Origin of the sequence: Vibrio sp. HENC-03, from assembly GCF_000305755.2 — a bacterium.
In the GTDB taxonomy this organism is placed as follows: Bacteria; Pseudomonadota; Gammaproteobacteria; order Enterobacterales; family Vibrionaceae; genus Vibrio; species Vibrio owensii.
Map to the genome: position 1 here is coordinate 205,546 of NZ_JH976049.1, position 57,671 is coordinate 263,216.

General features: G+C 46.3%; 44 protein-coding genes (2 of these 44 only partly in view). 17 read left to right on the forward strand and 27 right to left on the reverse strand.

The features are described from left to right. Positions 1-326, forward strand: partial view of an acetaldehyde dehydrogenase ExaC gene (gene exaC / locus VCHENC03_RS23445; protein ID WP_009704376.1) — the 3' portion only. It extends 1,195 nt beyond the left edge of the window; the window shows 326 of its 1,521 coding nt (coding positions 1,196-1,521); its start codon lies beyond the left edge, outside the window; its stop codon occupies positions 324-326. Positions 327-399: 73 nt separating this feature from the next. Here exaC and VCHENC03_RS23440 read toward each other — a convergent pair whose 3' ends face one another. Beyond that, entirely contained in the window at positions 400-1,500 is a 1,101-nt protein-coding gene (locus VCHENC03_RS23440; RefSeq protein WP_009704377.1) for an alkene reductase, read from the reverse strand. 312 nt (positions 1,501-1,812) lie between these two features. Between VCHENC03_RS23440 and VCHENC03_RS23435 the strand changes: the two genes are divergently transcribed. From VCHENC03_RS23435 to VCHENC03_RS23425, 3 genes are all read left to right on the forward strand, one after another. Next, complete coding sequence (locus tag VCHENC03_RS23435; protein ID WP_009704378.1) at positions 1,813-2,583, forward strand: efflux RND transporter periplasmic adaptor subunit; 771 nt, start codon at positions 1,813-1,815, stop codon at positions 2,581-2,583. Then, entirely contained in the window at positions 2,580-5,627 is a 3,048-nt protein-coding gene (locus VCHENC03_RS23430; protein ID WP_009704379.1) for an efflux RND transporter permease subunit, read from the forward strand. Before VCHENC03_RS23435 ends, VCHENC03_RS23430 begins: the two co-directional genes overlap by 4 nt. A gap of 213 nt (positions 5,628-5,840) precedes the next feature. Next, on the forward strand, positions 5,841-6,812 hold the full coding sequence (locus tag VCHENC03_RS23425) for a TAXI family TRAP transporter solute-binding subunit (RefSeq protein WP_009704380.1): 972 nt from the start codon (positions 5,841-5,843) through the stop codon (positions 6,810-6,812). A gap of 97 nt (positions 6,813-6,909) precedes the next feature. Here VCHENC03_RS23425 and VCHENC03_RS23420 read toward each other — a convergent pair whose 3' ends face one another. From VCHENC03_RS23420 to VCHENC03_RS23405, 4 genes are all read right to left on the reverse strand, one after another. After that, positions 6,910-7,680 (reverse strand): sulfite exporter TauE/SafE family protein, encoded by a 771-nt coding sequence (locus VCHENC03_RS23420; protein ID WP_005442173.1) that lies wholly within the window; start codon positions 7,678-7,680, stop codon positions 6,910-6,912. 152 nt (positions 7,681-7,832) lie between these two features. Next, positions 7,833-9,359, reverse strand: a complete 1,527-nt coding sequence (locus tag VCHENC03_RS23415) for a tripartite tricarboxylate transporter permease (protein ID WP_005451899.1) — start codon at positions 9,357-9,359, stop codon at positions 7,833-7,835. Between the two features lie 20 nt (positions 9,360-9,379). Further along, positions 9,380-9,874, reverse strand: a complete 495-nt coding sequence (locus VCHENC03_RS23410) for a tripartite tricarboxylate transporter TctB family protein (protein WP_009704381.1) — start codon at positions 9,872-9,874, stop codon at positions 9,380-9,382. A 228-nt stretch (positions 9,875-10,102) separates the two neighbouring features. Then, positions 10,103-11,080 carry a tripartite tricarboxylate transporter substrate binding protein gene (locus VCHENC03_RS23405; RefSeq protein ID WP_009704382.1) on the reverse strand — a complete coding sequence of 326 codons (978 nt, stop codon included), beginning with the start codon at positions 11,078-11,080 and terminating at the stop codon, positions 10,103-10,105. Between the two features lie 284 nt (positions 11,081-11,364). On the opposite strand from VCHENC03_RS23405, the gene VCHENC03_RS0125290 reads away from it, so the two are divergent. Continuing rightward, positions 11,365-11,763 carry a GFA family protein gene (locus tag VCHENC03_RS0125290; RefSeq protein ID WP_032801989.1) on the forward strand — a complete coding sequence of 133 codons (399 nt, stop codon included), beginning with the start codon at positions 11,365-11,367 and terminating at the stop codon, positions 11,761-11,763. A 158-nt stretch (positions 11,764-11,921) separates the two neighbouring features. Here VCHENC03_RS0125290 and VCHENC03_RS23400 read toward each other — a convergent pair whose 3' ends face one another. Continuing rightward, positions 11,922-12,371, reverse strand: a complete 450-nt coding sequence (locus VCHENC03_RS23400; protein ID WP_009704384.1) for a GNAT family N-acetyltransferase — start codon at positions 12,369-12,371, stop codon at positions 11,922-11,924. Between the two features lie 92 nt (positions 12,372-12,463). Next, positions 12,464-12,952 carry a prepilin-type N-terminal cleavage/methylation domain-containing protein gene (locus VCHENC03_RS23395; RefSeq protein WP_009704385.1) on the reverse strand — a complete coding sequence of 163 codons (489 nt, stop codon included), beginning with the start codon at positions 12,950-12,952 and terminating at the stop codon, positions 12,464-12,466. A 518-nt stretch (positions 12,953-13,470) separates the two neighbouring features. On the opposite strand from VCHENC03_RS23395, the gene VCHENC03_RS23390 reads away from it, so the two are divergent. Then, entirely contained in the window at positions 13,471-16,599 is a 3,129-nt protein-coding gene (locus tag VCHENC03_RS23390; protein ID WP_032801990.1) for an HD domain-containing phosphohydrolase, read from the forward strand. A 208-nt stretch (positions 16,600-16,807) separates the two neighbouring features. Beyond that, positions 16,808-19,951 (forward strand): HD domain-containing phosphohydrolase, encoded by a 3,144-nt coding sequence (locus VCHENC03_RS23385; protein WP_009704387.1) that lies wholly within the window; start codon positions 16,808-16,810, stop codon positions 19,949-19,951. Between the two features lie 26 nt (positions 19,952-19,977). Here VCHENC03_RS23385 and VCHENC03_RS23380 read toward each other — a convergent pair whose 3' ends face one another. The 19 genes from VCHENC03_RS23380 to VCHENC03_RS23295 all read right to left on the reverse strand — a co-directional run bounded on the left by VCHENC03_RS23380 (position 19,978) and on the right by VCHENC03_RS23295 (position 43,281). Next, positions 19,978-20,694 (reverse strand): protein kinase domain-containing protein, encoded by a 717-nt coding sequence (locus VCHENC03_RS23380; protein ID WP_009704388.1) that lies wholly within the window; start codon positions 20,692-20,694, stop codon positions 19,978-19,980. Between the two features lie 2 nt (positions 20,695-20,696). Beyond that, a complete protein-coding gene (gene tssM / locus VCHENC03_RS23375; RefSeq protein WP_009704389.1) occupies positions 20,697-24,086 on the reverse strand; it encodes a type VI secretion system membrane subunit TssM in 3,390 nt (1,129 codons plus the stop codon). Then, positions 24,083-25,336, reverse strand: a complete 1,254-nt coding sequence (gene icmH, locus VCHENC03_RS23370) for a type IVB secretion system protein IcmH/DotU (protein WP_009704390.1) — start codon at positions 25,334-25,336, stop codon at positions 24,083-24,085. Before icmH ends, tssM begins: the two co-directional genes overlap by 4 nt. Before the next feature lie 6 nt (positions 25,337-25,342). Then, positions 25,343-26,674: a type VI secretion system baseplate subunit TssK gene (gene tssK / locus VCHENC03_RS23365; RefSeq protein WP_009704391.1), complete on the reverse strand. Its 1,332-nt coding sequence runs from the start codon at positions 26,672-26,674 to the stop codon at positions 25,343-25,345. Between the two features lie 26 nt (positions 26,675-26,700). After that, positions 26,701-27,183 (reverse strand): type VI secretion system lipoprotein TssJ, encoded by a 483-nt coding sequence (gene tssJ, locus VCHENC03_RS23360; protein ID WP_005451918.1) that lies wholly within the window; start codon positions 27,181-27,183, stop codon positions 26,701-26,703. Continuing rightward, positions 27,183-28,121, reverse strand: a complete 939-nt coding sequence (locus VCHENC03_RS23355) for a type VI secretion system-associated FHA domain protein (RefSeq protein ID WP_009704392.1) — start codon at positions 28,119-28,121, stop codon at positions 27,183-27,185. Before VCHENC03_RS23355 ends, tssJ begins: the two co-directional genes overlap by 1 nt. A gap of 3 nt (positions 28,122-28,124) precedes the next feature. Continuing rightward, positions 28,125-28,928, reverse strand: a complete 804-nt coding sequence (locus VCHENC03_RS23350; RefSeq protein WP_232310306.1) for an ABC transporter substrate-binding protein — start codon at positions 28,926-28,928, stop codon at positions 28,125-28,127. Positions 28,929-28,940: 12 nt separating this feature from the next. Beyond that, positions 28,941-31,547: a type VI secretion system ATPase TssH gene (gene tssH / locus VCHENC03_RS23345; protein ID WP_009704394.1), complete on the reverse strand. Its 2,607-nt coding sequence runs from the start codon at positions 31,545-31,547 to the stop codon at positions 28,941-28,943. 57 nt (positions 31,548-31,604) lie between these two features. Beyond that, positions 31,605-32,543, reverse strand: coding sequence for a type VI secretion system baseplate subunit TssG (locus VCHENC03_RS23340; protein WP_198158273.1), 939 nt, complete (start codon positions 32,541-32,543; stop codon positions 31,605-31,607). Positions 32,544-32,555: 12 nt separating this feature from the next. Beyond that, positions 32,556-34,307, reverse strand: a complete 1,752-nt coding sequence (gene tssF / locus VCHENC03_RS23335) for a type VI secretion system baseplate subunit TssF (protein WP_009704396.1) — start codon at positions 34,305-34,307, stop codon at positions 32,556-32,558. Further along, the gene (gene tssE, locus VCHENC03_RS23330; RefSeq protein WP_005451929.1) at positions 34,300-34,722 is read right to left on the reverse strand and encodes a type VI secretion system baseplate subunit TssE; all 423 of its coding nucleotides are present in this window, start codon (positions 34,720-34,722) and stop codon (positions 34,300-34,302) included. Before tssE ends, tssF begins: the two co-directional genes overlap by 8 nt. After that, positions 34,722-36,116 carry a type VI secretion system contractile sheath domain-containing protein gene (locus tag VCHENC03_RS23325; RefSeq protein WP_009704397.1) on the reverse strand — a complete coding sequence of 465 codons (1,395 nt, stop codon included), beginning with the start codon at positions 36,114-36,116 and terminating at the stop codon, positions 34,722-34,724. Before VCHENC03_RS23325 ends, tssE begins: the two co-directional genes overlap by 1 nt. Positions 36,117-36,184: 68 nt before the next feature. Continuing rightward, positions 36,185-37,663: a type VI secretion system contractile sheath large subunit gene (gene tssC, locus VCHENC03_RS23320; RefSeq protein WP_005451931.1), complete on the reverse strand. Its 1,479-nt coding sequence runs from the start codon at positions 37,661-37,663 to the stop codon at positions 36,185-36,187. Then, positions 37,663-38,166: a type VI secretion system contractile sheath small subunit gene (tssB, locus tag VCHENC03_RS23315; RefSeq protein ID WP_005443648.1), complete on the reverse strand. Its 504-nt coding sequence runs from the start codon at positions 38,164-38,166 to the stop codon at positions 37,663-37,665. Before tssB ends, tssC begins: the two co-directional genes overlap by 1 nt. A gap of 20 nt (positions 38,167-38,186) precedes the next feature. Beyond that, positions 38,187-38,708 carry a type VI secretion system tube protein Hcp gene (locus tag VCHENC03_RS23310; protein WP_005443647.1) on the reverse strand — a complete coding sequence of 174 codons (522 nt, stop codon included), beginning with the start codon at positions 38,706-38,708 and terminating at the stop codon, positions 38,187-38,189. Positions 38,709-38,741: 33 nt separating this feature from the next. After that, positions 38,742-40,190, reverse strand: a complete 1,449-nt coding sequence (locus VCHENC03_RS23305) for a type VI secretion system protein TssA (protein WP_009704398.1) — start codon at positions 40,188-40,190, stop codon at positions 38,742-38,744. A 201-nt stretch (positions 40,191-40,391) separates the two neighbouring features. Then, positions 40,392-40,694 (reverse strand): PAAR domain-containing protein, encoded by a 303-nt coding sequence (locus tag VCHENC03_RS0125295; protein WP_005426629.1) that lies wholly within the window; start codon positions 40,692-40,694, stop codon positions 40,392-40,394. Next, a complete protein-coding gene (locus tag VCHENC03_RS23300) occupies positions 40,691-41,299 on the reverse strand; it encodes a DUF6931 family protein (protein ID WP_005443645.1) in 609 nt (202 codons plus the stop codon). The genes VCHENC03_RS0125295 and VCHENC03_RS23300 overlap by 4 nt, the downstream gene beginning before the upstream one ends. Continuing rightward, positions 41,299-43,281 carry a type VI secretion system Vgr family protein gene (locus tag VCHENC03_RS23295; RefSeq protein WP_009704399.1) on the reverse strand — a complete coding sequence of 661 codons (1,983 nt, stop codon included), beginning with the start codon at positions 43,279-43,281 and terminating at the stop codon, positions 41,299-41,301. The genes VCHENC03_RS23300 and VCHENC03_RS23295 overlap by 1 nt, the downstream gene beginning before the upstream one ends. Before the next feature lie 134 nt (positions 43,282-43,415). On the opposite strand from VCHENC03_RS23295, the gene VCHENC03_RS23290 reads away from it, so the two are divergent. The 10 genes from VCHENC03_RS23290 to VCHENC03_RS23245 all read left to right on the forward strand — a co-directional run bounded on the left by VCHENC03_RS23290 (position 43,416) and on the right by VCHENC03_RS23245 (position 57,505). Then, positions 43,416-44,306: a hypothetical protein gene (locus VCHENC03_RS23290; RefSeq protein ID WP_009704400.1), complete on the forward strand. Its 891-nt coding sequence runs from the start codon at positions 43,416-43,418 to the stop codon at positions 44,304-44,306. 277 nt (positions 44,307-44,583) lie between these two features. Beyond that, positions 44,584-45,303: a GntR family transcriptional regulator gene (locus tag VCHENC03_RS23285; RefSeq protein WP_009696948.1), complete on the forward strand. Its 720-nt coding sequence runs from the start codon at positions 44,584-44,586 to the stop codon at positions 45,301-45,303. Between the two features lie 12 nt (positions 45,304-45,315). Next, positions 45,316-46,212, forward strand: coding sequence for a methylisocitrate lyase (prpB, locus tag VCHENC03_RS23280; protein ID WP_009704401.1), 897 nt, complete (start codon positions 45,316-45,318; stop codon positions 46,210-46,212). Between the two features lie 119 nt (positions 46,213-46,331). Beyond that, positions 46,332-47,474, forward strand: a complete 1,143-nt coding sequence (prpC, locus tag VCHENC03_RS23275) for a bifunctional 2-methylcitrate synthase/citrate synthase (protein WP_009704402.1) — start codon at positions 46,332-46,334, stop codon at positions 47,472-47,474. A gap of 133 nt (positions 47,475-47,607) precedes the next feature. Further along, complete coding sequence (acnD, locus tag VCHENC03_RS23270; RefSeq protein ID WP_009704403.1) at positions 47,608-50,217, forward strand: Fe/S-dependent 2-methylisocitrate dehydratase AcnD; 2,610 nt, start codon at positions 47,608-47,610, stop codon at positions 50,215-50,217. 23 nt (positions 50,218-50,240) lie between these two features. Beyond that, positions 50,241-51,428, forward strand: a complete 1,188-nt coding sequence (gene prpF / locus VCHENC03_RS23265; RefSeq protein ID WP_009704404.1) for a 2-methylaconitate cis-trans isomerase PrpF — start codon at positions 50,241-50,243, stop codon at positions 51,426-51,428. 61 nt (positions 51,429-51,489) lie between these two features. Further along, entirely contained in the window at positions 51,490-53,370 is a 1,881-nt protein-coding gene (locus VCHENC03_RS23260; protein ID WP_009704405.1) for a propionyl-CoA synthetase, read from the forward strand. A 160-nt stretch (positions 53,371-53,530) separates the two neighbouring features. Beyond that, positions 53,531-54,013, forward strand: a complete 483-nt coding sequence (locus tag VCHENC03_RS23255; RefSeq protein WP_009704406.1) for a GNAT family N-acetyltransferase — start codon at positions 53,531-53,533, stop codon at positions 54,011-54,013. Between the two features lie 200 nt (positions 54,014-54,213). Continuing rightward, on the forward strand, positions 54,214-55,758 hold the full coding sequence (locus VCHENC03_RS23250; RefSeq protein ID WP_009704407.1) for a trypsin-like serine protease: 1,545 nt from the start codon (positions 54,214-54,216) through the stop codon (positions 55,756-55,758). Between the two features lie 307 nt (positions 55,759-56,065). Beyond that, on the forward strand, positions 56,066-57,505 hold the full coding sequence (locus tag VCHENC03_RS23245) for a bifunctional NUDIX hydrolase/phosphatase PAP2 family protein (RefSeq protein WP_009704408.1): 1,440 nt from the start codon (positions 56,066-56,068) through the stop codon (positions 57,503-57,505). A gap of 73 nt (positions 57,506-57,578) precedes the next feature. Here VCHENC03_RS23245 and VCHENC03_RS23240 read toward each other — a convergent pair whose 3' ends face one another. After that, on the reverse strand, positions 57,579-57,671 hold the 3' end of the coding sequence (locus VCHENC03_RS23240) for a Cof-type HAD-IIB family hydrolase (protein ID WP_009704409.1). It continues 717 nt past the right edge of the window; the window shows 93 of its 810 coding nt (coding positions 718-810); its start codon lies off the right edge, out of view; its stop codon occupies positions 57,579-57,581.

The following is a 57,671-nucleotide window of genomic DNA, read 5'->3' on the forward strand; positions in this document are numbered from 1 at the left end:
TCCAAGAAGAGATCTTTGGCCCGGTCATCGCAGTGACCACCTTCAAAGATGAAGCGGAAGCACTAGCGATTGCCAATGACACAGAATATGGCTTGGGTGCAGGTGTGTGGACACGAGACCAAAACCTTGCTTATCGCATGGGGCGAAACATCGAAGCAGGGCGTATTTGGATAAACTGTTACCACGCTTACCCTGCACACGCTGCGTTTGGCGGATACAAGAAATCAGGTATCGGCCGTGAAACCCATAAGATGATGCTCGATCACTACCAGAATACGAAAAACCTACTCATTAGCTACGACGTCAATCCGTTAGGCTTCTTCTAAATAAATCGCCTTTTAAGGCAACAGAAAAAGCAGTAAAACAAAGCCCCGAATTTTCGGGGCTTTTTATGTTCACTTATGCGGTCGCGCAAGGGTAATCGGTGTAACCTTTTTCATCACCGCCGTAGAAGGTGGAATGCGCATCGTAACCAACTGGCGTTAGCTCGATGCCGTTTTCCACGCGGTAGACGAAGTCTGGGTTAGTGATGAACGGTTGGCCGAACGCCACCAAATCCACTAAGCCAGAATCTAACAATGCTTGGCCTTTTTCTGCGGTGAGTTTACCTGCAACCATGATTGGGTTTGGGTACACCTCGCGAACTTGTTTGCGGAAGGCGTCCGTTGCTTCTGTGTAGTTAGAGATATTCTCACTGAAGTGAATGTAAGCAAGGTTCATCGGGGCAAGCTTCTCTAGTGCCTTCACTGTTAATTCAACAATTTCGTCATCAACGATGTTTGAACCTTCGGTAACGAAAGGAGACAGGCGGATAGCTGTTTTATCGCCGCCAATTTCTTTTGCGATCGCTTCGGTCACTTCCAACATAAAGCGCATACGATTCTCTTGAGAGCCACCGTATTGGTCATCACGTTGGTTAGATGCTTTGCGCATAAACTGATCAAGCAGGTAACCGTGAGCACCGTGGATCTCAAGACCATCAAAGCCAGCTTCCATCGCGTTTTTCGCCGCTTGCACAAAATCTGCGGTGGTTTGTTTGATGTCGTCTTCACTCATTGCGCGCGGCATTGAGGTTTCGATCATACCAAACCCGCCTTCTGGAAGAGGGCCAAACACCATGTCTGGTTCTTTGATTGCAGAAGCCGATACAGGTTGTTCGCCAGCGATCGTGTCGTGGCTGCGACGACCAACATGCCAAAGTTGAATAAAGACTTTACCGCCAGCCTTATGTACCGCGTCGGTGGTCTTTTTCCAGCCTTCAATGTGTTCTTGGGTGTAAATACCCGGTGTCATTGAGTAGCCGCGACCTACTGCTGAAATTGGTGCGCCTTCAGTAATGATCAAACCTGCTGTGGCGCGTTGTTGGTAATAAGTCGCCATCATATCGTTTGGCACGTCGCCCGGTTGTGAAGTGCGTGAGCGAGTCATTGGTGCCATTGCGATGCGGTTGTTTACAGCAAAATCGCCGAATTGGAATGCGTTGAAAAGTGCGTTGCTCATAAGAAGCTCCTATTTCGAATTGCCCACAGTCTACTCTTTTGATGATTTGCAATTAACGGCAGTAATGGCAAAAAGCTTTTGTTAAAACAACAAAAATAGAGAGGGTAATTGCAGCAATACAGACTCACTTTTTTTCCACACCGCTGCTGATAATTTATATATCAAGCATCAATGAATAAATGGGTTAACTGTTGGTTTTGTTTTTGGTTAACGCTTTATTAAACATCAGTGGCTTGCATGTTCAACTCAGTGGTTCCTTTCGGACAGAACAATTACACAAGTCATTGGGTTCATCGGAAATGAGATAACTAAATGAAAAAAAGAACCGTATTAATACCCTTGTTTCTCCTATCAAGTGCAGCTCATGCGTCGAGCGATTATGTCGTTGGTCAATTGATTCCTGAAAAAAGCGTCGTGGTAAAAAGTGAAGTTGTCGGCGTGGTGGATTCTTATCGCTACGATAACGGTGATTCTGTGACTCAAGGGCAGGAGCTTTTATCATTATCTTCAGAAGATTATGCATTGAGTTTGGACTTAGCCCGTAACGAGTTAGAGGTGAGTCGTGCCGAGTTGGATATTCAAGAGAAACAACTAAAACGTTATCAATCCCTGCTGACCAGCAACGGCGTCTCGGCAAGTGACGTGGACAACCAAATTCGTGTGACCAACATTGGTCGAGCTCAATTCAACGTAAGCAATACACACTACAAAATCGCTGCACGAACATTGGATAAAGCCTCTCCGGATGCGCCTTTTGATGGAGTGATCATCAATCGCTCTGTTGAGCTAGGGCAGTTTATTTCGGTGGGCGATGCGCTCTTTACCATCGCTGATATGGAACGATTGAAAGTGCGTTTTCATCTGTTAGAAATTGATTTCAACAAGTTCAGCAAAGGCGAGAAGGTTAAGGTCGAAGTGCCTTCCGTTGAGCAAACGCTGGATGGCACCATCACTTTGCTTTCTCCTGCATTCCAAAACAGTGAGCCGGGCTTCCTTGTCGAAGTGACGGTCGATAACGCCAACGGCGAGCTTAATCCGGGTATGGAATCGTACGTGTATTTCAATGATCAGGAGGCAATGTGAATTTCTTCTTAGATTTGCTCTCTCATCGAAAGTTCGCGTCTAAAATCCTGACCATTTTGATCATCAGCATTGGTGCCCTTACTGCCTACAATCTTCCCCTTGCTGAGAAGCCTCGATTTGACTTAGGAAAAGGCGATATCGTCACGGTTTATCCTGGTGCCAGTGCGAAAGACATTGAAAGCAACATCACCAGTAAAATCGAGAAAGAACTGCTGTCCATTTCAGGCTTGAAAGAGTTCACCTCCACGTCGGAGACTGGCGTCTCAAACATCAGTGTGGTGTTGGATAGCAATGTCTCTGATCCGAATGCAGTTTACCAAGACATTCGAGATGCACTGGCAAGGGTAACGGATTTACCCGCTGGTGTGACCGAAGCACCAACCTTGTCGATCAAAAAGTCATACAGCTTGGATTTCATAGTGGTTGGTATCTCTGGCGATGTTGGTTATAAAGCACTGCGAGATAAAGCCAAAGACCTAGAGTTGGCTCTGCGACGCGTCGAGGGGATTGGTGAAGTTTACACTGTCGATTTGCGTGCGCCAGAATTCTTAATTCAACTCGAACCGATTTCTTTAAGACGCTACGGCTTAACACTGGATCAAGTGGCGGCATTGATTGCAGAGCGTAATACGCTGATCAGCGGTGGTCGTCTAGAAACCTTAAAGAACAACCCAGAACTGATGACCTCTGCCGAGCTGGATAGTATTGAAGAGCTGCGTGAAATGTTCATCTCATTCAGCCCAAATATTCAGCTTAAAGACGTTGCAGGTCTCATTGAGGATGGGTTTGAAAAAGGTGAGGTTTATGGCTCAATCAACGGTAATAAGAGCATTCTTTTTGATTTAAGAACCAATGAAAGTGCGGACGTTATTAGCACCTCTAACGCGGTGAAAGCTCTGATTGCAAATCAGCAAAAACTGCTCGGTGACAAATACACTATCGCCATCGGTTCTGACTTATCCGAAGACATCCAAGAGAAAGCGCGCATCGTGCAAGATAACGGCTTGGTTGGGCTTGGTTTGGTGCTGATTACGTTGGCGCTTTTCCTTGATAGACGCATTGCATTTTGGGTCGCGGTTTCTATTCCCGTGTGTATCTTTGGCACGCTGGCTTTGCTGCCTCCTTTCGGTCAGATACTCGACGTGTTCACCATGTCCGCCTTAATTTTGATCGTCGGAATTATTGTCGATGATGCCGTGGTGGTGAGCGATAAAATCGTCGCATTAGTTGAAGAGGGTTATCCGGTTGATAAGGCCGTCACTCAAGGGGTAAAGAGTGTATTCCCAGCGGTGTTGGCAAGCATTTTATCGACCATGATTGCCTTCATTCCTTTGCTTTTCTTACCAGGGAACAGCGGTAAATTGGTGTATGTGATTCCACTTACGGTCATTATTGCGTTGTGCTTTTCGTTTATCGACGCGCTGTTCTTTATTCCTGCCCATTTAAAAGGCATTTTGAGCAAGAAGAGTCAGGTAAAGAAAAAGCCATTTTTAGATTTAAGCGCGCTGAATCGTTTGATTGAATTTGTCATTCGAAACAGCAAGGTCGCGTTGCCATGCATTACAGTCGTGATTCTGACTTTAGGAGCCATTTCATATAAGAGCTTAAGCTTTTTATTCTTCCCAACAGACGGCGCGTATTTGATAGAAATCAGTGCTGAATCGAATCCAGAGTTAGATTTGGATGACGTCTGGAAAGAAACACAACAACTCGAAGCGCTGATCAAAAGCACCGAAGAGGTGAATTATTGGTATGGCGAAGTAAGTTCACCAAATAGCTATTGGGTGATTTCATTAACACCACCAAACAGCCGAACAAGAACCGCAGAGCAAATCGTCGAAGAGTGGGAAGAGAAAGCAACGCAAATTACAGGGTTGGCTCAAATTGAGTTCGATATTGATGGCGGCGGTCCTCCGGTAGGGCGTCCGGTGGATTTGCGTGTAGTCGGCGGTACGGATGAAGGGCGAGAAAAGCTTGCTAATGATTTGACGGCGTACATTGAATCATTGGAAGGGACGAGCCGAGTACGACGTGATTTAAATGCACCAGCACCACAGATTCAAGCTGAGCTGCAACATCACTGGCTCAAGTACTACGGTATCAGTGCCAACAAGGTCGGCGATATCATCAAGTTTGCGATTGACGGTCAACGCGTGACGCGGATCTTTAATGGCGAAGAAGAAGTTTATTTCCGAGTCGCACTAGAAGAAGACGACAAATCCTTAAAAGAACTGGATAACATTCTGGTTCGTGCTGGTAATAACAAGCTGGTCCCATTAAGTGAGTTGGTTCGTTGGAAAAATGCCGATGCAGAAGCGCAAATCAAACACTTTAATGGTGAGCGAGTGATTCGAGTGTCGTCCGGTGTCGATTCGACCGTCACCGATCCAGTTGCCGTTTTTGCTGCGGTTCAAGAAGCTTTTGCCAATAAAGAATACGGCGGTGCTTCTATCATCGCGACCGGGCAGATCTTAGAAACACAAGAAGCGCAACAAGGCTTTATGATCGCGATTAGCGTGGCGTTTATTGGTATTGCGTTGCTTCTGATTCTTCTGTTTGACCGAATGCGTGAAACCATCATTGTGTTAACGGTGATTCCATTTGGCATCGCAGGCGCGCTGTTCATTCTGTTCTTACATAATCAGGTGCTGAGCTTTTTCTCTATCATCGGGATGATTGCCTTGATTGGTATTATGGTGAACAACAGCTTGGTGTTGATTTGGCACTTCAAAGAACACGAAGCTGAATGTAACGACACTAACTTGTTGGAGTTTGTCATTCGTGGAACGCAAAGCCGCGTAAGACCAATCACCTTAACCACAATCACAACCGTTGCAGGGCTTATCCCACTTGCGTATGGCTTGGGTGGCTACGATAACTACATGTCACCGATGGCGCTGGTGGTCGGTTGGGGCTGTGTGATCTCAATGATTGTCACACTTACCGTGATTCCATCCATTTATCTATGGACACACAGGAAAGGGAAGCAAAGTGCCTCCGCAACCAATGACAACGTCGAAGAGAAAACCTTAGCGCTCGACTAAGTACGCTTGAAACACCGAACAGCCCGCAGGCAAACTCTGCGGGCTTTTTTATTTGGACTAAAACTAAAGTCGTACACGGTTCATAATTGCTTACCGATCAAAGCCTTTTGCGGCGTCGTGATTATTCTCAGGATGTGATCTCGAACGTTATCAACTTGTTAACGGTTGCTATACTTATCTGGCCATAAACAAAGGAAAAAATAAGGACGTTCAATGTTAAAGCTCAAGCAAATTGCTGTCGCGGCTTCTCTGGCTGCACTAAGTGCAAGTTTTTCAGTTTCTGCTAAAGATACGTTCGTAACCATTGGTACGGGCGGTGTAACTGGCGTGTACTACCCAACGGGTGGTGCTATTTGTCGTTTGGTGAACAAATCACGTGCTGACCATGGCATCCGTTGTTCAGTAGAAAGTACCGGTGGTTCTATCTACAACATCAATACCATTCGTGCAGGTGAGTTGGATTTAGGTATCGCTCAGTCAGACTGGCAGTACCATGCTTATAACGGTACGAGCAAGTTTGAAGATAAAGGACCATTCAAAGAGCTTCGTGCTGTGTTCTCTGTTCACCCAGAACCGTTCACCGTTGTGGCTCGTAAAGACGCGAACATCACAACGTTTGATGACCTAAAAGGCAAACGAGTGAACATTGGTAACCCAGGCTCAGGTCAGCGCGGTACTATGGAAGTGCTGATGAAAGAGTACGGCTGGACGAATGACGATTTTAAACTGGTGTCTGAGTTAAAAGCATCAGAGCAGTCTAAAGCACTATGTGACAACAAGATCGACGCGATGATCTACACAGTAGGTCACCCAAGTGGTGCGATTAAAGAAGCGACTACCTCTTGTGACAGCAACATCGTAACGGTAGCCGGCCCACAAGTAGAGAAGTTGGTTTCTGATAACAGCTTCTACCGTATCGCAAACGTACCGGGTGGTATGTACCGCGGTTCAGAAAGCGATGTACAAACCTTTGGTGTAGGTGCGACGTTTGTTTCTTCAACGGCCGTGCCAGACGAAGTGGTTTACAACGTAGTGAAAGCGGTATTCGAAAACTTTGACGACTTCCGCCGTCTACACCCAGCATTTGCAAACTTGAAGAAAGAAGAAATGGTGAAAGATGGTCTATCTGCGCCACTTCACCCAGGTGCTGAGAAGTACTACAAAGAAGTGGGCTTGATTAAGTAATCTCACTGAGAACCAATAAAAACGCCATCGTAACTTGCGATGGCGTTTTAGTTTGTGTGTTATTCGCACTTGGCTTTGGTTATATCGTGGTATTGAGTTAGGCATATACATCTACGAAGAAGTAAATGGTAATCGCGATAGAAGAGAGGGCGACAAAGCCTTTTACGTGGCTGGGATTCAACTGGCGAGAAACACGTGCTGCCAAGTAGCCACCTACTAACGTACCAACCATCACAACGCTGCCTTTGGTCCAATCGATTGAACCGTTGGCCACAAAAATCACGATGGCAATCAGGGAAACACAGGTCGAAACCAGCAGCTTAAGCCCGTTCATTAAGTTGATGTCTTGGTGTCCTGCAACCACTAAATAACTCAAGACGATCACGCCCAATCCGGCATTGAAGAAGCCACCATAAGCAGAAACTCCAACTAGAAGCAGGCTCAAAGCAATTACGCCTAAAATGCCGGCGTGTTTGGTCTCTTTGGTCAGAGACTTAATCAACGCAGTCATGCGTGAGCCAGTTAAAAAAAGTACGGTTGCGAATAACAATAGCCATGGAATCGCTTCAAGAAAAACAGATTCTGGCGTATTCAGCAAAAGGTAAGCGCCGACAGCGCCACCAATCAAACTGAAAGAGATAGTGAAAGCCAGCTCTTGCTTGTTCTTCATGATTTCTTCGCGAAAGCCGATTGCACCACTAATGTAGCCTGCGCAGGAAGCATAGGTATTCGTCGCGTTCGCCATGATGGGTGGCACGCCAACCGCCATCAATGCAGGGAAGGTTATGAAGCTACCACCACCGGCGACGGAGTTCATGATCCCACCCACGACGCCCGCGGCAAACAAGAGAGCAAATTCCAGCAGCATAAAGGTCCTTTTTGTTTTTATAATTTTTGTTTCTGAACGGTTAACACTACGCAACTCACCCAAAGAAATAAAGTAGCGATTAGTCCAAGAAAAAAGCCACCGCGGAGGGTGGCTTGGTTTCAAAGGTCTATCTTGAGGGAGAGATAGAATGCTTATTGCTCAACTTTTACTGGTTGTGCTTTAAGCTTTTGAAAGAGTTTTACAAACAGCGGACTGCCAAGTACCAATACCGCAAGCACTGTGAATGTCAGTGTGATTGGGCGTTCCCATAAGAAGCTCAGTTCACCGTCGGAAATCATCAATGCACGGCGCAGGTTCTCTTCCATTAATCCACCAAGGATAAAGCCAAGCAACAGCGGTGCGAGAGGGAAGTTTGCCAGCCTTAGTGCGATGGCAGCCATTGCCACAAGTAACATCACAAACACGTCCATGGTGTTGAAAGAAACCAGATACACACCAGTGATAGAGAAGAATAGAATCATCGGCAACAACACGGTTCTTGGTACGGCCAACAGCTTTGAGATGTATGGGATCAGCGGTAGGTTAAGAATAACCAACACAATGTTGCCGAAGTACATGGAGATAATTACCGACCAGAACACATCTGGATGCTCAACAAACAGACGAGGACCCGGTTGAATACCGTAGGCGATTAACGCTCCTAGCATAATTGCGGTTGTACCAGAGCCCGGAATACCAAGAGTAAGTAGGGGAACAAAAGAGCCACTTGATGCTGCGTTGTTCGCTGACTCCGGAGCCACTAAACCTCGGATGCTGCCTTTACCAAATTGTTCTTTTTTATCCTTTGGAGCAAGGTTACGTTCCATGCCGTAACTTAAGAAGGCTGCGATGGTTGCACCTGCGCCCGGAAGCACACCAGTAAAGAAGCCAAGGATTGAAGAGCGAATAGAAACCGGCGCTACTTCTTTGATTTCTTCCTTGGTGACTTTCATCGAGCCAATGTTGCTCAGCTTATCTTGTTCCTCATCACGTGTGTCTTCAGATGGTTTCAAAATCCCCATCAACGTTTCACCAAGCGCAAAGGTCGCCATCGCCAACAATAGGAAGCTGAAACCATCCATCAAGTCTGTCAGACCAAAGGTGAAGCGTTCAACACCGACGCCTTTATCAATACCGACAGTAGACAACATCAAACCTAGAATGGTCATCATCCATGCTTTTATTACTTGTCCTTTACCTGCGAAAGCAGCCACGGCGGATAAGCCAAGAAGCATTAGCGCAAAGTAATCAGAAGATTGAAAGCTTAGCGAGACGTTAGCCAGCGCTGGTGCCGCCACAAGCAGCATAATTGCTGAAAGCGTACCGCCAGTGAAAGAAGAGTACGCCGCCAGCGCTAGTGCTTTACCTGCTTGCCCTTTCTGTGCCATTGGGTAGCCATCAAACGCGGTGACTACGGTTGAAGAACAACCCGGTGCGTTGATAAGAATAGAAGAAGTTGAACCACCAAATACCGCGCCATAGTAAACACCAGCCATCAGAATCAGACCCGAAGACGGATCCAACCCATAGGTGATAGGGATCATCAGAGCGATGGCAGAAATAGGACCAAGCCCCGGTAGCATGCCGATAAACGTACCGACGAAACAGCCAACAATCACCATCATGATGTTCATTGGCATCACGGCGGTGGATAAACCTTGTAGAATTCCATCTAACATAATTCAGTCCTTTCTTTTGACTACCAGATGGTGAAAATCAGACCAGGCTCAAGGTAGATATCCAGACCTTGAGTGAGCAACAAGTAAAACGCGATAACGAACGGGAATGAGGCGCCGAACAACACCGATTTACGTCGTTCGCCAAGAAGATAAAAACCCGCAAGCAGGAAGAATCCCGTCGCTAATACAAAGCCGATATAAGTCAAACCCAGACCATAAAGCGCCATCAAAACTAAAAACGCGATGAGCAATTTCCAGTTGAATGAGATCACAGCGCCGCTTTGTTTATCGGGCTGACCAGTGACCAATAGCATTAACGCTAAACCAATCCCGACGTAGGTCAGAATGGTTGGTAAGGTGCGAGCCGTGAAGGGTTCGTATTCATCCCCGGGAAAGAGAGGGATTTGCGTAGTTTGGTAGCCATAGCATAGGCAAAACAACAAAAAGATCATCGCGCCGAAACGATCGCGGCACAACAAATTCTCTTTGGTAAAAATATTGGTTGAATGAGACATATCCAACTCCTAGAACAACAGGAAAAGACCGTATATGGGCGTTAATGAAGAAGGACTAAGTCATTAACAATTAAGCGCATCGCTGCTAGTCGAGTTACTTAGTGTTTACCAATCAATAAACAAAGGAGTTTTTACTTGTCGATTATCGACAATGCCCATATACGGTGAAATTAGAGTGCAAATACAACTGGGGCTAGGGATAGCTAACCCCATAAACTCGGTTGGGAGTTATTGCTTCTTCAGGAAACCTAACTCGCGCATTAGATCGCCCATTTGCTGCTCTTGTTCTTCTAGGAACGCGAAGAACTCTTTATCCGCTTTGTAGTTGTCAATCCAACCGTTGCGGTCACGGACAACTTGCCATTCGTCCGTTTTGTACATCTTGGTCAGAGCTGCGTTCCATTCGTCGAGCTTGGCTTGGCTTGTGCCAGGAGCGGCAAAGAAACCACGCCAGTTCGCGAATACAGTCTCATTGCCATATTCTTTCAGGGTAGGGATGTTTGGTGCTGCGTCTAGACGTTTTGGTGCCGTAATCGCCAGTACTTTTACCTGACCAGATTTCGACATCTCTAGCACTTCGCCAAGACCGGTTGAAAGCAATTGTGTTTCGCCAGATAGAAGTGCTGCCATTGCTTTGCCGCCAGCGTCATATGCGATGTAGCGAACTTTACGTGCGTCAAAACCTTCGCCTTTAAATGCGGCCGCGACAACTAGATGATCCATCGAGCCACGAGCAGAACCGCCAGCGATTTTTACTTTACGTGGGTTAGATTCGAAATCTTTGACCACATCTTCCCATGTGTTGTATTTCGAATCCGCGGAAGTCACGATAGCGCCGTAGTCAGCAATTGTTGCGGCTACTGGCGTCAGATCTCGGAAAGATTGCGGGAAGATACCCGTCAGTGAGCGAACAACGATTGGGGTGGAGTTGACCATCAACGTGTCAGGTTGACGCTCAGCGGTTTCGATGAGGTGCGCAATGGCTTTACCACCACCGCCACCAGAGAGGTTTTGGAAAGAGACATTCTCAACGATGTCGGATTTAACCAGAACATCACCTGTGCCACGAGCCGTCATATCCCAACCGCCACCAGCACCTCCTGGGATTAGAAAGTGGAGTTTTTCAACATCAGCAGCAAAAGCGTGGAAAGAAAATGAGGCTGCAATGATGGATGCGGCGAGCGTTGGTTTGAGTACCTTTAACATGTTTCACGTTCCTTATGTTGGTGACTCTCTTGTTTTGAAGAGCCTTATTATTTGTTCTCCTAACGAGGTAGGGAGACTCGCTAGTGATGAGCTAAAGGTTAATAAGGTGTTAACGTGATGTCTCTAATGCGTAGATAAAGAGAATATTGAGCATAAGCGACATTTTGTTCATAAAGTTCACGCAAACATGCCGGCCGGAGAATGTGGTGAAAGACTAGGTTGGTCACATCAATTAAGAGTCTAAAACCGCCATAATGATGGAGATTGAATAGGGAGGAACAGCGATGAAAGGAACATGTTTATGTGGCGCTATTGAAGTGACTGCACCTCAGCACAATGAAGTGAGCTTTTGTCATTGCGATATGTGTCGAAAATGGTCAAGTGGACCTCTGCATGCGGTGCATTGCGGCCCCGATGTGACATTTAGTGGTGCTGAGCCTAAACGCTATCAATCATCCCAATGGGCAGTACGAGGTTTTTGTGCTGAATGCGGCACGAACATCTATTACCATTTATTGGCAACGGATGAATACATTCTTTCAGCTGGGTTATTTAATGAGCCAGATTTCAAATTGAGCTTAGAGATCTTCACGGATGAGAAGCCTGCGTACTATGATTTGCAGCCACACAGCAAGAAAATGACAGCTCAAGAAGTGTTTGAACAATATGCGCCAGAAGAGTAGGTAATCATGAAGTTTCTTTGGTTAAAGATATTACTGACGGTAGCGGTATTTGCTGGTTTGTTTTTGATTGTCTATCAGCAAGTACAAAGTGGCGTAAGTTGAACATAAAAAGCCGAGTACAACTCGGCTTTTCGCTTTTTGCTCACGTGCGGGTTTGATTACTTAAGCATGTGAACATAGTTATAAAACTCGACATCGCGTACGTAACCGTGTTTCTCATACACAGATTGAGCGGCTTTGTTGTCTATGCCTGTGCTTAACATAACAAAGGCAGAGTCGGTCTCTTTTGCCAGTTGGTCTGCTTGTTCCAATAAGCGTTCACCAATCCCTCGTTTTCTCTGGGATGAATCCACATACAAATCGTAGAGAAGCCAAATCTTTTTCATTTCTAACGAACAGAAGAGTGGATAAAGCTGCGCAAAACCAAGCGTTTGCCCACTTTCATCAGTCGCGTAGTACACGACTGATTCTTCATTCTCAATACGAGCTTTGATAAAAGCCTCGGGATCTTTACCTGAAACATCGACTTGGTAGAACTCAAGATACTTCAGGTAAAGAGGGGCAATTTTCGCAACGTCAGAGGCGTCTGCTTTTTTTACAACGATCATAATAAAACCTCAAAGGCATACAGGACGTTAGCAAGCATACGCCTAATGTGCAGTAAGGCTTTCCGGTAATCTAATCTCTCTAAAATGATGAGCTAACAATAGTCGTAGAATCTACTCACTTTCAGCTCATCCATGGCCACGATGCCTTCTACATCGAAAGCCGTGAAAGGACGATGAATATTGATAAAACAGCCTGCATCTCGGATTTGTTGTAGGGATTTTTCCTTACCTAAATAGACCAGCAATGAGGGTGTTTCCGTCGAGCCCATATTGGCAAGATTAAACCCATCGATTTGCATTGCATTCGCCACGTTAAAATCATCCAACGCGAGTGAACCCATTCGAATATAAATGTCATGATCTGACAGTTTTGCCAAAGGTTCCTTTTCAACGCCTTGTATTTTGGCCTTGGTCATCACGACCTCATTGGTGGCATGAAAAGCGCCAACGAAAGCTTCTAAGGTATTGATTCGAGCCTCGCGTTGCATTTGCATCACCTTAGGAGCAGAAAACAGTCCAATGATCGCCAGTACCACAACCGCAACCACCACTTCCGTTAGGGAGAATCCTTTTTGTTTCATAGAGATTTCTTATAAATGGGGAGTAACACAAAAGAGGCGTCATAGTACCGAGCGAGGTGCTCGGGATAAATTTGAGATGAACGATTGTTTCAACAGATAAAACCTATCAGTGCTTCTTCTCACCCAAATACAAGCGATGCTTTTTTTCTTATTTTCACGACAAGCAGTGTGTCTTCATTCCCACTAGTATAAACATTGAGCTTATTAGAAAGGTGGTGTCGATGAAGGTGTTGTCTGGTTTTGTGAATGCCTTTTGAAGAATGGATTTGCTTGCGATATGCATCAAAAAATAATCGCTGTTAACCATCAATTTGAGTCAATTAACAAGTAATAAATTTGGTTCTGTGAAGGACAATCTTATTTATCGGATCGTTTTAAACATAGGTTTTGCAAAATTGATAGCAAATATTACGTTGTATAAGTCTACGCTTATGTATGGGGTTATTTAGTATTTTGATAGTAAATGGTGATGTAAAGCCGACAGTTTTGGCACTTTATGGTGATGCCGGGGCGCAAGAATGAAACGCAGTTCTGAGCTAAAAAGTAAATATTCAATCAAGTTCATTGTAAGTAGCATGTTCATGTTAGTGACGGCACTTACGGCGATCTTTGCTATGGGTATGCAGTATTACTTTGGGCAGAAAATGTCGCAGGAGCACGTCATCTCAAGGTTGAGTACGGCAGCGGCAGATGTAAGTGAATACATTCACCAAGTCGATAGCAATGCGATCAGCAGTACAAGAATGCTCAAGAGCTTTCTTTCTATGTCTGACCACAACTTTTCTGAAAAAGAAATTCTCACCTTGTTTGCTCAGGTTTTGGATGAAAACCCGTTCATTCAAAGCTTGTATGTGGGTAGCGAGAATGAAGATTTCTTTCAAATCATAAACCTAAAAACCTCGGTAACGATTCGCGATAAGATGAGCGCCGATGCGGTAGATCGCTGGGCCATCGCTAAAGCCACCGGGATTGGTCCGGATAGACAAATGATCGTGTCGTACGTGGACAGCAACTTTAATGTGAACCGAACCGTTGCGAGCAAAACGTCATTTTATCCTACCCGCCGACCATGGTTTATCGGGGCGACAGAAACAAACGTCTATAAGACCGAGCCTTACCTGTTTAAAAACATGAAGGTTACGGGTCAGAGCTATGCGATCCGCAGTGGTAAAGATGTTATCGGTATCGATATTGAACTGTCGACGCTGAACTCAAAAATCGCGTCAACCGCGCTGGGTATGAGTTTAGAAAGTGGGGCGGAGTCTTTTATCTTCAACCATAAGGGTGAAGTGATTGCGTCGAACATCGATCTAGAACGCGATATCGAAGTGCCACCTTCCGAACAATTGACGCTGACTGAGCCTCAACGTGCGCTTGTGATGAACTCACCGGCATTATTGGTTTCGAACCAAAACGACTGGGGACCTTATGACTTTTCTCAAGCTGGTGAACCTCAAGGTTATGCGGTCGATTTGTTGAGAATTCTCTCTCAGCAAACCGGCTTAGAGTTCGATTTTATCAATGGTTTTGAATCGATCACGCTGTCGAAAAAGTACTTGAGAGGCACCATTGATGTTTTGCATTCCGTGTCTGGTGAAGTACCTGAATACGGCGAGCAGAGCGCTACCATGTACACCGCAGACTTGGCGATAGCAGGGAAAAGCCAACGCTTCATTCCTACTTCACTTAAAAACTTCCCTGAGGAAGTGGGTGTTGTTTGCGGGTTTGGAATGAAGGAGTGGTTACAAGAAAACTACCCTAAGCTGAACATCGTTGAATTTGAAAGCTTAAGTGATGCAAAGGAAGCACTAGAGAAAGGCGAGATTCCTTATTTGGTTGATACCTATTTGACGTTGGATGAACTGAATGGCTTGGAGAGAACATCGACCGTCACGGTAAGAAAACTGGATGCGAAGCCAGTGCCTTATCACATTTACATAAACCAAAAGCACGCGGGCTTATTAGAGGTGCTCAACCTTGCTATCGAGTCGATTACACCGGAGCAAAGAGAAGCGTTAACGCAAAAATGGCTGGAATCAAACCATTGGCGCGGAACGTTTGTGCCATACCCTGAAGTATTTCAATTGTCGAAAGACACGTCTAACTACAACACCATGGTGAGACGAAGTATTGAAGGACAAAACTACTTTGTTTATGTCACCCCGATCTCAAGTTCCAGCGGTGGTGATGATTACTTCTCGGTAGTGATTCCGAAAGAAATCGTCACCGATGCAGTAACAGAGCGTTTGTTTAACTCGTTGCTGTTTACTGCGTTAGTTATGTTAGGCCTTTTCCCTCTGGCTTGGCGACTCGGCACACCAATGACTCGTTCAATCTACGCACTGAAAGCGAGAACGAGAAAGATTCGTGCTCGAAATTTCGATCAAGTGTGGCCGGTGACTACAAGAGTTAAAGAGATTGATGAACTTTCGGAAGCCATGATGGAAATGGTGGCTGAGATTCAGACACACGAGAAGCAGCAAGAAGAGTTTGTTGAAGCCTTCATTCGCCTTATCGCACAAGCGATCGATGACAAATCCCCATATACCGCAGGGCATTGTAACCGAGTTCCAGAAATCGGCATGATGCTGGCGGAAGCGGCTGAAAAGTGTCAAAGCGGTAAATTCAAAAACTTCGCCTTCCAAAATGACGCTGAGCGAAGAGAGTTCCGTATCGCGGCTTGGTTGCACGACTGTGGCAAAATCACCACACCTGAGCACATCGTTGATAAAGGCACCAAGCTAGAGGCGAACTACAACCGAATCAATGAAATTCGCACTCGATTTGAAGTGTTACGCAGAGACTTAGAAATAGAATACCTCAATACCTTGTTGCGTGGCGAGGTAGACAAAGACGTCGCAAAAGCCGAGTTTGAAGAAAAAGTACGTCAGCTCAACGATGACTTTGAGTTTATCGCCAATGCAAACATTGGTGGTGAGTTCATGAGTGAAGATAAGATCGAGCGCGTGAAGCAAATCGCTGAGAAAACGTGGTTACGATACTTTGATGACCGCTTAGGTTTGTCACCATTTGAAGAAATGAACAAGCCAACTTTCAACACGCAGTTGCCGGTTAGGGAAAAACTGTTGGAAGACAAGCCAGAACATATCATCAAGCGTATTCGCCCTGTTGAGTTTGCGCCGGAGCATGGCATTCAAATGCAAGTACCGGAGCATCAGTACAACATGGGTGAAGTTTATAACCTGACGATTTCTCGCGGTACGCTGACACCAGAAGATCGCTTCAAAATCAATGAACACATGATAAGTGGCATTAAGATGCTTGAGGCCTTGCCGTTCCCACCAGAGCTAAGCAATGTTCCGCGTTATGCGTCTACTCACCACGAGACGCTGAAAGGGACAGGATACCCCCGTAAGTTGAGTGCGGATGACTTGTCGATTCCAGAGCGCATCCTAGTGATTTCGGACATTTTTGAGGCATTAACGGCGGGAGACCGACCTTACAAGAAAGCGAAGCCAGTGAGTGTGGCCATCGACATTATGTATAAGATGGCGTTGGATGAGCACTTGGATATGGACTTGTTCTTGTTGTTCCTAGAGAGCGGCGTTTACCTCGAATACGCGAAGAAGTTTATGCCAGAAACGCAAGTGGACGAGGTTGATATTCAAAAGTATCTCTTCCACTGAGTCGCAATGATTTAACCCTCCCAAACACATCAGCAAAGAGCGGTACTTCGGTATCGCTCTTTTTATTGTGTAAAAGTGATCTGCGCCCTAACGCAATGCAAGTGTATGAAAAATATGTACTAGACTTGAAGTGCATGTAACTCAAGATGTTCTATTTTAAAAAAGAGTTACTTAGTTTGCTGTTGAAGCCATCGGAGGGCTTTATTACGTGAAAACTAAATCAGGTACTCCTCGCAAGTTTTCCATCAAGTTTACGGTAGGTAGCTTATTTATCATCGCTACGGCAGTGACTGCATCACTTGGTCTCGGGATGCAGTATTACTTCGGCAAGCAAATGTCGGAAGAACATATCCTGACGCACTTAACCATGACAGCCAAAGACGTCAGTAACCATATTCATCAAATTGATGCGAGTGCGACGAGTAGCGCGGGAATTCTGCGAAGTGTGGCGGATTTTAGTGATTCCGAGTTTAGTGAAACTGAAATTCAACGGGTATTCATCCAAACTCTGATCGACAACCCTGTCTTTTACAGTATTTATTTTGCTGACAATGAAGAGTTTTTTTATCAGGTCATCAACTTAGAATCTTCCCCGATTGTGCGTGGACAAATCGATGCATCAAATGAAGAACGTTGGGTTGTTATCAAAGTAACGGGCGAAGGTGAGCAGCGTTCAAAACAGACATTTTACTACTCTGAGGGACTGGACCTCGTTCGTCAATCTGAAGAGAAAAGTAACTTTTATCCATCACGAAGGCCTTGGTTTGATAGTGCTTCAAGAGATAGCGTTTACAAAACGAATCCTTATCTGTTTCAACACTTAAAGATCACGGGGCAAACCTACTCTGTCCGTAGTAAAGGAGCGGTAATCGGTGTTGATACTGTACTGTCATCATTGAGCGAGAAAATTAGTGCGACCGAGCTTGGGATGAAGAAAGAAGATGGTGTTGAAGCCTTCATTTTCAATGATCGCGGTGAGGTGGTTGCCTCAAGTGTTAATGTTTTTCACGAGGTTAAGATCCCGGACTCGTCCCTCTTGGCACTGAATGAACAGCAAAAAACATTATTCAACCAAAGAGAGTTTGTGATTTCCAATCAAAATGATTGGGGGCCTTACGACTATACGCAAAGTGGTGAACCTGGAGGGTACGCAGTTGATGTGCTCAACTTAGTCTCTCAGAAAACAGGCATGATTCTAGAATTTGTGAACGGTTTCAGCTCTGAAGATCTAGTGAGAAAATACCGTCAGAGTGAAATCGATATTCTGCAGCCTGTACTCGGAACACCTGATGGCTTAGGTATAAAGAGCACTCCAATTTTTACCGGCCAACTTGCGATTGCGACTAAAACAGAAAACCCGATGCCTACGTCCTTGGATGAACTTAGCAATCAAACGGTTGGCGTCGTCGCTGGTTTTGGCATGAAAGAGTGGCTACTTGAACGCTATCCAACACTCAACATTATTGAGGAACCCAATTTAGATCTGGCTAAACGGGCTTTACATATGGGGGAGATAAAGTATCTCGTTGATAGCTATTTGACCATGGTTGAAATAAAGCGATTGGTCAGACTCACTCATGTACATGTTGCTAAACTGGACGCACCGCCGCTCGAATATTCACTTTTTATGAAAAACAAAGACAAAGCGGTCGTCGAGGTTATCAATCAAGCCATTGCTGCTATTACTCCTGAACAAAAAATGGCCTTAAAGGAGAAGTGGCTTAAGCCTCACCAGTGGCGAGGTAGTTTTGTTCCATATCCTGAAGTTTATGAACTCGTGATTCAGGAAGAAAAACATGATGCGATGAACAAGGTAAACATCGAGGGCGAAGATCGCTTTCTCTACATTACAAAGCTGCAGTCGACACGTGGCACGAACGATTACTTTGCGGTGCTTGTTTCTGGCAAAGTTATCACTGATGCCGTAACCAGTCGTTTGTCGAAAGCGATAGTGATTACCGCTTTTGTGATGCTTATTTTGTTTCCATTGGCATGGAAGGTTGGTGCTCCAATCGTTCGTCCTATCTTGGCGTTACGTCGAGAGACAATAAAGATTAAAGAACGCCAATTTGATCGTTTGGTTCCCGTCGAGACGAGAATCAAAGAAGTGTCAGATTTGTCCGGCTCGGTCACTGAAATGACGGAAGAGATTCAGCATCACGAGCAACAGCAAGAAGAGTTTGTTGAAGCCTTTATTCGCCTTATCGCGCAAGCGATCGATGACAAGTCTCCTTATACTGCGGGGCACTGTAATCGTGTTCCGGAAATCGGCATGATGTTGGCAGAGGCAGTAGAGAAGTGCGACACCGGTAAGTTCAAAGACTTTAAGTTCAACAATGAAGACGAACGACGTGAATTCCGTATCGCGGCTTGGTTACATGACTGTGGCAAGATCACCACGCCAGAACACATCGTTGATAAAGGCACTAAGTTAGAAGCCAACTATAACCGCATCAATGAAATTCGTACTCGTTTCGAAGTACTAAGGCGAGATGCTGAAGTGGAAATGTGGAAGTCGATATCTACTGGTGAACTGTCAAAAGAAGAGGCGCAAGCCAAGTTCGACCAACGAGTTGCGCAGTTGGATGAAGACTTCCGATTTGTTGCCAACGCCAACGTGGGTGGTGAGTTCATGAGTGACGAGAAGATTGAGCGCATTAAACAAATCGCCCAACAAACTTGGTTGCGTCACTATGATGATCATCTTGGCCTTTCTCCATTTGAAGAAATGATTAAGCCAAAATCTGACGTGACACTACCTGTGGTTGAAAACCTTTTAGCGGATAAGCCTGACCATATTATCGAGCGTGTTCGCCCAATGGAATTTGCACCCGAGCATGGTATTAAGGTGCAAGTGCCAGAGCATCAATATAACTTGGGTGAAGTGTACAACCTGACCATTTCCCGCGGGACGTTAACACCAGAAGACCGTTTCAAGATTAACGAGCACATGATCAGTGGCATCAAAATGCTGGGGGCACTGCCATTCCCTCCGGAGTTAAGTAACGTACCGCGTTACGCTTCGACTCACCATGAGACCTTGAAAGGCACAGGCTATCCGCGTCGGTTGAGTGCCGAAGATTTATCAACCCCAGAACGCATCTTAGTGATTGCCGATATTTTTGAAGCGTTAACCGCAGGTGATCGACCTTACAAAAAAGCCAAGCCAGTGAGTGTTGCGGTCGACATCATGTACAAGATGGCACTGGACGAGCATTTGGATATGGATTTGTTCTTGTTGTTCTTAGAAAGCGGGGTTTACCGTGACTATGCCAACAAGTTTATGCCAACCGAACAGGTTGATGAGGTGGATATTGAGAAGTATCTGAAGTCGAAATCATCAGACGCATAAACCAGAGACCTTAGAGCGTTTAAACCCTACAACTTCAAAGAGTGGCGCATTCGTTGCCACTCTTTTTGTATCAGAACTTGGTAGCGCGTTGGTAAATCAATGTTGCTTGGGGTAGGTAGCAATTCTGCCGCTTCTTGTAACGAGAGACCAGCAAAGGGATGTTGATCGTGGCAGCTGAGCAAGGTCATGGCCAAGGCATAGAAGTCATCGTTCTTACTTGCCTGACCGATACGCAGACAAGGGCGTGTTGCACTGTAGGCCCGGCTAACGGTTGTATGTGTATGCTCTCGGTATTTAGCATCAACTCGAATCACACTGCCAAAGTCGATAAGCCGAACTTGGTTATTTGGCGTCACGATGACGTTATGTGGCTTGATATCGCCATGCAGATATCCCGTTTTGTGTAGATTGAGCAAAGTGAATTCAAGCTTGGTTATTATGTCTTGAGGTAACAAATCAGGTTCTATTGCGTTAAGTGTTTTGCCTTCCAGATATTGGCTCATTAACCAGTCGGCGTGGTTCTGTGAGCCGTAACCATGAAAGTTCGCCCAGTAATCCGACGCGTATTTGGATAGAAAGTCCGCTTCCGCCATCAAAGCTCGTTTCTCAGCCAAGCTGCGCGCTACTTTGATGACTACCGTGCCATAAAGTTTGTGCTCGCACTGAAACACGTTGTTGCTCAAAGGCGCTACATAAGTAACGCCACAGGCTCTAAACAGGGTTTTATTGGCGAACGTGTTCATCACTAAATGCTCGCAGGTAACACAAAGCCCGCAAAGAAATTCGGCACGAACGGATTGTTCTGACCTTGAGTTTTAATCGTTAAGCGAACCTTGTCGCCATTGTAATCAAACTCAAGCTGGGTACTTTGCGAAGAGGTTGAAGTGACGCGCGGCTCAATCAAGCGGAACCATGCCCAACTGCCTTTAAACTGTTCATTGGCAATCGGCGTTGCTTGTTTTTGTAGACGCACCGTTAGTGCATCTTGCGCGACAGAATCGCCTTTCCAGCTTTGTTGAGTCCACAGCATCGGACCGTGTTGATAGGTGAAAATCGGTTTTTCAGCACGAATGGAAAACTCAGTCAGCGCCGAGCTCATTTCTGTTGGTTTCATCTGGAATTGAATCGCAACGTTTTTTGGATCAGCCAAAAACAGGGCAGAGCGAATGTCTTTGGCTTTATCAAACATCAGCCAAATCGCAGGATCTAACGCAAAGCCAGTATTTGGCAGTAAGCCGGACATAAATGGCGCACGTTGCTCTGTCGAGAAGCCTTTCAACATGGTTTGATAGAAGGTGTCCAACGTGCCATCGGTTTTAAAGAAGGCAGCAACATCCGCTGTGCTTGCGTCGCTGTCGGCACTTTTCTTAAACGGGTAGAAAGCCGCGATGGTGTTTTCATAAGGCTGGTAAACTTCGGTGTTCCACATACTATTAAGGTATTGGTGAGCTAAGTTCATCACCAACTCATTGGTTTGCACTGTCACATAGTCAATCACTTCACCGGATAGTGGTGGCTGGGAATCGGTCAATGACGCCAACTGTGCGACCGGGTTTTGCGCCTTTAAACCTGCAGATAACGTTTCGTAAGCCACTTTGTCTGGCGTGTTGGATTTGTAAAACTGATCGAGCCATTTGGCCGTGTTCGCAAAACCTTCCAGCACGGAATCTATTGGTTTCTTACCCTGATCGTCTGGCGTCACTTGTTTGTGGAAATCATTAAACGTCAGTGTGATTTGTCTAGCGGATTCCTTTTTCTCGTTGTCTTGCGCAGCATCGGCAATCTCCTCATCGGTTTTCTTCTTCGCATCTTTTGGCTCTGGTACAAGAACCGAAGTGTAGTTGCTGATGGTGGTAAACAGCTTAGACATTGGATTGTTTGAGGCATTGTTGAGTACGTTCAAGCTGGCATTTAACTGCTCAGAACCGGAAATGGTTTTCACCTCGATGCTGTTAATAAAATCTCGCCAGTAATTGATGTAATCGTTCTGGTACATGCGCTTCAAATCGTGACTGATTCTATGCATCTCTAGTGCGCTTGGTGCTTGCCCTGCAATGCCTTCATAAGCGGATAAAGCTTCGATAAGAAGAGGGGATTCCACTGAAAGATCCAGCTCGTTAAAGCCAGTCGGTGTGTACAAGTAAGGCACGAAATAACCCACGTAGCCAGGTTTGAATTGGTATATTTGGTTAAAGTTGGAGCCCAGTTCTTTACGCACATCGATGCGCTTCTCGTACGCATGATCGTTCAAAATGTGTTGGTAGAGTAGCGTCTCGATGTTGGATTGATTGATGACTTGCTTCGCCAGCCCTTCAAGCTCTTGATTGGCAGTTGTCGCCACCAAGTGCTGGTTAAACACATCGTCGAGCAGCACTTTGAGCTGAGCTACATTGGTTTTGTCCGCTTCGCCTTGGTGCTCTAAGTTTGCTAGGAAGTAGCTTTTGAGCTCTTCAATGTTGGTACGATTTTTATCAAACAGCAGTCGATAGTCGTTCAGCAATTCGAGCGTTCTGGCTTGATCTTCCAAGTTCACATACACATACAAGTCGCTCTCAATGGTGTGCGCCATAGAAGGGATCAGCACTTGTTGCAGTTCTTTGGTGTAAGCTGCCTCGACTTCTGGTTTGATGGTCGCATTCGGTAGGAATGGCAATGTATACCAAGGTTCAGGCTCCTGATATAACGCGTAAATGCGATGCATGGTGTACAAGTTTGGAATGTTGCCCACCAAATCTTCTTTGCTGTATGGCTGTGCTGCGATCGCTTCTTTGTAACGCTCTAACATGCCATCAGCTTTGGCTTCACGATTGGTTTGATAATCGAAGTCGAGCTTGAGAATCGTCAGTGTACCAATCAATAAACCGAGCCAAATTAGGGTGTAGGCGGTTTGGCTGAACCACAACCAATTCTCTTTATGGCGGTTAACCCCGACTAAAGTGTTTTCATTTAGCACGACATGAGACATCAAATGCTGAGCAAACAAAGTTTGTTGAACAGGCATTTGTTGGTGTTGCTGATATTGCTCATTGCCGAGGGATTGATTGACTACGTTCGCCAGTAAATCATGCTGTGCGAAATCACTGCCACTGTGGGTAAAGTAGAAGCCGCGGAAGTTGAGCCCATCTGTGTATTGGTCACCTCGATGCAAACGCTGTAAGAAGTGCCACAAATTCTGTTTAAGCAGACCAAATTGGTATGGCGCACCACAAATGGCATTGCGGAAATCTTGGTTAAGCTGCGCTCCCAACGCATTGCTCATGTTCGAAATTAACTGACCAATGAGATGGTCGTATTCGTCATTGAACCAATCGGCATCAATGCCACCATGTTTTTGCACTGGGCTGGTGGCGCCGAACACTTCATTGCGTCTCGCTTCATCAAACGCAGAAAAGAACTGACAGAAATCGCTCACTTGACCCATGTTAGTTAGGATATTGTAGATAGGTAGGTTCAAACCAAATGAACGATTGAATGCTTTGATTTGCGATTTCAATTGGTCGGCTTTTTGTGAAAGGGTTTCACTATTGCCAACTAACTGTTCAATTTCTGTGGTGAGCAACAAGCCGTTAATCGCTTGTCTCGGACGCCATTTATTTAGGCACTGGCACAGCGTTTTTAAGTAAAGCGGTTGTTGATCTTCGCCCATGCTGATGGAAATCAGAATTGAGTGTTCACTGAGCCAAAATAGAATCGGAAACTCAATGTCGTTACCAAAGTCATCCACCTTATAAGCTTCGTAACCCATCTGCGTGATGATGCTTTTGTCTTTGCTTGGGTTATCACTGAGTAACAGGTAAATCGGCTGATCGTAACGGCTGGTTAAGCGCTTTTTACGCTTTTGTACACCGAGCATTTTCTTGAAGTGGAAGGCGAGTAACTTGGATCGTTTGATAATTAGTGCACGTTCTTGGTCTTGCTCAAGACTCTTTTTCACCTTGCGGTTGATTAACCAAAAGCAAAGCCCAGCAGACAGCAGTGCCACAATGGTTGTCGTGATGACGCCTATCCATAAGAAATCAGGATACGCAACAAACCAAGTCAGTAAGCCGCCTAAGATTGCCAGAAGGAGAAGGGTAACAAGGCTCCAAATGATTGCCTTTTTTCTTGTTGGTGTGTTTGGGTTGTCTTGCGTCATTGTGACTCAACCTCGCTTTGTTTGTTTTTGTTATGCACCACTAAGCCGTTGACGTTGGCATTCTCTCGATACCAGTTATTGATGGTTTTCGCTTGTTCTGAGCTGTCACATCGAACGATGACGCGAACGTAGGAGTTGATGTTATCCGCGACAGGTTGATAGTTGGATGTCGGCAGTTGGGCGATAAATTTCTCGGCGTTTTTAAGGTTAGAGAAGGTCGCAAGTTGCACCAGCCAATCAGTGTCCGCTGCAGAGCTCGTGACTAGAGCACTCGTCGTCTCTGGCGTTGAAGTTTTCGCTTGTGGCGTCACGGCTTTTGGTTGGCTCGGGATTGGACGAGGTGGTTGGGTGGTATTTACCGCGACTTTATTGCCTTTTAAATCGTCGTCAGTGCTGACATAAACGATGTCTTCCGCACGACCAGATTCAATATAGCGTTGGCTGTACTCACCAAGCTGGACAAAATCTCGTGCTCGCTGTGGTTTGGTTTTGTTGTACCAGAAATAGGTCAGAGCAACGCTCAAACCAATGATAGTTAGGAAAAATAACGTGGTGACAAGGTAACGTTTCTTGCGCGTTGGTTTACGTGTTTTAGGCACCGAAACCTTAGTATGACAATAGATTCCACCGGCTTGTCGGTACTGACTTAAAATCTGCTCTAAGCGGTAGGTAAAACTCTTTAGCTGTTCGCTGCCCGTTTCGCGGTACTGACCTTTAAACCCGATATTGAGAAACAGATAAACCACTTCTAATAAGTCGATCAGCTTGTGCGGTTGGCGCGCTGCTTTCTCTGCCACAGTAAAGAAAAGCTCACCACCGTTGCGCATACCAAACAGTTCACTGAGTAAGGTTTTGTTCTCCCATCCGCGTTTTTCACCCCAATCGGTGTAGACAATCAACTCATCCAAAACCACGGCATACAAGAAACACAGCTTGTCGATCACGGCGACTGGGTAGGTCAGCTCTGCGCCTTTGGTTTTGATCTCATTGATGGAAGCCACCAGTTGATGCCTGAGCGTGGTGATGTCTTCGGGCTCCGGCAAAGTGTTGATCTTGAGCGTGACAGCCAGTAACTCAGAACTGATGTTGATCAGCTGATTCTCGGCTTTATCGAAATGATGTAAGAATCCTATATTGGCTTGAGCAGCGTTGACCGAATGCCACTTTACGTCTGGCATGTCGGTGTCTTTACTTACGAAGTCGTTTTCGCTGCTGTCCCAAACTAAGGTATCTTCATCCAAATAGTTCATAGCTTACTACCTCAGTGCGTACAGCATCACTTCTAGGTCGCCAACACGTGTATCGACGTGCAGCGCCAGTGCATCGCGGTTTTCAATCATTTCTAACCAATTGCGGTCTGACGTATCCACTTCAAAATACGCTGTGCCTTGCATCGGTTTTAGTTCACTTGGCGCAACAGGAAGCGGCGTCAGTTGCACGCCAGAAAGGGCATTACGCACAATCTCGACAATCTTGTTATTGCTGCTAAGTTTGGCTGCTGCAGGGAACAACTCGTTGAGCTCGGTGCTGCTGATATTAGAACGGACACTGAGAACGAATCGGCGATCGGACAGGTTGTGACCATCTTTTACCAAGGTGCGCAGCAAGCGGCGTCGCTCAAACAATGAAGTGTCGAAGGCGAACTCAATCACAGAGTCTTGCTGAACCAGCGTGAGCATATTGCGCAGATTCGAAAAAAGCGGATTAAAGCAATCGTACAGACGATGGAAATCCAACGGTTGACATGGTTCTGGAATTGCAGGTGTGGATGCCATGACTTGCGCTTCAAACTTGCGTAGCTCCAAATAAAGCTGATGGGTTTGAAACTTTGGATTCGACAAAGACAAATCAAACCACGGAAGCCAAGTGTTGAGTGTTTGCAGCCACAGGTAATCCTGCATCATCGATTGTGGGCTCTTTTGTCCTTGTCCGGCTTGAATACGTTTGAGCAAGCTGGTGGCACGGTTAGAGGTGAGGGCATGAATCTCTTTCAAACGTTCAACCAATAACTGTGATGCACCATAGTGCAAACACGCAGGAATAAAGGAGCGATCTAGCATCACTTCGCCCGTTTCGCTGCATTCCAATACTTTGGCGAAAGGAATCAGGGTAAAGCCCGAAGTGTCTTCGCCTTCGAGTTTTATCGCTATATTGAGCTGTGCGACGTCTACCTCAACGCTGGCATTCTCAGAGGTTGAAGTATCAAACACATTGATGGTTCGTGTGAGATAGCGGCTTTGTTCCGATTCATCATTGGCGTAATCATTATTGCCTTGCAGAGAAACAGGCAGCGCTAAGTAAGCCATTTTCTCAATCGTACCGTGCGGCACATCTCTGGCGACTTCGCGTTTCAGTTCGAAATGCGTGCCATCTGGGAACAAACCCGCGCTAGAAGAGACGGAAAGCTTGCCAATTTTAAGTAGATCGTGATTGATCACCAAGTCGGTCACACCATAGTAAGGGGCATAACCAGCAAGCGTTTCGACGTTTTGTCTGACGTAGTTTTGTGTGTATCTGTCTTGTTGTTGAAAGTGTTGTGGGGCAATGAACATACCTTCTTGCCAAACGACCTTTTTATATGCGTCCACGAGATTTCCCTATCTACTGATTCGAGTTAAAAAACATCCCACCAAGGCGAATCTGGTGTCACGGTTTGCAATGCTGCTTTGTTACCGCTGATCTTTAACTGGATATATTGTTCTTCTTCCTGAGGCGTGGTTGTCACTACCGTCGCCGTGCTTGCATCATATTCGGCAAATTCCACCAATACGCCGATGTATTGAGTGGTCTTGTTGATGTCTAAGGTTTGTTTGCTATTGCTGTCTGGCATCACCACGGGCAGCACTTGTTTCGACACCAAGTTTGCGCCTAATAGGCTCACGTCATCGTTGTACAAATCGATAAACGGCAATTGCTTAAACTGCTGTGCATCGGTCAGTTGATACAAGCGTACTACTACGGGATTAGTACTGTTGTTAACACTTGGGTTAATCGTCTTCTCGGCGCTCACCGCCAATTGATATTGCGTCACAACCGGTGTTGGGTCAGATGAACATCCCACCAAAGCGAAAGCGAGTAAACTAAGCCAAATCTTCATCAGCTTTCCTCGCTTTGCTTTTGCATGTTTTCCATAAACATCGCTTTGAACTGGCGACGAAAATCACCGTTGTCTTGTCGATGTTGGAAATGTTTGCGGTAAATTTTCCAATACTTTTTGTCTTTGCTACTGAACAATCCGCCAGACACAAATTCGCTAAATTGATTCTCTAGTTGGTTTGGCGCGAACTCGTTGAGGAACTGATCGAGTGTTTTATCTAAGGCATCAAACAAAGCATCATGTGCAAGCGGTGGGTTGCGAAGGTATTGCTGATTCTTCTCGGTAATCGTAATCAGCTTTTCGATGGAGGCTTCCAGCTCTGACGTTGGAAGGTGGTCTCCCGGAAGATACTCAATCTCCGTAGAACGCTCCATTGCTTGCTGCTGTTTCGACACTTCATCCACTTCAAAGTGATCCGCCAGTTCATCATCATCGATGTCTTCGAACGGGTCGGAAGAGAAGGGGTCATCGCTCATTACATTTTGGTGAGAGTAATGAACTTCCGATTTCACGGGTTCGACGATATCTCCTTCATCGAGAAAATCGACATTGTCTTCTAGTTGCAGGTCGAATTTGGTCGCAAAGAGATCATCGGATTGCTCTTCGACAGGCGCTTTGCTCGACGTGAGTGTTGATACCAACATCGAATAGCTTTCGATCTTTAAAATGTCGCCATCGTTGAGTGGGTAATCTTTGTCTCTCACCATGGCTTTATCGTTAAGGCGAGCCGGGTTCTTGCCGGTACTCTTCACCAAATAACCTGTTTCAGTGAGACGAATTTGTCCGTGAATACGCGAGATGCGTTTTGATTGATCGGGCAATGCCACTTCACAAGAAGCAGAACGCCCAAACTGCCCGCCAGACTCGGGCAGATAGATGACTCTTGAAGTCACCACCTCTTCAGAGGGTACAGAAATCAAATGTATGCTGATCGCCACTTGTTATCCCTCGCATTTAGCCAACGCTGTGTTGAAAGCGGTTAAGAAACCAGAATATTTGTCCAAAAAGCGGTTAGAGAAATACACGCCCATTGGCTTAGTTTCGAATACTTGAGAATAGAAGTAATCGCTTGGAAGAGAGGCTTGGCTGATTTCCGTGTGGAACACCCGTTCATCTTCCAGTGCGACGTCAATTTCTCTTTGTTTTAAAAGCCTTAGTAAAACCTTAGCATCTCGTGGCTGCTTAACGACGTTGTATCCATTACGTTTCAGCCAAAACCATGTGCTTGAGCCAAATTCTGCCGAGAACTTAAGGTTCAACTTTGACAAATCATCAAGCTTAGGCTCTACACCGGGACCAAAATACCAACGCAACTTTTGCTCGGTAATGGGAGCAGACAACGTTGCGTAGCTGTCGTGTTCTCTGGTTTTCGGCGAGACGAAAAAGCCATGCTGTTGACCACTGTGTACGTGGAGTTGTGCGTCAGACCATTCCGTCATGGTCAGTTGGTAAGGTTGTCCCATTTCGCCCAGCGCGCATTTGATGCGGTTGAGCGCAAACCCATCCATGTTTTGATTTTGGTGAGTTTGGTACGGTGCCCATTTGTGGGTCGCAAGCAGTAATCGGTCGGGACCAATCCAAACTTGCGCCCATGCTTCAAACGAGAATAGGGCACCAAGCAAAATAAACAGCGATGAAACCAGCTTGGTTATTTTGCGGAAAAAGCTCACCCCACAGCTGACCGCCGCCTCTTGAACAAGTATCGAGGTGGTGACGAGATGGGGTGAATGTACGCTTCTAAACATCATGATTCGTTACTACTGAATATCCAGGTCAAAGCCCTGTGGCGTCGACGCTGCGGTCACCGTCACTTGGCTAATCGGTTGTTGTGCGCTCAGACGCGCGATGCATTCTTCTGCCAACTTCGGCATCAAAGAGCGGTTAATGATTTGCTCAACCGCGCGACCACCTGTCGTAGGGTCGGTGTTTTTGCTGACAACCAAATCCACAAAACCTGCATCCCACGTAAAGCTCGCTTGATACTGTTCTGCCAGTTTTTTACGAATGCGGTTTAGCGCGATTTCGGTGATCTTCGCCAACTCATCATCGTTGAGTGGGTAATAAGGCACGATGGTAGTACGTCCTAAGAACGCTGGTTTGAAGTAGCGTTGTAGATCGGGACGAATCGCTTCAAGCAGTTCATCGTTGCTGATGCGTTCGGCGTTTTCATCACACACATCGCAAATCGCTTGGTCAGCGGCGTTAGAAGTCATTATGATTAAGGTGTTTTTGAAATCCACCGTGCGACCTTCGCTGTCTTTGATGTGTCCTTTATCGAAGATTTGATAGAAGAGGTCATGAACGCCCGGATGCGCTTTTTCCATCTCATCCAAAAGCAAGACAGAATAAGGATTGCGGCGAATCGCCTCGGTTAACACGCCACCTTCACCAAAGCCAACATAGCCGGCAGGCGAGCCAAGTAACATTGAGATTTTGTGTTCTTCTTTAAACTCGGTCATGTTGATAACCGTGAGATCGTTGCTGCCTCCGTAAAGCTGCTCGGCGAGCGCCATGGCGGTTTCCGTTTTACCGACACCACTTGGACCACACATCAAGAACACACCGATTGGTTTGCGATTGTCGGTTAAGCCAGCACGCGAGATTCGAATCGCTTTTGCCAGTTCTTGTTTCGCCACGTTTTGACCGATAACACGCTTATCTAGCTCTGATTCCAGTGACAATAGGCGAGCGATTTCATCACTCATCATGTTGCCGACGGGAATGCCTGTCCAACCGGAAATGACTTGAGCAATGGTCGCATCGTCCACCATCGCATTAACTAACGGTTCTTCGCCTTGAAGCTCACGTAATTGGTCGAGAAGGGCATTCAACTGGCTTTGCTGAGCTTCGTCTGGTGTTTCGCTTTCTGTGATGCTTTGTTGAAGCGCTTTAATCTCATCAACCAAAGTAATCTCTTGCTCCCAACGCGTTTGGTAGCCCGCTAATTGAGATTGGTTGGTGGTGATTTCTTGCTTCAATTCGGCAATTTCTTCTGCGCCTGTGCCGAACAAATCAAACTCTTTCTCTAAGGCAGACTGCTCGTTCTGTTGATAACGAATGGTTTGCTCTAACGCTTCAATCACTTCTGGTTTTGCACCTTGAGTTAATGCAATACGCGCACTGGCGGTATCTAGTAGGCTGATCGCTTTATCTGGCAATTGGCGAGAAGGTAAGTAGCGAATAGATAGGTTAACCGCTGCATCAATGGCTGATTCTGTAATAAAAGCGCCGTGGTGCTTTTGCAATGAAGCCGCAATGCCACGCAGCATTTGTTTGGCATCTTCTGCATTTGGCTCTTCTACCGTGACGACTTGGAAACGGCGGGTCAAAGCAGGATCTTTCTCGAAGTACTTTTTGTATTCTGCCCATGTTGTTGCGGCAATGGTTTTGAACTCACCACGCGCAAGTGCCGGCTTCAATAAGTTGGCAGCATCATTTTGTCCTGCTGCACCGCCAGCGCCGATCAGCGTATGTGCTTCATCAATAAATACAATGATTGGTACATCGCTGTTTTTTACTTCATTGATGACATCTTTAAGGCGGTTTTCAAATTCGCCTTTTACGCTCGCACCTGCTTGTAACAGCCCTAAATCAAGCGAATGGAGTTGAACACCTTGCAGCGCACTTGGCACTTCATCTGCTGCGATTCTCAGCGCTAAGCCTTCAACGACAGCGGTTTTACCCACGCCCGGCTCACCAACAAAAATAGGGTTGTTCTGGCGCTTACGACAAAGAATGTCGATGGCTTTTCTTACTTCAGAATTACGCCCAGAAATCGGATCGATATTGCCTTCAATCGCTTGTTGAGTCAGGTTGATTGTGTACTTGCTTAATGCGTCGTTCGCGCTTGCGGTGTTTGCGGCTGAACTTGCTTCACCTGTGCTTTGTTTCGTTGCTCGCTTCACCGGCGTTTTGTTGATTAAACCTTGCAGGGACTCGGTCGACACGTTCTGTAGTGATTCGAGATTGTTGCTCGATACGCCCATGACATTCTGTTGCAACAGCGCTTGAACGAGATGCAGGCTGATGATTTCACCATGACCATAGTTAACGGAGGCAATCATCCAAGCGTCTTTGAGTAGTTCAGTCAGTGCATGGCTGAGCGTTGGTTGGCTGTCTTGTACTTTTGGTAAGCGCTCGATGCGATTCGCCAGTTCACTAGCAAGTTGATCTTGGTTGATCTTCTGACTATCAATCAGAGTTTTTAAGTGCGCGTCTTGCTGATTCAATAGCGTGAGCAGCCAATGTTCCGGCTCAATGGCAGCAACGCCTTGGTTCATAGCTGCACCCGCAGAAGCTTCCAATGCACGTTTTAACTCTGGCGATAACTTGGCGACTAAATTTGTCAGCGTTACTTGTGTCATAACCTTATCCTTGTCTTTTGCGCGATAACCTTCTTTGTCGTCGCGGTGTCTACCTAGCTATTTCAGAAGAATCCGAATCCGCTCTGTAGGTTTACGTTCTGGGGCGAGGCAATCCACTTCACCCAATTTCGCGGCTTGATCTGGTTGAGCAGACAGCCTTGGTTTTTCGAGATACGCACGCTTAACGTTGAGATAAATAGAAATCGGCGTGGCGTCTCGTAAATAATGTTGAATGAGCCGGCGCATGTGGCTCGCCAACTGAGTATCTCTATGAATTTGATGCAGTTCTTTGCGGTTGGCAGGCTGGATACTCACCACCAAATGTTGGTTGTAAGTCATGCACGTTTTGCCAATGAGGAAACCTTGCCCGATCCCGCTGTTGTAGTCGTCTTTCTGTCCTAAACGGGTAAGAGAGCTCGCGGGTAACTGGCGACGTTCATGGCTCTTAGTCGACACATCGATTTGGTAAGGGAAGTAGTCGTTAAGGATCTGCTCTAACGTTTCTAAGTTACGATGCCCTTGAGCGAACAACAGCGAATACTGGAACAGCGCGCCGTGTTCGTGTTTCAGGTTCGCCAGTTGTTTGAGTAAATTGGTTTTGTCTTTTGCCAACTCTTTCTGCACCAAGAGGTGAGGAGCGAGTTCTAGCTGCGCGGCAAGTTCAAAATGGCGCTGATTGAATACGTCTAAAAAGTCTTTCAGTGCGTGATCGTCGTTATGCAGTGCAAACAACAATTCTTCATAGATGTAGTTTGGGATAACCCCTTGTGCGCCAGATAGTGCTTGCTGCGCAATACGAACCTTGGCGCTGTGGTCACTGAACGAGAAGTATTGAATATCGTCGGCATCACCATGAGGCATGGCTTCCGCTTTAAGCTCTAACTTCAGCTTGTGCCCAGATTGTTTTGCCATTTGCATCAGCAATCGCATTGCTTGAGCAAAGTCATACTCATGTGGGTTCGCTTTTAAATCGTTAATCAGTGACATCGACATCATCTATCTTCCACGCTACATCGAGCGCTGGCTCCCGTGGATTTTTGGGTAACGCCTCGCAATGCCATCTTTGCCATAAAGACGAATTGTGAGCTGAATGTAGCGATCAAAACTACAGAACTGTTGGAAGAAGCGATTCAATACATCGGTGAAAGTCAGATAGTTACCAGAGGTATCGAGAGTGATTTCAATCTCTGTGCCCGGAGAGAAGACGTTCTTGCCTAGAATGCGCATCGATGAAACTTGCGAGCGCACTTTTACTGACTGAATCATCTGAATTTCATCGCTTACCAACTGATTACGACTACACAATTGCAGCATTTGCTTAAGCTGCTGAGTCGGATCTTCAGAGTGCAAAAGTGACGAGAAGTTACTGTTCAGAAGCCCGATAAATTGCCAGTGCATATTAGCGTCAGATTCACGTTCTATCGGAGCTGACGGCGGGTAGAGCGAATGAAAATCACCGGGCAAATCGATCGGTTCCAAACATGTCATCTCACCGTTGATGGTGCATGCTTGTTTGCCGTTGGTACAAAGGAGGTGAGTACCATAGAGTTTGTTGAATTCGAGTTCTTGGTTGGCATTTAGGCTGATCGCCAATCGCAGTTCACCTGTGGAATCTTTTCGGCTTTGCCAGTAATCACAATGTGGGTCGCTTTGGTAACTGTCTTTAAACAGTGGCGTCAGCAGTTTTTGACCGCTCGACGTAATCTCAAACACATCCAAAATGTCGACCACTTGAATTTCATTATCGGTATGGGCATCGGCATTAACGGGAATGGTCAGGCTGCGTTGGTCATAGCTGGTTGGTTCGCCTGTTTGTTCGAATAAGTTCACCGCAGGCACCACATTGAGCTTAAACACTTGATTATCGAATAAGCGGATAAACTCCATCGGCAAAGAGTGCATGAACAGGTTTAATACCACAGTGGAGCAATCATGTTGCTGACAGGCTTCACCAAAGCCTTTAAGACGGAAGAACTGACGTTTCTCTTTGAAGAAGAAAAATTCGTTCATCAAATGGTAGCCAGAAAATTGATTGCCTTTTTGTGGCAGAAATTGAAACTGTTTATCGCTGATTCGGCTCTTGAGCTGATTGGCAGCCAAGACAGCGTGATTCTCGCCATTTATGTCGGAAATCGATATTGCACGCGCTTCACTGAGCAGCAGTTCAACCAAGGAATCCGCATTGTTCTCGAAACCTTGAACGAAGAAGTCGAGATCTTCTAACGCTAATTGACTGAAGTGCACATCATCATCGCCAGTAGACAGGGTGAGCTGAATAACAGCGGTAGTTTGTTCACTGCCTTGAGGGCGATTGAATTCAAAGGGCGCACTGCTTGCTTTGGTGTCAATCAGTGCAAATGGTGTCGTTTTGAGCTCGTCCGTTGTGGTGAACAAACATGTTTTGCCTTGTGACTCGGAAGAAAAGCGTGTGCCTTTGGGAAGCGTCGTGCTGTCGGTGGAAGGCGCGTCTGTGCTCATTTCTAGATATGCCACACTCGGTACCGTTTGAATGTAACTTGGGTAGAGTACGCCAAGTAATCCTTCGACAACTTCAGGGATTTGCTCAGATAGACGTTTTTCGACGTTGGCATTCAATAGTGCCACGCCATCCAATAAGCGAGCCAAACTTGGGTCTTCGATTTGTCCCTGATGGATGTTTAGGCGTTGTGCGTGTTCTGGATGTTCAGAACCAAATTGACCGAGAGCACGGCGAACAAAAGTCAGCTCTTGCTCGTAATAACGCAGTAGAGGATCACTCATACAAGTCCTCCTTCATATCGGTGGTCATGTCGCTTAATGAAATCTTGGAATCAAAAATCAGCTCTTTTTCGCCCTGTGCCGTTTTGGCTTTGGCGACGATATTGAAAGCGATGGTGTTTTCTCCCGCTTTTCGCTCAACCAGTTCAACCATGACTTGGCTAAGGCGTGGCTCGAAATGTCGAATGTAGTTTTCTAGTTTGAGGGCTAATTGCTGGTGGTCGAGACTGGCACTCAACAGGTGCACATCCTCGATGCCAAAACGGTAGTTAGAGCGCTGCACTTCGGTTAACCGATCATCAATGCTCATCAGTGACGCTTCCGAATCGAACAGACGAGTCAGGTGATACTTGATGTCCTCGATATCATCTCGACGAGTCGTAGGGGCTGTTTGCACAAAGGTACGCCAAAAACTCATTACGCCACCTCATCCAATTCTGTTGTCAGCACCACTTCGCCGCTGAAATGGTCGTATTGATACTGCGGGACGATACGCAATGTACAGACGAAATTGCCCGGATGATGGTCAGAGTCGCACACGCTGATCTTTGCAAAACTCAATGGGTATTTTGATAGGGTTTCTTCATTGGCGTACGCAACGTTACTAGAGAATTTTTCAACCCATTGGGAGAGGAACAACTCACACTCAGCAGCTGTTTTGAAGCTACCGATCATTTCGCGTACTTGTACTTTGAGATAATGTGCAATACGGCAAGACATCAACGAGGTTTGGATTTGAGTGAGGACTTTCTCGTTATCAGACTCGCTGTTGTGCCAAATCGAATTGTTACCATTGAAGTAAAACTTATCGCTCAAAGGGCTCTTAGTAAGAGGGATAAAACCACTTCGACTGTAGAAGGTCGACAGTTGCCCAAACAAGGTCACTTTGGTTTGTGGTTGAATCAGAAAATGGCTATCGCTTTGGCTTTGATTGACCACGGCACCTTGGTTGTTGTCGTTCCAACGAGATTTCAAGAAGCCAAACCAACTCACACGTTGATGCTCTCGCATAATGGTGGATACAAACGCAAAGCCCGCATTGCCCCAAAGTCCGTTTTGTTTCTCGTTGTAGATGAATCCCACTTTGGCGTTTTGATAACGTGTACGCATACACATTTCTGGCATCACCAAACCGACAAAACGCGCAGAGGACTTACTGCGTAAAGACTGCCACGATTGGTAATCAGGGCTGGTAAGGATCTTTTCGATTCGGTTGATATCAGACAGCCAATCAGCACCAGATTCGACAAAGAAATCGCGATTCGGAGCAAATAGCATTGGGCATAACGTGGCTTCTCCCAAGCGGCTTAATAGCTCCACAGTGAACAAATCATCGTAGTCAGATTCGAAATCCATATCTGCTGCTACTGGCTGTGTGAATAACAAGCAACCGAATGGATGTCCGCCCAAGGTGTTTAACTCTTGGTTGCCGATCTTATTGTACAGCTCAGACGTTTTGGTGCTGTAGGCTTGATTGACGTCGGAAGACACTTCTTCCCAACTCATATTGAGAAGCTTGAGTTGAGTGCGTTGGTAATTAACGGGCAGGGTGGCTAAGCCTTGAAGCCCTAGCCAATTGGTTTGCAGTGCCTCAAATTCTGGATGATGCAGTAATTTATCCATCTGTTTCGAGAGCTTATTGTCAATCTCTGCAATCAAGCGCGAAACATGAGTGATAAGCGCATCTGAACTGTCTAGCGCGGAGCGAGACACTTGAGACAGTAAAGAGAGCGCCTCTTGTAAAAAGTCGCTGTCTTTATCGTCTAGCTGTGTAAATTGGGTCTGCCAACTTGAGTGATAAATCTTACTCATACTATCCTTGTGACCTAAATCGAATTGGCTTGGTCGAAGCATCCTACTTCGACCAAGCTTTATCGTGCTTAACCTGGGATCTTCGCTACCATACGAACCGACGTAGTCAGTTCTTCAAGTTGTAGCCAAGGTCTTAGGTGAGCAACGGCTGAATACGCGCCCGGCTTACCCGGTTGTTCAACCACTTCAATGCGAGACTCCGCCAATGGCGTTTTCGCTCGTTGATCGTTACCAATTGCACCTGCGTTGGTGTATTGATCGATCCACAATTGCAGTTCACGTTGAATGTCTGGCGCTTCTAGGTTCGAACCTAGCTTGTCGCGACCCATGACTTTCAAGTAGTGAGCGATGCGACCACTTGCCATGATGTAAGGAAGACGCGCTGAAATCGCTGCGTTTGCTGTTGCATCTGGATCTGTGTACGTCTTAGGTTGCTGTGTTGTTTGACCGCCAATGAACACGCCGTAGTTTGAGTTCTTGTAGTGAACCAGTGGCAAGAAGCCTAGGTCACTTAACTCTTTCTCGCGTTCGTCGGTTAGGTTCACTTCTGTTGGACATTGCTGAACCAAGTCCCCAGCTTCGGTCTTGTACGTTAGGTTTGGTAGGTTTTCCACTTTACCACCGTTATCCAGACCGCGAATCGCTGTACACCAACCGTACGCAGTGAACGCTTGCGTCATTTTCAGACCTAACTCGTAAGCGGCATTAGACCAAACCAACTCATCATTGCTTGATGGATTCGGGTTGCCATCTTGGTCAGTGTTTAACTCTTCGTAGCTAAACAGCTTGGTGCCAAGACCTTTCTCACCATAAGGAAGGCGAGCCAGTGTGCGAGGTAGTGTTAGAGTTACGTAGCGCGCGTCGTCACTTTCACGGAACGAGTTCCATGCAGCGTAAGCCGGAGAATCAAAACCAGCCGCGACAGGTTTGCCTTCTTCGAAGGTAGTGAAGTCATTGAACTCAAACATTTCTGCGTTTGCTGCGGCAACGAACGGAGCGTGACACGCAGCGGCTACTTCACCCATGTAGCGTAGTAGGGCGACGTCTTCATCTTTTGCGCTGAACTCGTAGTCACCGATGAAGGTACCGTATGGTTCACCACCTGCTGTGCCGTATTCGCCTTGGTATACCGCGTTAAACAATGGGCTACGGTCGATGGCTGGTGCATCTTCAAATTGATCAAGCAGTTCGTCTTTGGTGTAGTCGACCATTTTGATTTTCAGTGAGCGTCCTAGATCGCTCTCTTTAACCAGTTTTTGCAGACCACGCCATGAACCTTCTAGCTTTTGGAAGTCATTTTCTTGCATGACTTTTGATAGCTGTTTAGAAAGCTTTTTGTCGATCTCTACGATGGCGTTTTCAATCGTTTTGGTGACGTTCTTGTCCCATGTTACTGTGCCGCTTAGCGCTTGCTCTGCCAACACTGAGAACAGTTCTTTTGTTGTGTCCGCTGGCGTTTGCGTGGTCGCTTCGATTGCACGATCCAGAAAGCTCAGCGAAGCTTCAGCCGCTTCTGCTTGTGGTTGGTTTTCAACTTCCGTCGTCATTATTCTGCTCCTTCTTTCTGGATGCCTAGCTCATCGGAAAGGGCGTTGATAGTGTCTGCACTTTGCAGCACTTCCTTGAGTAGCTTCTCTAGATCACGAGAACGGTCCGCTTTTGAAAGCAGTACTTTGAGTTGGTTACGAGTCTCAACAAGCTTCTTGAGCGGTTCAACTTGCTCAACGATGGCTTCAGGCTCGAAATCTTTCATTGATGAGAATTTCAGACTCGCTTCGATTTGGCTATCGTCATCAACTAAAACGTTGTCCACTTTGAGTGATAACTCAGGGCCAACGCGCTTCATGACAGTATCGAAGTTGTCTTTGTCGACGTTATAGAAGGTGCGATCTTCCACGTCTTCTTTGTCTTGCTTGTGACCCGAATAATCACCGACGACTCCCACCACAAAAGGGAGTTCTTTGGTTTCTACTGCGCCATTCGTCTCGACATCGTAAGTAATACTTACACGGTTTTTGCTAACTCGCTTGTGTTGGGAGTTCAGTGCCATAATGGTATCTCCTTATTCCATTAAGAAGCTGTCGAAGTAACTTTCGCTGTCGTCGCGTCAAAGCCCACTTCAGGCCCTTTCTCGATTTTGCCGCCTTCGCCTTCGATGTAGTACGCTTTCGAAATCTCGGTGTATGTCAGGCTGAATGATTCATTTGGCAGGTGACCATCCGACGCGCCCATGTTGTAGCTCGACATACGTGCTGCGCTCAGTGTCAGGATTAGGTATGGATCTGCACCAGAACCTTCACGGTTTGGTTTGGTCATCACGATTTCGATGGTTTTACCTTCACCACCTGGTGCGTAAAGGAAAGTCGTTAAGTATGGCGTTGCACCATCACAGCCACGAGTGATGTTCACTTCACCTAGCGCGACCATGCCTTGGTCTGCGTTGTTCGCGTTACCGACGTCGATGCCAACGCCACGAACGGCACTCCAGTTCACTGTATCAATAGCAAAAAATCCATCCTTGCCACCGATCTTATCTACCGTTGCAGCACCTTTTGGTGTAGTGCCATCAATTCTCATGTAAATAGAAGCCATTTGGTTCTCCTTTGCTTATTAGCATTTTTTGCTTCACCACTCGAAATCGGTAATACCGCTCGACGATTGAGTAGTTTTTACTTCTGGTTGGTTGGTTGTATTAGGAGTGTCGCTTTGCTCTGACGTTGTAGGTTCAATTGACGTTGCACTTTGAGACTCCTCATTAGAGGTGTTTTGAACCTCAGACACAGAAACGGTTGGAACCGGCTCTTGCACTGATTGTGGTTCAGGAATTGTCTTCAGAATGGTTTGTTCTAAGTTGTCCATTCCGGTGAGTTGATTGATATGACTCAGAACTTGGCTGTTGCCGCCGGTCATTTCTTGGAGTAGTTCTGGCAAGCTTAGGTAACCCCATCGAATCGCGCGCTCTAGCAAGAACGGAACAGGGCTGTGTGGCTCGGTTTGTTTGAAGTAATCGGCGAGCTTTCTAAGTTCATGAAAAGCGTGGTCGCGATTTTGGATCTGACCAGCGATATTCATCGCAGCGGGTGCCGCTGGCTGGTGTGTTTCATTTGAAGGAGTCGGCTCTAGCAACGGTGTCGTCGTAATTTGTTCTGCTTCTGGCTCTGATGAGGTTGGTGCTACTTCTGCATTTTCAGTTGCCTGATAGGTTGTTTCAGGAGAGTTTGATACGACGGGGGGAGCCTGATCTTCTTCGGTAATCAATCTAAATTGATCATCTAGCGGCCATTTAGAAAACTTGTCTTCAGTGAGATAACGGATCGCGTTAATCAGTTCCGCGATGTTTTCTTTGATGAATTTAAAACTTACAGGAGTGGCATTAACGGGCTGGCACTGTTGAGCGATGGCTTGTTCTATAGCATCAAGATTTTGATAGGTTTGCGCCAAATCCATTAAGGTGTCTTGCGTGTCAGCGTTGAATAGGTTTTGCGCTTTAGTTTTGATTTCGCTAAGCGAGCCGTTGCGCTCTGCGCGTAGATAATCGCCAAAGGTGATACCGTCAATCAGGCTAATCAACTGCAAAGGCATATACAGGGCAGTGGTATCGTGAGTTTCGCCGACAAGTTGTAGCAGAGGTTTCATTCGGAACTCGGCTCGCTCTCTAGCGATGCCAGACTCTTCTGCGCTTTTTAGTTTGTCTTCAGGAAGGAACGGATTGAGCGAGTCCCAAAACTGCTCCACGGTGCTTAGAAGCACTTGCGTTGCGTCGGCAAGATTTCGATAGGGAGCGTCGGTGAACAACTGACTGGTGATATACCAACCAAGCAACTCCAAGTCTTTGCTTGACTGGGTGAGGGCGTGGTATGTCGCGGTACGCAACTGTGTCCAGTTGTCATCATTGCTTTCAAGCAGTGCTTGATCACTGGATGCATCAGGCGTTTCAACCAATTGGCGAAACGATGATTGCGCGGCATTGTAACTGTTTCTAAGTGCTCGATAGGCACTTCTATCAAGCTTCAGATAGACACCACTTGGCGAGCCATCTGTGATCGGAGCCAAAAGACTATCAATATTAACCATATTCAATCCATGAATTATTGTTTTATTAAGTCAGAGATAAATCCATTACTCTGGTTTCATAGTTTGTAAACTTGAGTCTAGTGAGAATTTTCTGAAATAGCTGAGAAAAATTAACTATTTAATAAAAAGTAAGATATTGATCCAAAAAATTGGTCGGAGGAATACATCTATCAATATAATGTCCTGATTTATAAAGTGGTTTTATCCCCCTATTAGTACAGTGGGCATTCCTGCAACGATACTTCCGCCGTGAGACGTCGTGTCTCCCATTCGGGCTGCAGGCTTATTGCTTAATAGCACGGTCGTGCTTCCCATCGCGATAGAATCCGGGGTTCCAACGCATACACAAACATCACTCACAGTGGCAGCAGGTAAGCTACCGATCAGTACGGTTGGAGCTCCAGGGCCGGTGACCGGACCACCCACATGAGGAATTGGTGGGGTTGCTGGTGTCTGCATCGGACATACATGCATGTCAGTGATACGAGCAGCAGGTAACGTCATCGCACTTCTCCTTGTACTGCAGTTTGTGATTGGCTATCTGAAGTGCCTTGACCGCCCGCAGCAATATTCAGAGCCATCGCGATTGCGGCTTGATAGTAAGGTTTAGTTTTGTCCCATTCAGGAAGGGCGGCTGCGTGATTGATCGCTCCTGCAGTCGCTTTGGCGTACAGAAATGGATCAGGCATAACGGGTGGAATATCTGGTGCAACGATGCTGCCAGAACCATTCCAAAATACCGCTTGAGCAAGCCAAGATGGGCCGCAATTAAGTTCCAATCGATGAGAGAGGTGTTCGGCTTTGCGGCGCAATTCTTCGGAGGGGGAACGCACCCAAGCCATACACGTTTCGACACTTTGTTTTTGAAGGGGTGACCATTCTTCATTGCGTTGATTTAAACACAACGCTCCCCACCAGATTGCCTCCCGGACGGGTAGAGCGTGAGTCAAAAACTGAACGAGATCGTTGTAGAGCTCTTTGTCTGTGAGTGATTGAATTGCATCGCTGATGCTGGTTTCTTCGTCGAGCAGCGCTTTTGCTTCGTCACTGGCTTTGAATCTCGGTAGTATTTGCCCAGCAGTTTGGTATGGAATCTTCTTATATTTCATTAGTTAACCTTTACAATTGCGCCTTTCACTTCACCCATTACGCCACCATCGAATGTCGCTTTGAGGCCTGATTTAAACTCCGCACTCAAAGAGCCTTCAGCAGAGAGCGTGGTGTCCGCTTTGATGGAAATACTCAGGCCAGAAATGCTGTTTGAACTGGTTGCTTCAAGCGCCGTCGTGGTGCCTGAAACCTTGTTGGCTGAAGTGGCTTTGCTGGTGACGTTGGTCCCTTCCAAATTCAGTGCGCTGCTCGCTTTGATGTCGATATTGGTTGCTTCGATGGCAATGGATGATGAGGACAGGGTTATTTTGCTTGAGCCAACTTTGAGCTCGATAGAATCGTCAGCTTCAATCGAAATCGACTTGGCTTTTTCGCTAAGTGCTTTGGTTACGCTCAGCGAGTAGTTGTCTTCTGTCGACACTGATACCGCTTTGGTGACCGTCTGGCTCAATTCGCCCTTAATGGTTTCGGTTTGGTTGTTTTCAACTTCCTGCGTCAGGTCTTTGGCTGCATGAAGGTAAAGCAGTTCATTGTCTTTTTTATCATCGAAGTAGAGCTCGTTACTCTGTCCAGAAAGTTGGGTTTTGATGCCAGACTTTGTTGTATTGGCTTCGGCATAAGGCGGGGCATTTTTGCTGTTGTAAACGCTGCCCGTGATGATTGGTCTATCTGGATCGCCATCAATGAAAGAGACCAGAACTTCTTGCCCGGCACGCGGCACAAACTGAGCACCGTAACCACTTCCCGCAAGCATTTGTGCGACACGAACATAGCAACTGGTTTTGTCACCACTTGCGTCTGTATCCCATTGGAACTGAATACGCACGCGACCTTGTTCGTCCTGATTAATATCACCCGCGGTTGAGCCAGCAACGACTGCGCTTTGCAAGCCCTGAACCACTTGTTTTGAGCGAGGTCGCGGGTAGTGAGGAGTATCTTTTGGGATCACTTTCAGTCTGGTGCTGCTCTGTGCATTTTCAGTGTATTCCACTTCCATGCTAATGACCGAAAAGTCACCAAGTTGATCTTTATCTAAATGGCTTGAAAGCGAGAAGTAAGTACCGAGCTCGAAGAGATCATGTTTTGCGCTGGCAATGACACTTTGGTAATCCTGCTCAACATACTCGATTCGACGCTTGGCAAGATTACTAGAGAGATCCGTCATGTCCCCGCTGATACCCAAAGTCGGGTAACGCGTGTTGGCAAGTTTAGTGTTGTTGGCAATGGTATTGCTGGAGGTTTTACTGCCGCTGGTGATGAGTTTCGTCTGCGAATAATCGTAGCTTGATAGCTCGACACTCGCTCCATGAAAAGCAACGGTAGGGCACCAATTTTCAAGCAAAGGAAGTGAGCCTGTCGGCGTTTCCTTCATATCAAATTTTGCAGTGCTGGCTTTATCAAATGGAGTTTGAGCATCTTGCAAAATCATAGTGTGTGAACCACTCGCATGCTCAAAATAATAATGAACGCCTTCCTCAGCGAGCAGGCGAGAAACGAAGTCAAAATCCGATTCGTTATATTGCAAACAATATTCACGCTTGGTCGAAGGCATGCTGGATATTTTATAGTTACCTTTGAAACCTGCGTTATCGAAAATATCACTGACAATTTCTTGTGTGGATTGATTTTGATAAACCCGGAAAGAATGTGTGTGTTTTAATAACCAAAACCAAGGTTTAAGCGTTATTTCGTATTGGTGATTCTGCAAATTAGAATCCATTCCTAAATGTTGGATCAATGTCACAACTCCATTGTAGGAACGATTGAGTGTATTGCTGCCAGATTCGTTGAAATAACGGTTTATGGTAAGGAACTGACCTAGTTGATCTTGCATGTCAAAGCCACTGGATACCAGCATTGCTTTGATTTCAAAGGGCTCTGACAAGGCTTGCTTTATTGTTGCATTACTTATGATATGTTCTTGATTACTTGAGTCTTTTGCAGACATCAAACTAGCCGAACTGCTGTATTTATCAGCCATTGCATATCCTTATGCTTGAACTTTTCAATAATAAAAATTTGAAATATAAATACTATTATTAATCGAATTATTCAAAAAATAGCAGTATTAGATCTTATTCGCTATTCGATTTATTAAAAGAAAAGGAGTTCTTTATGGCGAGTCAAAATGCAAAAAAGATGGCGAAAGAATTTTTGAAAAATGTAGAAAAGGACAGTAAGTCATATCACAAAAGTTGGGCGAGAAAATTCGGTAATAAATACCAATCTGCAAAGAACTGGGTGAAACGTGACAAGAAAATGGTCGCGATGGATATTGCACAAAAAGGGGTAAGGACTGGTATCGGGATGATTCCATTTCCCGGCTCGAAAGAGGGGGCAGCCCTGTTGGAAGTCGCAGGTGGGGCAGCGTTAAAAGCCGCTTCTCGCAAAGCGTGGGAAGAAGGCTCAAAGAAAGGGGTTAAATCTCTTCTTAACAAAAAAATTGAATCTGCTCGCAAGCAACTTAAAACCAACTCGGTAGGAAAAGTCGATCACGAGTTCTTGGCGCTTTCTGCGCGTAAGCGTGATGAACACATTCATGCGATTCGTAAGCTAGTGAAGTACGAAGTTAAGTTACTGCCAAAGCGTTCTGATGAACTCAGTTTGCGGTTATTCAAGCTTAAAGAGGCGATCAATGAATCCCGAGTGAAACTCAACAAAACCACCATGTCTTCCACATCAGCTATCGATAACATGCAAGCTTGGACGGAGTTCTTTTCTGCTATCAAAGAGGTGGAGCACTACCAAGCGAAATTGCGTGAAAGCCTGATTCAAGTGCAAGAAATCACCAAGGATGTGGAGTGGTTCTTGGCGGCTTCTGAAGCAACGACTGATCAGATGAATGCACAAAACTTACCGCAACTGGAACAGGCGTTTGACCAGATCCGCCGCAGTTACGGCAACATCAATTCGCTGAAACAACTGCAAGATATGATGTTGGAGAGAAACCTCGTTGAATCCGGTTTGTTGGATGAAAAAGACTTAACCTACAAACTGGTCAACTAGGCAAATCCGACCGTTTGTTAGCAAATTAAACCCAATTAGGGAGTTGTTGTGCTCCTTAATTCTTTTTACTTTATGAATTTATTGAATTTTTATTGTCGACAATTTCAGCTTGCTCTTATAGAACTGAATGTTTTTCCACTCATAAATCACTCAATAACACTATACCTTAGTCTAAATTGTCGACAATTTGCTTGATTGTCGACAATCTGATCGTCTATTTTATATTCAAGTTAACAAATTGTTGACACTTTGATTTCTAAATACGAGTGCCTTGAATATGAATACAGAATTGAAAACTCGTCATAAAGTGATTGTCTCTGAGAAGGAGCACACTAAATCTGAATCGCTGACCGAATCGTTAGTGGAAGCGATTGTGAGTGGTGAAATAGAACCGGGTAGTAAAATCTCAGAGCCTGAATTAGCCAAGAAATATCAAGTAAGTAGAGGTCCTTTACGTGAAGCCATGATGCGCCTTGAAGGACTTGGTTTGATTGAGCGCATTCCGCATGTTGGTGCTCGCGTTATCACTTTCTCTCCAGAAAAACTCATCGAATTGTATTCCGTCCGCGAAGCATTAGAGGGTATGGCTGCCAGACTTGCGGCTCGCTATATCACTCAAGAAGAATTACTCAGTTTGGAAATGCTATTGTCGACACATTCCAAACATATCGACGAAGTTGAAGGATCGTCTTACTTCCACCAGCATGGTGACTTCGACTTCCATTATCGAATCATTCAAGCGAGCCGAAACAGCAAGCTAATCTCTTTGCTTTGTGATGAGTTATATCACTTACTGCGCATGTATCGTTACCAATCGCCACGTGCGCAATCTCGTCCTAATGAAGCACTCAACGAACACAAATTCATTCTGCAAGCGATTCGCAACCGTGATGAAGAGTTGGCAGAAATGCTGATGAGAAGGCACATCTCAGGCAGCCGAAAACTTATCGAATTACAGATTTTACATTCTGAAAGTAAAGATAGAGAACAAGACTAGAAGGAAATTGTCATGAGCTTATCTCCGGGGGCGAAGTTCAGACTCGCCATTGAGCAAAACAATCCGCTGCAGATCGTCGGCACCATTAACCCATACTGCGCCATGATGGCGAAAAACTTGGGTCACCAAGCTATCTATTTGTCGGGTGGCGGCATCGCTAACGCATCTTACGGTTTGCCAGATCTTGGTATTACAACATTGAACGATGTTTTGGTGGATGTAGACCGCATCACCAACGCGTGTGATTTGCCTTTATTGGTTGATATCGATACGGGCTTTGGTGGTGCTTTTAACATCGCACGCACTATCAAAGCGATGGAAAAAGCGGGTGCGGCGGCAGTGCACATGGAAGACCAAGTGGCGCAGAAGCGTTGTGGTCATCGCCCAAACAAAGCGATTGTTAGCCAACAAGAAATGGTCGACCGAGTGAAAGCGGCGGTGGATGCACGTAATGACGAGAGCTTTGTCATTATGGCTCGTACTGATGCGTTGGCGGTTGAAGGCATGGACAGTGCGATTGAACGTGCGATTGCATGTGTGGAAGCGGGCGCAGACATGATCTTCCCAGAAGCCATGAACCAGCTAGACCAATACCAGCAGTTCTCGGCAGCGCTCGAAGACGCGACAGGGAAGCACGTTCCAATTCTTGCCAACATTACTGAGTTTGGACAAACGCCTCTGTACGGCTGTGAAGAGCTAGCGCAATCCAAAGTGGACATGGTTTTGTACCCATTGAGCGCATTCCGTGCGATGAACAAAGCTGCCGAGATCGTTTACAAACACTTGCTAGAAGTTGGCAACCAAGAAGCGTTGCTTGATTCAATGCAGACACGAAAAGAGCTGTATGAGCACCTTAATTACCACGACTACGAGAATAAGTTAGACAAGCTGTTTTCGGAGGGTAAATAAGGTCAACAAAGAAACAAACGGAAGCCCAAGAAAAGAATCTCTAATCCAATAACGTGAAAATTGTCTGATTCAAAAGAGCTCATTAAGAGAGCCAAATCAGACAGAAAAGGAGTTCAACAATGCCTCATTCTGTAGAAAAGAAAGCTGAGATAGGTGGCGCAGGTCTACGCGGTCAAAGCGCCGGAAGCACAGCTTTATGCACTGTCGGTAAAACGGGGACGGGTCTAACGTATCGTGGTTACGATATTACGGACTTGGCAAATCATGCTCAATTTGAAGAAGTGGCGCATTTGCTGTTACGCGGTCACTTACCTAATCAACAAGAGCTAGACGCGTACAAGACACATCTATTGAGCTTGCGTGGCTTACCAGCGGAGCTTAAGCAAGCGTTAGAGCTGATCCCTGCTGATGCTCACCCGATGGACGTTATGCGCACAGGTTGCTCTATGTTGGGTAACTTAGAGCAAGAAATGGACTTTGAGCAACAGCTCCATGCTACTGAGCGAATGCTGGCGCTTTTCCCTGCCATAATCTGTTACTGGTATCGCTTCAGCCACGATGGCGTGCGAATCAAAACGCACGATAACAGTGAAGACTGCATTGGCGGCTACTTCCTAAAACTGCTTACTGATAAAGCGCCAAGCGAAACGCACAAAAAGGTGATGCATTGTTCTCTGATACTCTACGCAGAGCATGAATTCAATGCCTCAACATTTGCAGCGCGCGTATGTGCTTCTACGCTTTCTGATCTTCATTCTTGTATTACGGCTGCTATCGGTACGTTACGTGGTCCACTTCATGGCGGTGCAAACGAAGCGGCGATGGAGATGATTCAAGATTGGCAAACGCCAGATGAAGCAGAAGCAAACATTCTTCAGATGCTAGAGAACAAAGACAAAATCATGGGCTTTGGGCATGCGATTTATCGCGAAAGTGATCCTCGTAATGCACTGATCAAGCGTTGGTCAGAAGCGTTATCAAAAGAGGTGGGTGACACGCATCTTTACGCGGTTTCTGAGCGAGTGGAATCCGTCATGAAGCGTGAGAAAGGTCTGTTCTGTAATGCCGACTTCTTCCATGCTTCGGCTTACCACTTCATGGATATTCCGACCAAATTGTTTACGCCAATCTTTGTAATGAGCCGACTGACAGGTTGGGCGGCGCACGTGTATGAACAACGCGCGAACAATCGAATCATTCGCCCAAGTGCGGATTATACCGGACCGGATCATCAAGACTGGGTGCCAATCGAACAACGCTAGCGCGTGACGCCTCTTTGTGAGTTTCATCTTGCATGGCATTCACAAGGGGCGTCTCTTTCACCGCGAATCCATTTCAAAAACAGTATCGCGGTGCGTTCAGGCACAAGATGTACACTAAAGCGGAAGCAAGCCCATGAGCATCACCACAAATATAAATACTCAATATCGTAAGCCGCTCCCGGGAACCCAACTCGATTATTTTGATACCCGAGAAGCAGTTAACGATATTTCTCCCGGAGCCTATGAAAAGCTCCCATACACCTCACGCGTTTTAGCAGAGCAGTTGGTTCGTCGCTGTGACCCAAATACGCTCACTGATAGCTTAAAACAGTTGATTGAACGCAAGCGTGACCTCGATTTTCCTTGGTATCCGGCGCGCGTGGTTTGTCATGACATCCTTGGACAAACCGCATTAGTCGACCTTGCTGGTCTGCGTGATGCGATTGCTGAACAAGGCGGTGACCCGGCGAAAGTAAACCCTGTGGTTGAAACGCAATTGATCGTTGACCATTCACTGGCAGTTGAACACGCAGGCTTTGACCCAGAGGCGTTTGAGAAAAACCGCGCGATAGAAGAGCGCAGAAACGAAGACCGATTCCACTTTATCGAGTGGTGTAAGACGGCATTTGAGAACGTCAGTGTTATTCCTGCGGGTAACGGCATCATGCACCAAATCAACTTGGAGAAAATGTCTCCGGTTGTGCAAGCTAAGCAGGGCATTGCTTACCCAGATACCTGTGTCGGCACGGACAGTCACACACCTCACGTTGATTCTCTTGGCGTTATTGCGATTGGTGTCGGCGGTTTAGAGGCGGAGACGGTTATGCTTGGTCGCCCGTCGATGATGCGTCTACCAGACATTGTTGGAGTGAAGCTGACTGGTAAGCGTCAACCGGGTATTACCGCTACCGATATCGTGTTGGCAATTACCGAGTTCCTGCGAAATGAACGCGTGGTTTCATCCTATCTCGAATTCTTTGGTGAAGGGGCGCGAGACCTAACCATTGGCGACCGTGCGACCATCTCAAACATGACGCCAGAATACGGTGCAACCGCTGGGATGTTCTACATTGATGAGCAGACCATTAATTACCTCAAACTGACGGGGCGCGATGATCAACAGGTCGACTTGGTCGAGAAGTACGCCAAGCAAACTGGTTTATGGGCAGATGATTTAGACACGGCGGTTTACGAACGCGTGCTTGAGTTCGATTTGTCCCAAGTCGGGCGCAATTTGGCTGGACCATCCAATCCTCATCGTCGTTTACCTACCGCAGAGCTTGCTGAACGTGGTGTTTCTGGCGAGTGGCAAGAGAAGGAAGGCGAACTTCCAGATGGCGCGGTGATCATTGCGGCGATTACTTCTTGTACCAACACGAGTAACCCAAGAAACGTTGTAGCGGCCGGTTTGGTTGCTAAGAAAGCGAATGAGCTTGGCTTGGTGCGCAAACCTTGGGTGAAGTCTTCATTTGCTCCGGGCTCTAAAGTAGCTCGACTATACCTTGAAGAGTCTGGCTTACTCCCTGAATTGGAGAAGCTTGGTTTTGGTATCGTCGCCTATGCGTGTACAACCTGTAACGGCATGAGTGGCGCACTTGACCCGAAAATCCAACAAGAAATCATCGACCGAGATCTGTATTCAACGGCGGTACTTTCTGGGAACCGCAACTTTGATGGTCGAATTCATCCTTACGCAAAACAAGCATTTTTAGCATCGCCACCTTTGGTCGTTGCTTATGCGTTAGCTGGGACGATTCGTTTTGATATCGAACGTGATTCTTTAGGTACAGACAAAGACGGCAAGCCGGTTTATCTCAACGACTTGTGGCCAACGGATGAAGAAATTGATGCTGTGGTGGGTGAGTACGTTAAGCCCGAGCAGTTTAATCAAGTCTACATTCAAATGTTCAAACTGAATGATGAGGCTCGCAATCCAAATCCACTCTACGATTGGCGCCCGATGAGTACGTATATCCGTCGACCTCCCTACTGGCAAAAAGAGGGGGAAGGTGCTTTAGCTGGTGAGCGAACTCTGTCTTCAATGCGTCCTCTCGCCGTTTTAGGCGACAACATTACGACCGACCATTTGTCGCCATCGAACGCGATTTTGGCAAGCAGCGCCGCAGGCGAATACCTCGCGAAGATGGGCGTTCCAGAAGAAGACTTTAACTCATACGCGACTCACCGAGGCGATCACTTAACCGCGCAGCGTGCCACTTTCGCTAACCCGAAACTGTTCAACGAAATGGTCAAGGAAAATGGCGAAGTCGTGCAAGGATCGCTGGCGAGAGTCGAACCTGAAGGCAAAGTGACACGTATGTGGGAAGCGATTGAGACTTACATGAATCGCAAGCAGCCGCTTATCGTGGTCGCGGGTGCGGATTATGGTCAAGGATCGTCGCGAGATTGGGCGGCGAAAGGCGTTCGCTTGGCGGGGGTAGAAGCCATTGTCGCGGAAGGTTTTGAGCGCATTCACCGTACCAATTTAGTTGGCATGGGCGTGCTTCCTCTGCAATTTAAAGATGGCGTGAACCGAAAGACGCTCGAATTAGATGGCACTGAACTTTATGACGTTATCGGCGATATCACTCCAGGTACTGATTTGGCGTTGGTGATTACCCGTGCTAATGGCGATAAGGTTGATGTGCCAGTGACTTGTCGACTCGACACCGAAGATGAAGTTCACGTGTACAAAGCGGGTGGCGTGTTACAGCGCTTTGCTCAAGATTTCCTCTCGCAATAGACAGCGTAATAACGGAGCAAGATATGGACAGCAAGATGCAAAGCCAAATCAAAGTCCCGGCGACTTACATGCGCGGCGGTACGAGCAAAGGCGTGTTCTTCAACCTTGAAGATTTGCCACAGCCAGCTCAAGTCGCAGGCGAGGCAAGAGACAAACTGCTACTTCGTGTGATTGGTAGCCCTGACCCGTATGCCAAACAAATTGATGGCATGGGCGGCGCGACTTCCAGCACCAGTAAAACTGTGATTGTGTCGCGCAGTGAGCGAGCCGATCACGACGTTGATTACCTGTTCGGACAAGTATCGATAGATAAGCCGTTTGTCGATTGGAGTGGTAACTGTGGCAACCTTTCTGCTGCAGTCGGACCTTTCGCCATTCATGCAGGGTTGATCGACGAAGATCGTATTCCTCAAAACGGCATCGTTACCGTTCGTGTATGGCAGGTAAATATTGGCAAAACCATATTGATTCATGTGCCAATCGTAAATGGTTTCGTTCAAGAAACAGGGGAGTTTGAGCTTGATGGAGTGACGTTCCCTGCCGCTGAAATCCAAGTTGATTTCCTCGACCCTGCTGATGGTGAAGGCAGCATGTTTCCAACCGGCAATCTAGTAGACGATTTGGTCGTGCCGGATGTTGGGACCTTCAATGCCACCTTCATCAACGCAGGCATACCGACGATCTTCGTAGACGCAGAAGCGCTCGGTTACCAAGGCACTGAGCTTCAAGATGACATCAATAACGATGAATCAGCCCTTGCGAGGTTTGAGTCCATTCGTGCTTATGGCGCACTAAAAATGGGGCTTATTGATTCGCTCGAAGAGGCTCAAACACGTCAACATACGCCTAAGATTGCGTTTGTTTCCCAGCCTAAATCCTATTTATCGTCGAGTGGTAAAGCCGTTGAAGCAGGTGAGGTCGATATTCTCGTCCGAGCTTTATCTATGGGCAAGCTTCACCATGCCATGATGGGAACCGCAGCGGTCGCTATTGCCTCGGCGGCATGCGTCCCGGGTACTTTAGTCAATTTGGCGGCTGGTGGCGGAGAGAAAGAATCTGTGACGTTTGGGCATCCATCAGGAACGCTTAAGGTGGGGGCAAAAGCCAAACAAACAGAACAAGGTTGGGTGGTTGAGAAAGCCATCATGAGCCGCAGCGCGAGAATACTGATGGAGGGCTTTGTGCGTGTTCCCTCCAATGTCTTTGAATAACACAATTGCATGGTAGTGATACTTAAGAGAAGCAATGTCAGGACATACTGGAGGAAGCAATATGTCTGCATATCAAAAAGAATATCTTTGGGCACAAAATGAACCGGAAAACTTTTGGCGTGCTCAAGCTGAAAACATCGATTGGTTTGAAGCGCCAAACACCATCTTACAAGCTGACGAACATGGAATTGAACGTTGGTTTCCTGATGGCGTATTGAACACGTCATGGCTCGCGCTCGATTATCATTGCGAGCAAGGAAGAGGCGATAAAACCGCACTGATTTATGATTCGCCAGTGACGGGTCAAAAACAAACTTACAGCTATCAAGATTTGCGCGACCAAGTAGCAAAAATCGCGGGTATGCTTTCCAACCGAGGCGTAACCAAAGGCGATCGTGTGGTCATCTACATGCCGATGATCCCAGAGGCGGCAATGGCGATGCTGGCGAGTGCTCGATTGGGCGCGATTCATTCGGTGGTTTTTGGCGGTTTTGCCCCGAATGAGCTCGCCGTTCGAATTGAAGATGCGGAACCCAAAGTCATCATGACGGCGTCTTGTGGCATCGAAATCAATAAGGTACTTCCATACAAACCAATGGTTGATAAAGCCATTATGGACAGTCGTTGGAAGCCAGAGAAAGTCTTTGTTCTTCAGCGCCCCCAGTGCGAAGCCGAACTTAATCTAGAACGTGATTTAGATTGGCAGCAAGAATACGCACAAGCTTTGCCTCATGCGTGTGTCTCTGTGCTTGCGACAGATCCTCTTTATATTCTCTATACCTCTGGCACAACAGGGAAACCAAAAGGCGTGGTGCGTGACAATGGTGGTCATGCCGTGGCGATGAAATATTCGATGACGTCGATTTATAACATTCCTCAAGACGGTGTGTTCTGGGCTGCATCGGATGTAGGTTGGGTCGTTGGTCACTCTTACATTGTGTACGCGCCGCTGATTCATGGTTGTACAACAATTCTATTCGAAGGCAAACCGGTGAGAACACCTGATCCGGGTGCATTCTGGCGTGTTTGTGATGAATACAAAGTGGACGTGCTTTTCTCCGCGCCAACCGCTTTCCGTGCAATTAAGAAAGAAGACCCAGAAGGCGAGTTCATCAAGCAATACGACTTGTCCAACCTCGACTCAATATTTATGGCAGGCGAACGCCTTGACCCACCAACGCTAGAATGGGTTGAAAGCAAAGCAGATAAGCCGGTCATTGACCACTGGTGGCAAACGGAGACCGGATGGGCGATCGCGGGCAATCCGACCGGTATCGAGATGATGCCGGTAAAAGCAGGCTCTGCTACCAAGCCAATTCCTGGCTATCAGGTAGAGATTCTGAACGAAATGGGCATGCCAGTGGGCGCAAATCAACAAGGTTTTGTGGCATTGAAACGCCCATTACCACCAAGCTGTCTACCGACTGTCTGGCGCAACCATGACCGCTTTGAAACCGGTTATCTAAGTCAATTTCCGGGTTACTACGTATCGGGAGATGGCGGTTACCTAGATGAAGATGGCTACCTGTTTATTATGGGGCGTATTGACGACGTAATTAACGTCGCAGGTCACCGTCTTTCTACTGGCGAGATGGAAGAAATCGTTGGTGGTCACCCAGCGATTGCGGAATGCGCGGTAGTCGGTATCCACGATGAGTTAAAAGGGCAGCTACCACTTGGGTTCGTGGTTCTTAAAGATGGTGTGAAGATTGATGATCTAACGCTAGAAGGTGAGTTGGTGGGTAAAGTGCGCAGCGAGATTGGGGCAGTAGCGTGCTTTAAACATGCGCTGGTTGTTGACCGTTTGCCAAAGACCCGCTCAGGTAAAATTCTGCGAAGAACCATTCGTCAAATAGCCGATGGCGAGCAATACGTGGTGCCATCAACCATTGATGATCCATCCAGTCTAGGCGAAATCGAGCGCGTGCTTAAACGCGGCTAGTTAAGTACGATTTTAATTAAGCACGATCTTAGATTAGCTGCGACCAATCGTAAATATCGAAGCCTCTTGCTTTGTCGGCAAGAGGCTTTTGCATTCCTGCTTGCCTAATCTCGTGTTTAAACACACACTATATGGATTCCTGTTTTTGGCTTCTTTTCCTATGTCTACTTTTGTAATCAAACCAGCGCTTTTTGACGATCTTGAACAACTCAATGATTTGATGTTCGAGCTGCATGATGAGCACCACATTCAATCCCCAGAGCTGTTTAAAACCGCAGAAGAAATCGAACAAGAAAAGAGCATTGCTCGTTATCTCGATAACCCTGAATGTTTGGTTTATGTCGCTAGAGTAGAGGGTGAGATCATCGGCTTTGTGTCAGGGCACTTCTGCGAGCTTATTTCTACGGTTAGTAAACCAGTAATGATGGGAAGTGTTGATGAGCTCTACGTCTTACCAGAGTATCGCAAGCAAGGAACCGCGAAGGCTTTGATTGAAAAAATTGAGGCGACATTCGTTGATTATGGAGTGAAACAGATGTTTGTGGAGGTTTGGGACTTTAACCAAACTGCGATTTCTCTCTACGAGAACCAAGGTTTTGGGCATCATATTCATTGGTTAAGAAAGTCGTTATCCAATCGTTAATTAATGCGTAGCTAAGACGGTAACTTAGTGACTTATGTAATCTGACGATGCAAAAGTTGAGTCTACTAGTCAGTATTTGCTATTAGTTTTGTCGCAATGTGCGGCGACTCATTCTCATCCAAATTGGTGATGTTGTTTTTGTTTGCTTGTTTTGTAAGTGGCACATGAATAGTGCCTCATAAAACAAGAGGAAAATAACATTGAATCTATCAAAAACCTTACTTGCAACGGCGTTATTGCCAATGTTGGCAAGTGCAGATCAAGTCACGCAAACACAAAACAATGAAATTCAGCCGGATATCGTGGGTGGTATCACGGCAAACCCCAATGACTGGAAATTTTATACGCAGATAGTTAGCCGCGATGGTAATCGTTCTTTCTGCGGGGCGAGTTATATTGGGGATGGTTTCGTACTTACTGCTGCTCACTGTGTTGACGGTGACACACCAAATCAAATCGCGGTAAAAATTGGTGGTGTGATTTATAACGGCATTGATGGTGTACGCTCTAACGTCAGCCAGATCTATATTCATCCTTCTTACAATGCTTCTACGCTTTCTAACGACATCGCATTGCTTAAGCTCACTTCAATTCCTTCTGGTGTTGCGAAAGTGGATATAGCAGCAGGTAGTGTCTCACAATATGCAGGCGTCGGTGATTGGTTAACCGTCGCTGGCCTAGGCCGAACTTCGGAGGGGGGCAGTTCACCAACCGCGCTGCAAGAAGTGGATGTTCCTCTGGTCTCTGATGCGACTTGTCGACAAGCCGGCGGTAATTACACCACAGTTGGCTCCGTATCATTCTGTGCGGGTGTTCCGCAAGGTGGCATTGATTCTTGTCAGGGAGACAGCGGCGGTCCCATCGTCGTTAAGAACAACGGTCTCGTCACTCAGCTAGGTATCGTCAGTTGGGGTATAGGCTGTGCCCGACCAGGTAAGTACGGCGTGTATAGCGACATTGCGGCGTTACGTAGTTTTGTTGATGGCGTAGTAGGTACGACAACGCCTCCGACAGATAATGTTTCTGTTGGTTACACGGCAAATCAGACTTTAAGTTCTTTTAAAGTGGGCGAGCTGAAGCAACACAGTTTCAGTATTCAAAATATCGGTAATGTTGCGTTTACTGTCGAAAGTGTGGAGCTACAAAGTTCTGGCGTCACGAAATCTGCGATGATCACCAGAGACCAATGTGCACAATCGACACTCAATGCAGGCGGCTCGTGTCGTGTCGATGTGGAATTTGGCGCTTCTCAAGCAGGTGAGGCGAGTGTCGCTTTGGCTTTTGGTATCGATAAAACCAGTACTACATACCAAGCAGTGGCTACAGCTTCCGCCACTAGTACAACGACACCGCCTCCCGGTAGTTGTGATAATGAATGGAAAGCGAGTGGTGTATACAACACGGGTGAAACCGTTACTTGGGCTAGTCAATTATGGCAAGCGCAATGGTGGACTCAAGGCGATAACCCATCAGAATCTGGTCCATGGGGAGTATGGCAGTCAATAGGCAGCTCAGATTGTTCTGGGACTAATCCTCCGGTAGATCCACCAACAGAGCCTACGCCGCCATCTTCAGGTGAAGCTTACCAAGCGGGTACGAATTATTCTGCAGGGGATGTGGTGACGAATAACGGTGCAAGTTACCAATGTAAGCCTTGGCCAAACAGTTTGTGGTGTGGCTCAACTCCAAGTGCATATGAGCCGGGTGTGGGCTCGGCTTGGACAGATGCATGGTTAAAGCTGTAAATGCATAACTGAACCATAAAGAGAGTTTATTTGTTGTCGACAATAATCTCTCTTTCTTGTTTCAATTCTGAGAAGGCGTAAAATCCACGTAAATTCCTCTGACGTTAACTTAATATAACTGGCAAAATCGCAGCCAATATTTCGAGTTATGTCTGATTTTTGTCAGAACTATTTTGAAGAGTGTCGCAAAGCGTTTTTTGACATGTGTGCTAAATGTACAACTGGTTACTTAATTTATGTCGAAAAATATTGGTATTCCTGCCATCATAGCTGAGTGATTCTTCTTTTTTGTTAAAGGTCGTATTTTGTGCTGAGACAGCTGTTTTTTCTCATCCTGTATTCCATTTCTTTGTTTGTATCTCCTACATCTGCCGCGAATCCTCTTCCTGAAGACGTAAAAGGGGCGCTTTGTATTGTCCGCGCAGATGACAAACTGGTTTTAATCCATGAAATATTAACCAATAAGATTTCTCTTCCTGGTGGTACTGTTATTGAAGGTGAGTCACCAAAACTCGCGGCTCAACGAGAAACTTGGGAAGAAACTGGCTTAGTTGTCACTGTCGGCGAGGAGCTAGGTAGAACGGATACAGCTGTATTCTATGATTGTGTCTCTGATTCAGAAGTGATTGCGTTTTCGATGACCAACACTTTAGATGGGAACGAGCTTCCAATTTGGTTTGCGCCGCATTATGGCGTAGAAGTCGCCTCTGCAATGATTGCAAACCCGAGCAACATGTCTGCTTCTCTTTACCGTTATCCTGCGCAATGGAAAGAGGTGGCTGAATTTTATTCGCGAGCGACAAATCAATCAGTCGTCTATGTTGACCAATTGATAGACTCCGCACCGGGTTTTCGTCAACTTGAGCTTTCTTGGATGGTTGACCTACAAAGCTGGATCGCGTCATTTTCGTCAGCAAGCCGTGAAACAACCTGTGAAGTTGCGAAATTGGTAACGAGCATCAGCAACCCGACGTTTCTGTTGTTCTTGTTCCCGTTTGTCATGATGAAGTTTGATAGCCGTTTCGTTTACCGTCTATTTTTCTCTATCACTGCGACTTCTCTAATGGTATTGGTTGCGCAGCAGGGGTTCTCGCTACCAAGGCCGCACGTTTATATGCCGATCACAGAGTTAACGCATAGCTTTGGCTTTAGTTTCCCAAGCTTGCCGATCGCGATTTGGTTCTGTGTGATGACCTTCTTATTCCAAAGAACGAAGAGTTTTGGATTAAATCGAATCACTTTGTTGACGGGCTTGGTCACTTTAACCGTAATGTTCTGCAAGTTCTTCTTAGGGACTGCGTTTATTCTGGATATGTCTGTTGGTGCGTTACTGGGCGTTCTAGTGGCATGGCATGTTTTACGTTTGGAAGATAATCCAGAAATAGACGTCGATAGACTGCTCACCTCGAAAGGGGTTTGGTTCACCATGACAGCAATTACGGCAGTGATCTCTGTTATCTGGCCATTGCCTGTGTTCACCAGTTGGTTAGCGATTTTAATTACAGCGTCTGCACTGGTTATGACATTTAAAGAGTCGGATATTCGATTTGAGCGCCAGCAGATGTTGTTTGTTATTTTGGCCTTGTTGTTGGTTGATCAACTCTATCTCTACTTGGGAACAACGGTTTCGTTCAGTGGGTTCTGGTCTCTGGTCTTTAATACGTTCCATTATCCGTTGCTAATGCTGACTTTTATTACGTTAGCTAGAAAACTGACGTGTGGAAAGCGTGCGAAACAAGGCGCTTAGCTAGAAAATGGATAACAAAAAGCCTCGCTCAAATGCGAGGCTTTTTTACATCAATTCAGTTCGACTCAGAGGATTACGCGTTAAGCACAAATTTCTCGATCGATTTTGCTACACCGTGCTCGTCGTTGCTGACTGTGATGTAGTCTGCGATTTGTTTGGTTTCTTC

Coding starts and splice junctions, on each gene's coding strand:
- VCHENC03_RS23295 (WP_009704399.1), bottom strand. CDS start 43,281: ATGGCTGATAAATACAGCAGTTCGGCTAGTTTGATGTCTGCAAAAGAC.
- prpC (WP_009704402.1), top strand. CDS start 46,332: ATGCCTCATTCTGTAGAAAAGAAAGCTGAGATAGGTGGCGCAGGTCTA.
- tssC (WP_005451931.1), bottom strand. CDS start 37,663: ATGACGACGGAAGTTGAAAACCAACCACAAGCAGAAGCGGCTGAAGCT.
- VCHENC03_RS23325 (WP_009704397.1), bottom strand. CDS start 36,116: ATGAGTAAGATTTATCACTCAAGTTGGCAGACCCAATTTACACAGCTA.
- VCHENC03_RS23435 (WP_009704378.1), top strand. CDS start 1,813: ATGAAAAAAAGAACCGTATTAATACCCTTGTTTCTCCTATCAAGTGCA.
- tssJ (WP_005451918.1), bottom strand. CDS start 27,183: ATGAAGATTTGGCTTAGTTTACTCGCTTTCGCTTTGGTGGGATGTTCA.
- VCHENC03_RS23410 (WP_009704381.1), bottom strand. CDS start 9,874: ATGTCTCATTCAACCAATATTTTTACCAAAGAGAATTTGTTGTGCCGC.
- tssM (WP_009704389.1), bottom strand. CDS start 24,086: ATGACGCAAGACAACCCAAACACACCAACAAGAAAAAAGGCAATCATT.
- VCHENC03_RS23440 (WP_009704377.1), bottom strand. CDS start 1,500: ATGAGCAACGCACTTTTCAACGCATTCCAATTCGGCGATTTTGCTGTA.
- VCHENC03_RS23405 (WP_009704382.1), bottom strand. CDS start 11,080: ATGTTAAAGGTACTCAAACCAACGCTCGCCGCATCCATCATTGCAGCC.
- VCHENC03_RS23255 (WP_009704406.1), top strand. CDS start 53,531: ATGTCTACTTTTGTAATCAAACCAGCGCTTTTTGACGATCTTGAACAA.
- VCHENC03_RS23400 (WP_009704384.1), bottom strand. CDS start 12,371: ATGATCGTTGTAAAAAAAGCAGACGCCTCTGACGTTGCGAAAATTGCC.
- VCHENC03_RS23340 (WP_198158273.1), bottom strand. CDS start 32,543: ATGATGTCGATGTCACTGATTAACGATTTAAAAGCGAACCCACATGAG.
- VCHENC03_RS23415 (WP_005451899.1), bottom strand. CDS start 9,359: ATGTTAGATGGAATTCTACAAGGTTTATCCACCGCCGTGATGCCAATG.
- VCHENC03_RS23390 (WP_032801990.1), top strand. CDS start 13,471: ATGAAACGCAGTTCTGAGCTAAAAAGTAAATATTCAATCAAGTTCATT.
- VCHENC03_RS23350 (WP_232310306.1), bottom strand. CDS start 28,928: ATGTTTAGAAGCGTACATTCACCCCATCTCGTCACCACCTCGATACTT.
- VCHENC03_RS23310 (WP_005443647.1), bottom strand. CDS start 38,708: ATGGCTTCTATTTACATGAGAATTGATGGCACTACACCAAAAGGTGCT.
- VCHENC03_RS23290 (WP_009704400.1), top strand. CDS start 43,416: ATGGCGAGTCAAAATGCAAAAAAGATGGCGAAAGAATTTTTGAAAAAT.
- VCHENC03_RS23300 (WP_005443645.1), bottom strand. CDS start 41,299: ATGAAATATAAGAAGATTCCATACCAAACTGCTGGGCAAATACTACCG.
- VCHENC03_RS0125290 (WP_032801989.1), top strand. CDS start 11,365: ATGAAAGGAACATGTTTATGTGGCGCTATTGAAGTGACTGCACCTCAG.
- icmH (WP_009704390.1), bottom strand. CDS start 25,336: ATGAACTATTTGGATGAAGATACCTTAGTTTGGGACAGCAGCGAAAAC.
- VCHENC03_RS23395 (WP_009704385.1), bottom strand. CDS start 12,952: ATGAAACAAAAAGGATTCTCCCTAACGGAAGTGGTGGTTGCGGTTGTG.
- tssB (WP_005443648.1), bottom strand. CDS start 38,166: ATGGCACTGAACTCCCAACACAAGCGAGTTAGCAAAAACCGTGTAAGT.
- prpB (WP_009704401.1), top strand. CDS start 45,316: ATGAGCTTATCTCCGGGGGCGAAGTTCAGACTCGCCATTGAGCAAAAC.
- acnD (WP_009704403.1), top strand. CDS start 47,608: ATGAGCATCACCACAAATATAAATACTCAATATCGTAAGCCGCTCCCG.
- tssE (WP_005451929.1), bottom strand. CDS start 34,722: ATGAGTTTTTGGCGTACCTTTGTGCAAACAGCCCCTACGACTCGTCGA.
- VCHENC03_RS23260 (WP_009704405.1), top strand. CDS start 51,490: ATGTCTGCATATCAAAAAGAATATCTTTGGGCACAAAATGAACCGGAA.
- tssF (WP_009704396.1), bottom strand. CDS start 34,307: ATGAGTGATCCTCTACTGCGTTATTACGAGCAAGAGCTGACTTTTGTT.
- tssH (WP_009704394.1), bottom strand. CDS start 31,547: ATGACACAAGTAACGCTGACAAATTTAGTCGCCAAGTTATCGCCAGAG.
- VCHENC03_RS23380 (WP_009704388.1), bottom strand. CDS start 20,694: ATGAACACGTTCGCCAATAAAACCCTGTTTAGAGCCTGTGGCGTTACT.
- VCHENC03_RS23425 (WP_009704380.1), top strand. CDS start 5,841: ATGTTAAAGCTCAAGCAAATTGCTGTCGCGGCTTCTCTGGCTGCACTA.
- VCHENC03_RS23285 (WP_009696948.1), top strand. CDS start 44,584: ATGAATACAGAATTGAAAACTCGTCATAAAGTGATTGTCTCTGAGAAG.
- VCHENC03_RS23420 (WP_005442173.1), bottom strand. CDS start 7,680: ATGCTGCTGGAATTTGCTCTCTTGTTTGCCGCGGGCGTCGTGGGTGGG.
- prpF (WP_009704404.1), top strand. CDS start 50,241: ATGGACAGCAAGATGCAAAGCCAAATCAAAGTCCCGGCGACTTACATG.
- VCHENC03_RS0125295 (WP_005426629.1), bottom strand. CDS start 40,694: ATGACGTTACCTGCTGCTCGTATCACTGACATGCATGTATGTCCGATG.
- VCHENC03_RS23305 (WP_009704398.1), bottom strand. CDS start 40,190: ATGGTTAATATTGATAGTCTTTTGGCTCCGATCACAGATGGCTCGCCA.